At 62.5% G+C, this 57,671-nt stretch carries 47 protein-coding genes, 1 tRNA gene and 1 riboswitch (2 of these 49 running past the window's edge); of the genes, 26 read left to right on the top strand and 22 right to left on the bottom strand.

Translation table 11 applies throughout. The annotated features are described in order from the left end of the window. A protein-coding gene (locus tag ACOYO3_RS11800) for a multicopper oxidase domain-containing protein (RefSeq protein ID WP_002522875.1) crosses the window boundary here: on the bottom strand, window positions 1-2,362 show its 5' portion. Its footprint begins 380 nt before the window's first position; only the first 2,362 of its 2,742 coding nucleotides appear in the window; it begins with the start codon at window positions 2,360-2,362; its stop codon lies off the left edge, out of view. Continuing rightward, complete coding sequence (locus ACOYO3_RS11795) at window positions 2,355-3,449, bottom strand: hypothetical protein (RefSeq protein WP_002524600.1); 1,095 nt, start codon at window positions 3,447-3,449, stop codon at window positions 2,355-2,357. Before ACOYO3_RS11795 ends, ACOYO3_RS11800 begins: the two co-directional genes overlap by 8 nt. Before the next feature lie 468 nt (window positions 3,450-3,917). Between ACOYO3_RS11795 and aspA the strand changes: the two genes are divergently transcribed. Together aspA and ACOYO3_RS11785 are read left to right on the top strand one after the other, a co-directional pair. Continuing rightward, a complete protein-coding gene (gene aspA, locus ACOYO3_RS11790; protein ID WP_074323587.1) occupies window positions 3,918-5,390 on the top strand; it encodes an aspartate ammonia-lyase in 1,473 nt (490 codons plus the stop codon). 6 nt (window positions 5,391-5,396) lie between these two features. Continuing rightward, window positions 5,397-6,695 (top strand): anaerobic C4-dicarboxylate transporter, encoded by a 1,299-nt coding sequence (locus ACOYO3_RS11785; RefSeq protein ID WP_002522878.1) that lies wholly within the window; start codon window positions 5,397-5,399, stop codon window positions 6,693-6,695. Window positions 6,696-6,795: 100 nt separating this feature from the next. Here ACOYO3_RS11785 and ACOYO3_RS11780 read toward each other — a convergent pair whose 3' ends face one another. Next, on the bottom strand, window positions 6,796-7,077 hold the full coding sequence (locus ACOYO3_RS11780; RefSeq protein ID WP_002522879.1) for a GNAT family N-acetyltransferase: 282 nt from the start codon (window positions 7,075-7,077) through the stop codon (window positions 6,796-6,798). A 137-nt stretch (window positions 7,078-7,214) separates the two neighbouring features. On the opposite strand from ACOYO3_RS11780, the gene ACOYO3_RS11775 reads away from it, so the two are divergent. Next, a complete protein-coding gene (locus ACOYO3_RS11775; protein WP_002524601.1) occupies window positions 7,215-8,666 on the top strand; it encodes a catalase in 1,452 nt (483 codons plus the stop codon). 37 nt (window positions 8,667-8,703) lie between these two features. Here the strand turns inward: ACOYO3_RS11775 and ACOYO3_RS11770 are convergent, their stop codons facing one another. The 10 genes from ACOYO3_RS11770 to ACOYO3_RS11725 form a co-directional block, all read right to left on the bottom strand. Next, window positions 8,704-10,449: an ABC transporter ATP-binding protein gene (locus ACOYO3_RS11770; RefSeq protein ID WP_002524602.1), complete on the bottom strand. Its 1,746-nt coding sequence runs from the start codon at window positions 10,447-10,449 to the stop codon at window positions 8,704-8,706. After that, a complete protein-coding gene (locus tag ACOYO3_RS11765; protein ID WP_002518610.1) occupies window positions 10,446-12,074 on the bottom strand; it encodes an ABC transporter transmembrane domain-containing protein in 1,629 nt (542 codons plus the stop codon). Before ACOYO3_RS11765 ends, ACOYO3_RS11770 begins: the two co-directional genes overlap by 4 nt. Before the next feature lie 134 nt (window positions 12,075-12,208). Next, window positions 12,209-13,195, bottom strand: coding sequence for an ATP-binding protein (locus ACOYO3_RS11760; protein WP_002517368.1), 987 nt, complete (start codon window positions 13,193-13,195; stop codon window positions 12,209-12,211). A gap of 1 nt (window position 13,196) precedes the next feature. Further along, entirely contained in the window at window positions 13,197-15,161 is a 1,965-nt protein-coding gene (locus ACOYO3_RS11755) for a magnesium chelatase subunit D family protein (RefSeq protein ID WP_427305900.1), read from the bottom strand. Then, window positions 15,161-19,066, bottom strand: coding sequence for a cobaltochelatase subunit CobN (gene cobN, locus ACOYO3_RS11750; RefSeq protein WP_427305899.1), 3,906 nt, complete (start codon window positions 19,064-19,066; stop codon window positions 15,161-15,163). The genes ACOYO3_RS11755 and cobN overlap by 1 nt, the downstream gene beginning before the upstream one ends. Next, on the bottom strand, window positions 19,063-20,157 hold the full coding sequence (locus ACOYO3_RS11745; RefSeq protein WP_002550542.1) for a radical SAM/SPASM domain-containing protein: 1,095 nt from the start codon (window positions 20,155-20,157) through the stop codon (window positions 19,063-19,065). Before ACOYO3_RS11745 ends, cobN begins: the two co-directional genes overlap by 4 nt. Next, window positions 20,154-21,155, bottom strand: a complete 1,002-nt coding sequence (locus ACOYO3_RS11740) for an ABC transporter ATP-binding protein (RefSeq protein ID WP_002520985.1) — start codon at window positions 21,153-21,155, stop codon at window positions 20,154-20,156. The genes ACOYO3_RS11745 and ACOYO3_RS11740 overlap by 4 nt, the downstream gene beginning before the upstream one ends. After that, on the bottom strand, window positions 21,152-22,291 hold the full coding sequence (locus ACOYO3_RS11735) for a FecCD family ABC transporter permease (protein ID WP_002520986.1): 1,140 nt from the start codon (window positions 22,289-22,291) through the stop codon (window positions 21,152-21,154). The genes ACOYO3_RS11740 and ACOYO3_RS11735 overlap by 4 nt, the downstream gene beginning before the upstream one ends. Before the next feature lie 82 nt (window positions 22,292-22,373). Then, window positions 22,374-23,618, bottom strand: coding sequence for an ABC transporter substrate-binding protein (locus ACOYO3_RS11730; RefSeq protein ID WP_002524604.1), 1,245 nt, complete (start codon window positions 23,616-23,618; stop codon window positions 22,374-22,376). 56 nt (window positions 23,619-23,674) lie between these two features. After that, window positions 23,675-24,787 carry an ABC transporter substrate-binding protein gene (locus ACOYO3_RS11725; RefSeq protein ID WP_002520987.1) on the bottom strand — a complete coding sequence of 371 codons (1,113 nt, stop codon included), beginning with the start codon at window positions 24,785-24,787 and terminating at the stop codon, window positions 23,675-23,677. Between ACOYO3_RS11725 and ACOYO3_RS11720 the strand changes: the two genes are divergently transcribed. Then, entirely contained in the window at window positions 24,786-24,980 is a 195-nt protein-coding gene (locus ACOYO3_RS11720) for a hypothetical protein (RefSeq protein WP_002522886.1), read from the top strand. The two genes, ACOYO3_RS11725 and ACOYO3_RS11720, sit on opposite strands and share 2 nt — an antisense overlap. 246 nt (window positions 24,981-25,226) lie before the next feature. Here ACOYO3_RS11720 and ACOYO3_RS11715 read toward each other — a convergent pair whose 3' ends face one another. Together ACOYO3_RS11715 and ACOYO3_RS11710 are read right to left on the bottom strand one after the other, a co-directional pair. Beyond that, entirely contained in the window at window positions 25,227-26,000 is a 774-nt protein-coding gene (locus ACOYO3_RS11715; RefSeq protein WP_002512821.1) for a hypothetical protein, read from the bottom strand. Between the two features lie 39 nt (window positions 26,001-26,039). Further along, window positions 26,040-27,824 (bottom strand): oleate hydratase, encoded by a 1,785-nt coding sequence (locus ACOYO3_RS11710; protein ID WP_002525536.1) that lies wholly within the window; start codon window positions 27,822-27,824, stop codon window positions 26,040-26,042. 173 nt (window positions 27,825-27,997) lie between these two features. Next, window positions 27,998-28,092: riboswitch (TPP riboswitch) on the top strand. On the opposite strand from ACOYO3_RS11710, the gene ACOYO3_RS11705 reads away from it, so the two are divergent. From ACOYO3_RS11705 to ACOYO3_RS11695, 3 genes are all read left to right on the top strand, one after another. Beyond that, complete coding sequence (locus ACOYO3_RS11705) at window positions 28,075-29,652, top strand: bifunctional hydroxymethylpyrimidine kinase/phosphomethylpyrimidine kinase (protein WP_032500018.1); 1,578 nt, start codon at window positions 28,075-28,077, stop codon at window positions 29,650-29,652. (Overlaps the previous riboswitch by 18 nt.) Before the next feature lie 123 nt (window positions 29,653-29,775). Then, the gene (locus ACOYO3_RS11700; protein ID WP_048738836.1) at window positions 29,776-30,006 is read left to right on the top strand and encodes a hypothetical protein; all 231 of its coding nucleotides are present in this window, start codon (window positions 29,776-29,778) and stop codon (window positions 30,004-30,006) included. Between the two features lie 8 nt (window positions 30,007-30,014). Further along, window positions 30,015-30,668 (top strand): thiamine phosphate synthase, encoded by a 654-nt coding sequence (locus tag ACOYO3_RS11695; protein ID WP_002520990.1) that lies wholly within the window; start codon window positions 30,015-30,017, stop codon window positions 30,666-30,668. Window positions 30,669-30,925: 257 nt separating this feature from the next. Here the strand turns inward: ACOYO3_RS11695 and ACOYO3_RS11690 are convergent, their stop codons facing one another. Further along, window positions 30,926-31,885, bottom strand: a complete 960-nt coding sequence (locus ACOYO3_RS11690) for an endonuclease domain-containing protein (RefSeq protein WP_002512826.1) — start codon at window positions 31,883-31,885, stop codon at window positions 30,926-30,928. A gap of 369 nt (window positions 31,886-32,254) precedes the next feature. Here ACOYO3_RS11690 and ACOYO3_RS11685 point away from each other — a divergent pair, with 369 nt between their 5' ends. The 9 genes from ACOYO3_RS11685 (at window position 32,255) to ACOYO3_RS11645 (ending at window position 41,549) form a co-directional block, all read left to right on the top strand. Then, window positions 32,255-32,446 (top strand): hypothetical protein, encoded by a 192-nt coding sequence (locus tag ACOYO3_RS11685; protein ID WP_002520991.1) that lies wholly within the window; start codon window positions 32,255-32,257, stop codon window positions 32,444-32,446. Continuing rightward, complete coding sequence (locus ACOYO3_RS11680) at window positions 32,443-32,532, top strand: potassium-transporting ATPase subunit F (protein WP_002524221.1); 90 nt, start codon at window positions 32,443-32,445, stop codon at window positions 32,530-32,532. The genes ACOYO3_RS11685 and ACOYO3_RS11680 overlap by 4 nt, the downstream gene beginning before the upstream one ends. Beyond that, window positions 32,532-34,202: a potassium-transporting ATPase subunit KdpA gene (kdpA, locus tag ACOYO3_RS11675; RefSeq protein ID WP_002512829.1), complete on the top strand. Its 1,671-nt coding sequence runs from the start codon at window positions 32,532-32,534 to the stop codon at window positions 34,200-34,202. Before ACOYO3_RS11680 ends, kdpA begins: the two co-directional genes overlap by 1 nt. A gap of 2 nt (window positions 34,203-34,204) precedes the next feature. Then, the gene (kdpB, locus tag ACOYO3_RS11670) at window positions 34,205-36,319 is read left to right on the top strand and encodes a potassium-transporting ATPase subunit KdpB (RefSeq protein ID WP_002512830.1); all 2,115 of its coding nucleotides are present in this window, start codon (window positions 34,205-34,207) and stop codon (window positions 36,317-36,319) included. Window positions 36,320-36,331: 12 nt separating this feature from the next. Beyond that, entirely contained in the window at window positions 36,332-36,937 is a 606-nt protein-coding gene (kdpC, locus tag ACOYO3_RS11665) for a potassium-transporting ATPase subunit KdpC (RefSeq protein WP_002512831.1), read from the top strand. A gap of 40 nt (window positions 36,938-36,977) precedes the next feature. After that, a complete protein-coding gene (locus tag ACOYO3_RS11660; protein ID WP_002550546.1) occupies window positions 36,978-39,470 on the top strand; it encodes a sensor histidine kinase in 2,493 nt (830 codons plus the stop codon). Continuing rightward, window positions 39,467-40,150: a response regulator gene (locus ACOYO3_RS11655; RefSeq protein WP_002524607.1), complete on the top strand. Its 684-nt coding sequence runs from the start codon at window positions 39,467-39,469 to the stop codon at window positions 40,148-40,150. The genes ACOYO3_RS11660 and ACOYO3_RS11655 overlap by 4 nt, the downstream gene beginning before the upstream one ends. Before the next feature lie 3 nt (window positions 40,151-40,153). Beyond that, window positions 40,154-40,678, top strand: coding sequence for an EXLDI protein (locus ACOYO3_RS11650; RefSeq protein WP_002522891.1), 525 nt, complete (start codon window positions 40,154-40,156; stop codon window positions 40,676-40,678). 628 nt (window positions 40,679-41,306) lie between these two features. Further along, on the top strand, window positions 41,307-41,549 hold the full coding sequence (locus ACOYO3_RS11645; protein WP_002520998.1) for a hypothetical protein: 243 nt from the start codon (window positions 41,307-41,309) through the stop codon (window positions 41,547-41,549). Between the two features lie 86 nt (window positions 41,550-41,635). Here the strand turns inward: ACOYO3_RS11645 and ACOYO3_RS11640 are convergent, their stop codons facing one another. Next, the gene (locus ACOYO3_RS11640) at window positions 41,636-41,902 is read right to left on the bottom strand and encodes a hypothetical protein (RefSeq protein ID WP_002524608.1); all 267 of its coding nucleotides are present in this window, start codon (window positions 41,900-41,902) and stop codon (window positions 41,636-41,638) included. Here ACOYO3_RS11640 and ACOYO3_RS11635 point away from each other — a divergent pair. Next, window positions 41,876-42,070, top strand: a complete 195-nt coding sequence (locus ACOYO3_RS11635; protein ID WP_002512836.1) for a hypothetical protein — start codon at window positions 41,876-41,878, stop codon at window positions 42,068-42,070. The two genes, ACOYO3_RS11640 and ACOYO3_RS11635, sit on opposite strands and share 27 nt — an antisense overlap. 6 nt (window positions 42,071-42,076) lie before the next feature. Further along, window positions 42,077-42,289: a hypothetical protein gene (locus ACOYO3_RS11630; RefSeq protein WP_002512837.1), complete on the top strand. Its 213-nt coding sequence runs from the start codon at window positions 42,077-42,079 to the stop codon at window positions 42,287-42,289. A 362-nt stretch (window positions 42,290-42,651) separates the two neighbouring features. On the opposite strand, the gene ACOYO3_RS11625 is transcribed toward ACOYO3_RS11630, so the two are convergent. The 3 genes from ACOYO3_RS11625 to ACOYO3_RS11615 all read right to left on the bottom strand — a co-directional run bounded on the left by ACOYO3_RS11625 (window position 42,652) and on the right by ACOYO3_RS11615 (window position 45,509). Then, window positions 42,652-42,724 (bottom strand) — tRNA-Ala (locus ACOYO3_RS11625). A gap of 140 nt (window positions 42,725-42,864) precedes the next feature. Further along, window positions 42,865-44,115, bottom strand: a complete 1,251-nt coding sequence (locus ACOYO3_RS11620; protein WP_002521000.1) for a M16 family metallopeptidase — start codon at window positions 44,113-44,115, stop codon at window positions 42,865-42,867. A 122-nt stretch (window positions 44,116-44,237) separates the two neighbouring features. Next, complete coding sequence (locus tag ACOYO3_RS11615) at window positions 44,238-45,509, bottom strand: M16 family metallopeptidase (protein ID WP_002522893.1); 1,272 nt, start codon at window positions 45,507-45,509, stop codon at window positions 44,238-44,240. A 205-nt stretch (window positions 45,510-45,714) separates the two neighbouring features. Between ACOYO3_RS11615 and ACOYO3_RS11610 the strand changes: the two genes are divergently transcribed. The 5 genes from ACOYO3_RS11610 (at window position 45,715) to ACOYO3_RS11590 (ending at window position 52,529) form a co-directional block, all read left to right on the top strand. After that, a complete protein-coding gene (locus ACOYO3_RS11610) occupies window positions 45,715-46,134 on the top strand; it encodes a DUF5318 family protein (RefSeq protein ID WP_002518625.1) in 420 nt (139 codons plus the stop codon). Next, a complete protein-coding gene (locus ACOYO3_RS11605; RefSeq protein WP_002524609.1) occupies window positions 46,127-48,466 on the top strand; it encodes a transglycosylase domain-containing protein in 2,340 nt (779 codons plus the stop codon). The genes ACOYO3_RS11610 and ACOYO3_RS11605 overlap by 8 nt, the downstream gene beginning before the upstream one ends. Before the next feature lie 171 nt (window positions 48,467-48,637). After that, window positions 48,638-50,023: a membrane protein gene (locus ACOYO3_RS11600; protein WP_002524610.1), complete on the top strand. Its 1,386-nt coding sequence runs from the start codon at window positions 48,638-48,640 to the stop codon at window positions 50,021-50,023. Further along, entirely contained in the window at window positions 50,020-51,195 is a 1,176-nt protein-coding gene (locus ACOYO3_RS11595) for a membrane protein (protein ID WP_002512843.1), read from the top strand. Before ACOYO3_RS11600 ends, ACOYO3_RS11595 begins: the two co-directional genes overlap by 4 nt. After that, on the top strand, window positions 51,192-52,529 hold the full coding sequence (locus tag ACOYO3_RS11590; RefSeq protein WP_002512844.1) for an O-antigen ligase family protein: 1,338 nt from the start codon (window positions 51,192-51,194) through the stop codon (window positions 52,527-52,529). Before ACOYO3_RS11595 ends, ACOYO3_RS11590 begins: the two co-directional genes overlap by 4 nt. On the opposite strand, the gene ACOYO3_RS11585 is transcribed toward ACOYO3_RS11590, so the two are convergent. Further along, window positions 52,490-53,752, bottom strand: coding sequence for a glycosyltransferase (locus ACOYO3_RS11585; RefSeq protein WP_002524611.1), 1,263 nt, complete (start codon window positions 53,750-53,752; stop codon window positions 52,490-52,492). The genes ACOYO3_RS11590 and ACOYO3_RS11585 overlap by 40 nt on opposite strands. A 267-nt stretch (window positions 53,753-54,019) precedes the next feature. On the opposite strand from ACOYO3_RS11585, the gene ACOYO3_RS11580 reads away from it, so the two are divergent. Both ACOYO3_RS11580 and ACOYO3_RS11575 read left to right on the top strand, forming a co-directional pair. Beyond that, complete coding sequence (locus ACOYO3_RS11580; RefSeq protein WP_002522896.1) at window positions 54,020-55,147, top strand: glycosyltransferase; 1,128 nt, start codon at window positions 54,020-54,022, stop codon at window positions 55,145-55,147. Further along, window positions 55,144-56,466 (top strand): O-antigen ligase family protein, encoded by a 1,323-nt coding sequence (locus ACOYO3_RS11575; protein WP_002524612.1) that lies wholly within the window; start codon window positions 55,144-55,146, stop codon window positions 56,464-56,466. The genes ACOYO3_RS11580 and ACOYO3_RS11575 overlap by 4 nt, the downstream gene beginning before the upstream one ends. Here ACOYO3_RS11575 and ACOYO3_RS11570 read toward each other — a convergent pair. Continuing rightward, window positions 56,440-57,216, bottom strand: coding sequence for a hypothetical protein (locus ACOYO3_RS11570; protein WP_002521008.1), 777 nt, complete (start codon window positions 57,214-57,216; stop codon window positions 56,440-56,442). The two genes, ACOYO3_RS11575 and ACOYO3_RS11570, sit on opposite strands and share 27 nt — an antisense overlap. Window positions 57,217-57,389: 173 nt before the next feature. Here ACOYO3_RS11570 and ACOYO3_RS11565 point away from each other — a divergent pair, with 173 nt between their 5' ends. Then, on the top strand, window positions 57,390-57,671 hold the 5' portion of the coding sequence (locus ACOYO3_RS11565; protein WP_002512850.1) for an acyltransferase. Its footprint extends 336 nt past the window's final position; only the first 282 of its 618 coding nucleotides appear in the window; its start codon is at window positions 57,390-57,392; the stop codon falls past the right edge of the window.

Below are 57,671 nucleotides of genomic sequence, written 5' to 3'. Positions count from 1 at the left end.
CCTCATTGTGCTCACTGAGGTAAGTCTCCGACTGCACCAGGTAAAACTCCCGATCAGCCCGAGGCAGGTCGTGGGGCGGCACGATGACGGCACCGAACATGCCTGCTGCAATATGGGCCGACATTGGGGCGGTGGAGCAATGGTAGAGCCAGATCCCGGCGCGATGCAGGGTGAAGTTGTAGTCCAACTCCTGCCCCGGAGCGATGGTGCGCATGACCTTGGTGGGGGAGACAGTACCGGCGTGAAAGTCCAAAGAGTGACCCATAGTGCCCCTGTTGACCAGATGGACCCTCATCTCGTCGCCGATGCGCGCGTGGATAACCGGAGCCATGTAATGGCCGTTGTAGGTCATCGCGTCGATGGTGGTTTCGGGGGCGATCTCCTGCACCGACTCCTGGGCGATGAGCGTCATCCGGTGAACACGTCCGGTCATCAGTGGTGGTAGCACTGCATCTCGGGTCCTGAAATCCTTGCCTGGGGCCTTGGTCAAGTCGATCCTGCGACGGGGATCGGCGGAATCGACGTGGTCGTCCCGGTCGTGTACACCGGACATGCCGGCGACCTGTACGTCGAGTACCATTCCCATCGATTTGTGTCCGACGATGGTGCACCAGCCCTCGGTTGGCCCGGTGATGACCCCGACTTTGACGGTGGCGTGGTCTCCGGGGGCGAGGCGTGGTGAGTGAGCCCCGTTGGCGAATTGAAGGTCGTGGACCTGGTTGGGGTCTTTGTTGGTGATCTCGACGACGAGCTGGTCACCAGCCGGAACGGTGATGGTGCTGGGGTGGTATTTCATCCCCTTGGCAGTGATGTTGACTGTCGTGGTGTGACCGGTGGGGGCGACGTGCCCGACGACCGCTGCCGAACCGTTGGTGTCGTCGGTGGGTGTGGTCTGGTCGAGATGGTGACCGACCGCGGCCGCCGTCAGGGCAGTGGCCAGACCGGCGAAAGCCCCGACGAAGGAGCGGCGATTTGGGGGAGCGGTGGGCGCAGGCTCGGCGGGTTTGCTGGTGGCAGAGCGATCTAGGGAGGCGACGGGCGCAGCCTGGGCCGGTCCATTGTCGGGATCGGGGGCTTCGCCTATCTCCGAAGCAGCCTTTCGAGCCGCCATCTGGCATCCCTTCTCTTTGAGCATGGGCACTCCGGTGCGCACCATCGCCGCAGTCGCCGGCAGGAAGGTGGCCAATCCGACGACGGTCAGCACCATGCCGATGCGACGGGTCCAAGTGCCCATCGCGAGCACCCACAGCAACAGGCCGGCGTTGGTGATCGTGGCGCGCAGTGCTCCGTAGGCGTGCATCTTGGCGTTGGTGGCTCGGACGATCTTCGGCCCGCCGCCCATGACCATCGGCATGAGGTAGCTCATCGCGCCGATGAGGAGTTGGAGCAGGAATCCGACGATGACGGGTACCGACAGGGTGAAGATGTCGTCAGCGAGCAGCCTGGTGCCGTTGGAGGCTAACTTCCATGCCAGCCAGACGAGCCACACCAGCATCCAGCAGATAGCGGCCCCCATGGTGAACCCGGGGAAGTCGCGCGGCGGTCTGTGGACAGAGCAGGCCACCAGGTCGCCCAGCACGATACAGATTCCGACGATGTGGGCCGTCACGCCGAGGGCAGCCAGCCACCACAACCCGCACAGGGCGCCGGTGGTTGTCGCCGCCACCGCAACGAACATGACGCACAGGGAGATTTTCCCGTGGCGATCTTGGGCGGGCTGCATCTTGGTGCGCAGCACCGTCGGCCACAAAGTGATGAGGGTGCCGACGACGGTCAGACCGACGAAGCCGAGCAGGTTGAGCGCCTGGTGGGCCACCAATAGACGAGTTCGCCACGGCTCGGTGGGGGAGAAGGCCATGATCGCGCCGAGGGTCGCCCCCAGTGGCAGTAGACATGCGGCCGCGCAGTAAAACCACACCGTCGAGTCGAACCGCCCCGGCAGAGCGTGGCGGACTTGGTGGCCTAGAGCGAAGGCGTACCAGGTCAGCGTCGATCCTATGACGGCGGCGCCGGTGACGGTTATCCATGGCCAGGTCACCACCATGCCGATACAGGTGATGACGATGCCGACTGCGAGCAGTCTGATACGTAATACCTGACGACTACGGTCAGTGTCGGTGAGGTTGTTGTGCAGGATCGCCTCGGTGAAGTATTGGCCCCACACCATGATCGAGGTAGTCGCTACGCCGAGTGTGACCATGTGCACCAGCAGCCAGCGTGACTGCGGAATCCACGGGTTCGCAACCGCCACGATGAGCAGGGCTACCAGCCACCCTGATACCGGACGTGACGCTTTACGGTGCCAACTGCGCTTATTCGTGTCGGGTTTGCGACCGACGGGCGCGGATGTGATCTCAGGCATGGTCCTCTCCTGACCGGGAGCGTGGAGTAGATTTCAGGTGCGTTCTGGCCCTGGTGCGGGGCTGGATATGGGTGGCGATGACAGCTACCAGGGTCAATAGGCTGAGTACGTTGACGGTCCCGCCCGCCTGCACCGCGGCGGAACGGTCCAAACCGTCGCCGATACCGATGCGCACCAGCAGGGAGGCCTCCAACAGGAAGGCTGGGAGCCAGAACCACGTCGTCCATTCCAGCCGGACCTGCAACACGGCGGGCAGGATGATGGGGGCGTGGCCGAGGATCATCCCCATGGTGAATCCGAGGAAGAGCGAGTGGACGACGGCGTCATACCCATTTCGGGAAGTGGGTGGTCTTTGAATCGTGCAGACGATACCGGCTGTTGCGAGCCACAGGTAGCCGATCATGAGCAGGGTGCCAATGTAAGCGGCCTGGCCGCCGCGTCTCAGGCCGCCACGGGCAACGTCATGGCGGCATAACCACACCGCCAGTCCGATGAGTACCACACCGAGTACTCGCCATCCGATCGCCGGGCTGACCACCGAGACGAGTAGGGCTGCTACCACCGCCAGGCACAAAGCTGACAAGGCGCGATTACGCGCCATCGTCAGTCGTGACAACTCCAGCCTCTCCCCACAGATCGTCAGGATCATGTAACAGGCCAGCCATCCGACGATCTGGGAGACGTGTGCCCCGGTTGTCAGGAGGGCAGCGGCCCCGGCGGCGCAGAAGGCTCCAGCGCCCTGGATGACGACGGCGTCGTCGTGACTGCGCCGCCATAGGGGGACGTAGATGGTCAGCAGCCCCAATTGGGCAAGAGTGAGCAGAGCAAGCCCGGCGCGGGCGGAGTCGAAGGGCAGAGGCGCCAGCAGGACGATGACGCCAAACCCGGACATGGCCGGGACGAGGTAGGCGAGGCGATGGCCGAGGGCCACCGCACGTTCCAGACAGATGACGGTCCCAACGAACCCGAGCACCATGAGGGGTCCATGCCACTTGGATAGTCGCGTCGACATCACCGGTGACCACACTCCGAGTAGTAGCAGGGCGCCGTCGAGGCCGGCAAGTAGAGAGATACCGGCTCCGACCATGAGCCAGGCGCGGTGCGATCCGGCGGAGGAAGTAGGCACAGGAGAATCCTTTTTCGGCTATCGTATCCTCAAAATACTATGTGCGCCGAGGCCCTTTCTACCTATTCCACCTGGGATGGCAGGAGTAAGTAGGGTCCTTGGTTGATGTGGTTCAGAGTGTGCAGGCATGGGTTGATCTTGCCCGTCAGGGGTCAGGTTGTCCATCATGTAGAGGCGTGCTAGTATCCTTAGATACGTGGTGTCCATAAGGAGGTGGGCTTATCGCCATTCATTCCGTGCCAATCTTGTAGTTTACGGTTGTGCTATATTCGGAATGATGGCTATCTTCTGGTATCTATGGAGCGCCATTTATTGGCTTACATGAAACCTCTGTTTCTTCGCCTTTAATGACCCTATTGTTACGTATTTGGTCAAAGACGGGTGTGCGAGTTTAGATGACAAAACAACATATATTGGTTAGGAGTAAAGTTGACTGAGATCCGGATCGAAGAAGATCTTCTTGGGAAACGGGAAATCTCGAATGAGCACTACTATGGAATTCATACTTTGCGGGCTTTAGAGAACTTCCAAATATCACGCGGATGTATGAATGACGAGCCTGACTTCATTCGTGGAATGGTTCAGGTAAAGAAGGCAACAGCTCTGACGAATAAGCAGTTGAAGGTTCTCCCGAGTGATGTCGCTGACGCCATTGTCGCTGCATGCGATGCGATCTTGGATGATGGGCGCTGTATGGACCAATTCCCGACTGATTCCTTCCAAGGAGGAGCGGGAACCTCGATCAACATGAACACCAATGAGGTTGTCGCCAATTTGGCCCTCGAAATGTTGGGATACCCGAAAGGCACCTATGACGTCATCCACCCCAACGATGATGTCAATAAGTCCCAGTCGACTAACGACGCTTACCCCACCGGGTTCCGGCTCGGGGTGTACGCTTTGCTAGAGGGGCTGAAGCGAGCCGTCGCCGACCTCGCAGACAGTTTCGATGCCAAGGCCGAGGAATTTGCCGATGTACTGAAGATGGGGCGTACCCAATTGCAGGATGCCGTCCCCATGACTTTGGGTGAGGAGTTTGACGGGTATGCACACAACATCCGTGCTGAACTGGACCGGCTTGATATTGGAAGCGATCTTCTCGTAGAGGTCAACCTGGGCGGCACCGCCATCGGAACTCGGATCAACACCCCAGACGGATATGCTGAACTTGCTGCTGAGAAACTGGCCGAGGTGACCGGATACCCGATTCGTCCCTCCACCAACCTCATGGAATCGTCTTACGACAACGGCGCCTACATTGCTGTCCATTCTATTATCAAACGCCTAGCAGCGAAGATCTCCAAGATCTGCAACGATTTACGATTGCTTTCATCTGGACCGAGGGCTGGGCTCAAGGAAATCAACCTTCCAGAGATGCAGGCGGGATCGTCCATCATGCCGGCGAAGGTGAATCCGGTCATTCCCGAGGTCGTCAATCAGATCTGCTTCAAAGTATTTGGAAACGATGTCACCGTCTGTTTCGCTGCCGAGGCCGGTCAGCTAGAACTTAATGTGATGGAACCGGCGCTGTCGCAAGCAATGTTCGAGTCCATCCACCTGCTGACCAATGCCTGCGACACGTTGCGTGGCAAGTGCATTGACGGGATCACCGCAAATGTGGAGCGGTGCCGGGAGTATGTCACCAATTCCATCGGTATCGTGACCTACTTGAATGATGTGATTGGACACCATCAGGGTGATCTCATTGGCGAGGAAGCTGCCCGTACCGGAAAGTCAGTTCGTGAGGTCGTCCTCGAACACGACCTCATCCCGGAGGAAAGGCTGGACGAGATCATGTCGACCCAGAACTTCCTGCACCCCCGGTATTCCGGACGTACCTACGAGCCGAGTGACCGCGGTCTCCCGGAGGATCCCAGGACATTCGTGTCCGAGCGTTGCTGACACGCGATGATGCTCTTCATTCAACTGGCCGTCGTCCTACTATTCATCTTCCTGGGGGCACGCAAGGGAGGACTTGGCATCGCCTATGCAGGGGGTGCCGGCGTCATCGTCCTGGGATTACTCGGCTGCAAGGTCGACCCAGGTACTGGTATTCCGTGGGACGTCATTGGGGTCATCATCTCAGTGATTTCTTGCGTGGCGGCGATGGAAGTAGCCGGCGGCCTAGAACTGCTGGTGATGCTCAGCGAACGGATATTGCGGCACAACCCGAAGAGAATCACCTTCCTGGCGCCCACCGTGACGTTCTTCATGACCGTGTTGTGTGGTACCGGACATGTCGCATTCGCCACTCTTCCCGTCATTGCGGAAGTGGCGAAGGAACAGAAGGTGAGACCCTCACGCCCACTATCCATCGCGGCGGTGGCCTCGCAGATCGGCATATGTGCCTCTCCGATTTCGGCGGCGATGGTGGCGATGGCGGCCATTGTTGGCCCCTTGGGGGTTTCGTACCCGAAACTGGTCCTGGTCTCGATCGCTGGGGGTTACGTTGGCTCGATGATTGGTGCGGTTGTTTCCTCAAAACTCGGATGCGAGTTGGAACTCGACCCGGTCTATCTACAGCGACTGGAAAAGGACCAAATCTCGCATCGGGAGGCGGACAACTACAACATCAAGCCCTACGCAAGGCGTTCGCTGATAATCTTCGTGGTATCCCTGGTCGTGGTGATGGCTTATGCCGCTGCCATCACCGCCGTGGACAAGCCCCCGCTGCCGCGAGGCGCCGCCATCATGACGTTTATGATGACTGCCGCCCTCGTCATAGCCACCCTGTGTAAAGTCCCGCTTAACGAGATCACTTCCCAGGCAACCTATAAAAGTGGCACCTCTGCTGCCATCTGCGTGATGGGGGTCGCTTGGCTAGGCAACACCTTCGTGAGTTCAAACATCGACACCATCAAAGCTGCCGGATCGGGAGTCATCCACTCGGCACCGTGGCTGTTGTTCGTGGTGCTATTCCTGGCTGCATCGTTGCTCTACTCGCAGGCCGCAACCACGGTTACGTTCATGCCGGTTGCTGCGGCTCTTGGGCTTCCAGCGTCGGTCCTGGTCGGATGTTTCGCGGCGGCCTCGGCGCTGTTCCTGCTACCCACGTATCCCACCGTGGTGGCTGCGGTCGAGATGGACGATACCGGGACAACGAGGATCGGAAAATACATCTTCAACCATTCGTTCTTGATCCCCGGCATCGTCTCGATATCGGTTGCCTGTTTGGCTTCCTACGGGGTGATGCTCGTAGTCGGATGAATGCCGCCATTCGCACAATCCGTTGAAGTACCCAGTGTGAAAGCGCGTGGGTGGGGCTCAGCCTTGGAAAAGGCTCAGCCCCACCCACGCATTTGGGGGCTCAGATAACGTTCACCGGGTGGTCGGGGTGCTTGTCCAACCACCCTTTGATGAAGGTGCAGTCCGGACGCACCGACAAGTTCTGGCAAGCAATGTCGTCGAGGGCGAAGCGCGCCAGAGCGCTGCCGACACCTTTGCCACTGAAGGCTTCGAATGTTTCGGTATGGAGCATGACGATGACATCCCCCTCGCGTCGGAATTCGGCGAACCCGGCGAGTTCACCGCCGATATAAGCTTCGTAGCGTGACTGCTGGTCGTTTTTGGTGACGGTGGTTTCACTCATACACCCCATTGTCGGGTCATCGTCCCTGGGTTCTGCCTTTCTTGTACAGAATTTCTCCCGTGGCGTTATGAGCTTGGAGATGACCTTGTTGGGGGGCAATCTGGAAGAGAGCACTCAACTCATAAAGAGGAGTCGTCATGCCTATTGATCCCAGCAAGCCGTCAACGAACACCAACGGGTCGCCAGCGCCTAGCGACGAATACTCCCTGACCGTCGGCGCTGACGGCCCGGTAGTGCTCCACGACGCACATCTCATCGACACCCTGGCCCATTTCAACCGGGAAAACATCCCCGAACGCAAGCCTCACGCCAAGGGATCGGGGGCCTTCGGACATCTCGAGGTTACCGCTGACGTCTCGGAGTACACCAAGGCATCCTTCCTGCAGAAGGGGCGCGAAACCCCCATGCTGGCCCGATTCTCCACAGTCGCCGGTGAGCTCGGCAGCCCTGACACCTGGCGTGATGTGCGTGGATTCTCGTTGAAGTTCTACACCGACGAGGGCAACTTCGACATGGTCGGCAACAACACCCCGGTGTTCTTCATGCGTGACCCGATGAAGTTCCCGCATTTCATCCGCTCCCAGAAACGGTTACCGAATTCCGGACTGCGCAGTCCGAATATGATGTATGACTATTGGAGCCTGTCCCCCGAATCGGCCCATCAAGTGGCTTACCTCATGGGACCGCGCGGCATTCCGCTCAGCTATCGCACTATGAACGGCTACTCCTCGCACACCTACTCATGGGTTAACGCCGAAGGGAAGATCACCTGGGTGAAATACCACTTCATCAGTGACCAGGGTGTTCACAACATGACTGCTGACCGGGCCAAAGCGATCGTCGGTGATCACCCAGACATCCACCGCGAGGACCTCTTCAACCACATTGCCGACGGCGACTATCCGTCCTGGACCGTCAAGGTGCAGCTCATGCCCTATGACGAAGCCAAGGATTACCGGTTCAACCCGTTCGACATCACCAAGGTGTGGCCGCATAAGGATTACCCGCTGCACACCATCGGCAAGTTCACTCTGGACCGCAACCCGGAGAACTTCTTCGCCCAGATCGAGCAAGCGGCCTTCTCCCCGTCGAACACCGTTGAGGGCACTGGGTTGTCCCCAGACCGGATGCTGCTGGGTCGTGTCTTCGCCTACAACGATGCCGCCCGCAACCGTCTGGGGGTCAACTATGAACAACTCCCTGTGAACCGGCCCACGACACCGACAAACCAGTACACCTTCGACGGCCAGATGGCCTTCGAGCACTCCGGTTCGGCACCCACCTACGCCCCGAACTCCTACGGTCGCGACTTTGCCACCGGATACCGAACCGGTTCCGAAGCTACCTGGGAGGCTGACGGCGAACTCGTTCGTTCCGCCCAGACCCGGCACGCGGAAGATGACGACTTCGGTCAGGCCCACGCCCTGGTGCATGACGTCTTTTCCGACGCAGAGCGTGACGAGCTCGTCGATACTTTGGTGGACTTGATGGCCAATTTCGACATGGAAGAGCCGGTCATCGGCAACGCGCTGTCCTACTGGCGCAACATCGACGCCGGTATTGCCGAGGCAACCGAGGGCAGAATCTGACGTGTTGATCGTTCCCAGCGCTGGGCTGTACTGCAGCTCAGTGCTGGTTTGACCACACCCGCCACAGCGCCGCAAATGGGCCATCGCTTTGACGCAGTTGCTCTGGTGCCCCGACTTCGACGATCCGGCCGTTGTCCATGACGGCGACCTCGTCGGCCATCGTCACCTGGGACAGTCGGTGGGCCACCACGAGGGCGGTCCGCCCCCTGACAGCCTCAGCTGCGGCACGGTCAAGAGCCGTGGCACCGGAGCTGCCGGCCTCCGCCGTCGCCTCATCAAGGATGATGACGGGCGGGTCTGCCAGCAATGCGCGCGCCAGGGCGACCTGTTGCGCCTGGGCAGGTGACAGGCGGATTCCCAACCGTCCCACCACGGTGTCGACGCCGTGAGGGAGCTGCTCGACCCAATCGGCCCCGACCCGTTCCAACGCGGCGAGGACGGCGTCGCGGACGCGCTCGTCAGGCCAGTCCTCGGCCTGCCCGGCTAGCCCCAATGCGACATCGTCGAAGAGGGTGCCGGAGAAGGTGTGGATTTCCTGGCTGATAAGCACCGTCCGGGCATGGCCCGATATCATGGTGATGCTTCCCTGCCGGGGTTCCAGCAACCCCGCGACAAGGGCCGCCAAGGTCGACTTGCCTGCCCCCGACTCCCCGACGAGCACCACGGTGTGTCCGGCCGGAATGTCCAGACTCACCGTATGCAGCACATCGGGCCCGTCCTGATAGCCAAAGCTCACCTGATCCACGTGGATCGACGTCGGCCCGCGCTGGTACCGCTCGGAGACGGCCGGTTTGTCGTGGCGGGCCTGGATGACGCCCACCACTCGCTGCAGACATACCCATGCGGCCTGCAGGTTGTTGAGGAACATGAGCAGGAACCGCACAGGGGAGAACAACCTCAACAGCACCAGCACCGCTGTTGCAGCCGCGCCGACGCTCAGCCGGTCGGTGGTGACAAGCAGGTATCCCGTCCAGGCGACGCCGATAGTCGCCACCGCCTCGCCCGCTAGCAGCCGCACGACAAGGGTGTTGCCGAGGAATCGTCCGCGTAGGTTCCAGCGGATCGCCTGCCATGATCCGTTGGCCACCGCCCGGGTGCGCAGGTTTTCCAGGCCGAAGGCGCGCACGACGTCCACCCCGTGAATCGTCGAGAGAATGCGCTGGGACTGGGTCGTCGACGCGTTTCTTTCCGCCCGGTACACCGGTGGGGCCGTGCGCAGGAACTCCCGGATTGCGAGGCCGTAGAGCACCCCAGCAAGGAAGACGGGGACGAAGAAGAGCGGGTGCAAGCTGGCCAGCGCACCCACTGACACGATCACCATGATCATGGTGTTGACGAGACGGGGGAGGGCGCCATTGGCGGCGTCGCGCACAGCCGTGACATCGTCGGAGGCCCGTGAGACGAGATCGGCGGTACCGGCTTTCTCGACCCGCTGCTGGTCCAGCCCCAAGCCGACCGCGATCATGGATTCCCGCAACCGGGTGATGATGGTCGTGAAGAAGGACGGCGTGAGGGACTGTGCGGCACCGTTACAGATCCGCGACCCGATCACCGCGGCAGCCATTACCAACGCCGGGGTAAGTAGCGCCGAGGTCGGACGGTGAGCCTTGGCCGCGTCAATGATCCAGCCGGTGGCCACCGGCACCGTCAGATCAAGCAGAGACGCCGCCGTGATCACCACGATTGCCCCGATGAAGTAGCCGCGCACTCCGCGAGCTGCCCGCTGGACCTCCTGGCGAACCTGGGCGGCAGTGGCGAGTGGCAATGAACGCGGGGTACTCATGACAGCATTTCCCGGTAGTCGTCGCGGGCCAGCAGTTCGCGATGCGGGGCCCGTGCGATCTGACGGCCGTCGGCGTCGAGCAGCACCACCTCGTCCATCTGGTCCAGCAAGGCCGGGGATGTCGTAGCGATGATGGTGGTGCGTCCGGCTCGCAACTGCCGCACCTTCCTGGCGATGGTGGCGGTGGTGACGGCGTCGATGCTCGTGGTGGGGTCAATGAGAACGAGGCCGTCAGGAGAGTGCAGCAGGGCACGCGCCAGGGCTAGGCGTTGACGCTGACCCCCGGATACGTGGCGACCGCCCTCTCCGACCTCGGTCTCCAACCCCCGTGGTAACACGGCGACGACAGTGTCCAAAGCGGCTGCGTCGACGACGGCATTCAGCCTGGCGACAGTCGTCTGGCTGTCAAGCACGATGTTCGCACGGGCAGTATCGTCGAACAGTTCGGGGGAGCGGGGAGCCACCAGCACCAGACGACGCCGTTGGGCAGGGTTGAGGCGACTGGCGGGAACCCCATTCAAGACGGTCTCGGAGCCGTGGTCTATCGCCTCGGCCAAGGCGTCACAGACCGATTGAGGCGCCATGACACCCACATGGGTGCCGCCGGCGACGTCAAGCTGGAAATCCCTGACCGGGATGTGCAACTCCACCGGGCCATCACCCGGTGTGGTGCGGGCACCGTCGTCGGGGTGGATCTGCCAGGCTGCCGGGCTATCACGCAACTCACAGAATCGGTCCCCGGAGGCGTGGGCGGTGGCCAACATCGTCGCGGTGTCGACGCCCAGTGCTCGCAGCGGAGGGCCGAGGGTTTGGGCCAGCCCGACCACGGTGACGAGTTCCCCGACACTGATACGCCCGGCTAGGGTGAGCCACCCAGCTAGCACCGTCAGCGCGGTGATGAATACTCCCACCGAGGCGTTAATCGTCCCGGTGTAGACCCCCTTGACGCGTCGGGTGCGTAGGGTGGCGTCGAGGCCTTGGCGGCTGGCGGTCCGGAACCTTGCGGTGGCTCGGCGTTGCGCCGATAGCCCCTGTATTATCCGCAACCCACTGGTGAGGTCGGCGGCCGACCCGGCGACGGCGGCCTCGGCGCGGCGCTCACGCCGGGTGCTGCGCTTGACCGGGGCGACCCCCTTCACCGACAACAGGATGAGCAGCGGCACGATGCACACCGTCGCCAATGCCAACCAGCCGTTGATGAGGGTCATCGAGATCAGGGCACCGAGCAGGGTGACAACGTTGCCAGGGATCGACGTCAACGCGATGAAGGCGCGCGACACCGCCCGCACATCAGTGACGACGACCGCGAGCAGATCACCGGGAAGCCGCGAGCGCCCACCGATCCCCTCCGGGGCAGTGATCCGTTCGAGGGCCTGAATCCGCAAGTCGTGTTCGGCCAAACCGGCTCCGACATTGGTCTGCATCCGGATCGTCTGGGCTATTGCGCGCACCAGGTATGCCAGCGCGACCAGGGCCAGCCATCCGGTCAAGGCAGCGGCATCGGCAGCCACCACTCCGTCGTCAATGGCACGTCCCAGAGCCATCGGCACGCCGATGTTCACCAGGCTGACGAAGGCCGAGGAGACTGACCCGGGCAGTAGCCAGCGCCGCCCATCGCGGGCCATCCGGCGCACCACTGCCCGCCCATCGTGGGCATGGGTGACGTCGATCAGAGGGGCGTCAATGGGCGGTGGGGTTTGCCGGGGGATGTGCGGAAGCCAGCCCAGTTTCGGATGCCAGTGTCGGCGTGGGGTGCGTATCACACTGCCCTACCAACTGACTCGAGTGGTTGTCGTCTCATCCGGTGCGGCAGGACGAGCCGGGCAGCTTGAGAGAGGTCCTCTGTGGTGATCTCGGTGCAACCGTTCCAGGCTGCCAGAGTGCGCGCCGCCCGGACCATCATGATGTCGGCGCGGTGACCGTCGACGTGTGCGTTGATGCAGGTACGAGCCGCCGTCGTGAGAGTTTCGTCGGAGATGACTACCTGGGTGACGAGCTCAGTAGCACGTTGGATCCGTTCGCTGAGCTTGTGGCCATCCTGTTCCCATGTGCGTGAGAAGCCACCAGGGTCGTCCTCAAAGGCCATTCGGCGCCGGATTACCTCGGTGCGCTTGTCCGGGTCGTCCTCCCCGCTGACGGTGACGCACAGCCCGAAGCGGTCGAGCAACTGGGGGCGCAGTTCGCCCTCCTCCGGATTCATGGTGCCGACCAGGGTGAACCGGGCTGGATGGGTGACGCTGACCCCCTCTCGCTCTACGGTGTTGACGCCCATGGCGGCTGAGTCCAGCAGCAGGTCAACGACGTGGTCGTCGAGGAGGTTGACCTCGTCGACGTAGAGGATCGCCCGGTGCGCGGCTGCTAGCAGACCCGGCTCGAAACGGCGTCGCCCCTCCCGCAGGGCTGTCTCCATGTCGAGAGTGCCGGTGACGCGATCCTCAGTGGCTCCCACCGGCAGCTCGACGACCGGCACCTGCACGGTGCGAGGCTCGGGCATGACCTCAGGCAGGTTCAGTGCGACCGCGTGGGTCGGGTACTCGTCGGGGGACAGGTGGTAGGGCCCGGGAATCTCCCGGTGTTGCGGCAGTAGGGCTGCTAGTCCGCGCACCGCGGTGGACTTGGCGGTGCCTTTCTCGCCGCGGATAAGTACCCCGGACAAATCGGGGCTGATGGTAGCGAGGATGAGAGCCAGCTTCATCTCCTCCTGACCGACGATGGCGCAGAAGGGATAGACGGGGCGTTGTGCCATGTCAGCGGTCCTTTCGGGGAGATTGGTGGGAGGGGTCAAGTCGAGAGACGACGTTGACGAGGTCGTCAGCCCGCAGGTCGTCGATGCGCAGACAAGGTCCACCCAAGGCTGTGGCAATGTCGCGGGCCCGAGACAGCTGGATACCTCGTGGGTCCTCGGTGTCGATGACGACCCAGCTGAGTCGTGTGTCGACGCCGAGCTTGGTTGCCACCCGAATCGCCTCATCGGTGGCCTGGGAGTTGGGACGGCCGTCCAGACTGACGTTGCCGCGCCCGTCGGTGACGAGGATGAGTAATGGTCGCAGCCCGGGGTCCTTGAGGAGCAGGGGCCGTACCACCTCGCAGGCCTTAATCAGTCCGGCCGACAGCGGGGTGCGCCCACCGACCGGTAGCTCTGCCAAACCGTGCTGGGCTACCTCCACCGAGGAGGTCACCGGCACCAGCACCTCGGCCCGGTCGCGACGGAAACCGATAAGGCACACCCGATCACGCTTGACGTAGGCGTCCAAGAGGAGGGACAGCACGGCCCCCTTAGAGGCGGTCATTCGTCCTCGTGACCCCATCGACCCGGAAGCGTCGACTACGAAGATCACGCAGGAGGCGGCTCGTCCGGCCCGTACTTTGGCCCGCCAGTCGATCGGTTTGACGTGCACCGCCAGGTCTGGACGCTCGGTGGCCCGACGTGACTTCTGATGAACCGACGCCGCGCGAAGGGTGGCGTCCAGGGCGAGGTCGTCAGGGCGGTCGGTGGGTCGGGCTGAGACGTAGCGGCCACGTCGATCGTTACTGCGGGTGCGCAGACGTCGTCCGCAGGCGCGACGGGCGAAGCGGTCCTGACTAGGTTCCAAGGGGCGGACGGCGAACGGGTCCCCGGCGGCAACCACCTGTTCACCGCTGCCCGAGGGTTGTTTCCGCGGGTCGTGCTGGCCGTCGTCTCGCTGGTTCTGGGGACCGTCGTGGTATTCGGGTTGTTGTTCGCCTGAACTGCTGGGCGGCGTGGCAAGATTCTCGCCCGCCTGCCGTTTTTCCACGTCGGGGTCGGGTCGCTCGGGTTCCCGGGGACGTTGTTCGGGCTGGTCCGGCTGATCGTCGGGGTGCTGGTTGCGCGGCGGCGGAGACTCCGACGGGGTCTCGACGCGACGGCGGTGCCTCAGTACCATCTCGCTGATCGTTAACACGTCGTCCTCGGTGGCGACGCCGCGACCGACCAGGGCGGCATGAGCCCGCGTGGCTTCGGCCATGACGATGTCGGCGCGGTGCCCAGCAACGTGGTTCTGCCGACACAGGCAGGAGATGAGTTCGGTGACGACCTCGTCCAGTCGGACTCCGGCGACGATGTGCCGCGCTCTCTCGATGACTGCGGCCTGACGGTTCTGGTCGCTCTGCCAGCGGTGGTCGAACTCGGCCGGATCGGCGTCGTGGTCGAGGCGCCGCCGGATGATCTCAGCCCGGACGGCCGGGTCGGACTCGCCGTGCACGTCGATGCACAGTCCGAACCGGTCCAACAACTGCGGACGCAGTGCCCCCTCCTCGGGGTTCATGGTTCCCACCAGCACGAATCGGCTCGGCAGGGAGGCCGTCAATCCCTCACGCTCCACCCGCACGGTCCCGGCGCAGGCGTCGATGACGAGATCGACGAGGTGGTCGTCGAGGAGGTTGACCTCGTCGATGTAGAGCACCCCTCCGTCGACCTCGCTAAGCAGACCCGGCTGGAGGACGGGGCGTCCCGCCACCAGGGTGGCTTCCAGGTCCAACCCGCCGACAAGACGATCCTCGGTGGTTCCCAGAGCCAGGGTGCGCATGACGTGACCGGGTAACAGCTCGACGAGACCACGAACCACTGTCGATTTGGCCGTTCCCTTCTCCCCACTAAGGATGACCCCACCGATACGCGGGTTGACCGCGCACAGCAGCAGAGCGAGTCTGGCTTCGTCCTGCCCGACGACGGCGGTGAACGGATAGGTCATTAGACCAACCCCAGCTCGGACAGGTCAAGTCCACCGGCAGGGTTCTGCGGAGGCGCACCCACCCGGGTGTTCGGGGCGATCGCGGGGTCGTCGGAGACCTCTTCGATGGTGCCCTCGATGTCAGCGTAGGTGTTCTCGAGTTCCTCGACAATGCTCGGATTGGCCTCCCAGACGTGACGTTGGGCGGCGTCGAGCAGTTTGTCGACGATGTTGTGCAGGGCGTGCGGGTTGACCTGCCGGAACCATTCCTGCATCGCCGGGTCGAGGGCGTAACGACGCGCAACTCGTTCCCATAGGCCGTCATCGACGACGTCGGCGGTGGCGTCCCAGCCGATGAGGATATCGAGTACTGCGGATAGGTCGCCGGCTCCTTTATATCCGTGACGTTGCAGTCCCTCGATCCACGATGGGTTGAGGATTCGTGAGCGCAAGATGAGTCGGGTTTCCTCGGTGGTGGTGCGCGTGGCGATGCGGGTCGGATCCGAAGAGTCCCCTACCAGCGACATCGGCGCCTCGCCTCGTACCGTCGTCGCAGCAGCGATAAGCCCGCCGTAGTAGTTGTAGAAGTCGGTGCAGCTGAGCATGTCGTATTCGCGGGTGTCCTCATTCTTGACGGTGACGTCCATGCGTTTCAGGCTCGCGGTGAACCGTTCGGTTTCCACCTGTCCGAGCACTCCCTCACCGTAGGCGTGGGACGAGGCGGCAATGTAGGCCCGGCCCAGGTCGGCCTTGCCCTGCCACGCTTTGGTCTCGATGAGCTCCTCCACCCCGGCACCGTATCCGCCGGGCGGGCATCCGAAGACCCGGAGGGTCGCCTTGCGGCGGGCTTGCTCGACGTCAATCCCGCGGGCAGTCATTTCGACGACGTCGGCCTCGACGTGGGCGCGCAGCATGTTGTCGTCGTCAGGTTCGGGGAGGGCTGCGACCATCCGCACCGCCCGGTCGATCATCTCGACGAGGTTGGGGAAGGCATCACGGAACAGGCCGGAGATGCGCGGGGAGACGTCGATACGGGGACGCCCCAGCTCGCAGGGCTCGATGATCTGCAACCCGCTGACGAGCCCGGAGGACTCCCAGACCGGGCGCACCCCCATGAGGTACAGAATCTCGGCGATGTCGGCCCCTCCACTGCGCATATTCGGGGTACCCCAGACCACCACCCCGACGGTGCGCGGCCACGGTTGGTCGGGGTGGGCCTCGGCATACCCTCGGAGGAGTTGGTCGGCCAGTTCGACCCCCTCACGCCATCCCGTCGGGGTGGGCATGGTCTGGGGATCCAGGGAAAAGAAGTTTCGGCCGGAGGGCAGGATGTGGGCGTTGCCACGGCTGGGCGCTCCCGACGGCCCAGGGGCCACGAACCCGCCGTCGAGGGCCGTCATGATGGCGTCGATCTCGTTGTTGGTGGCGTCCAGCCGGGGCATGAGGTCTGTGAGGACCCAGGTGAGGGTTTCGATGACGTCCCCACGTTCGGCACCGAGTTGCTCATGACACAACTGGGCCGCCAGATCGTGCGCTTCGGTGTCGTCGGGGTGCCGGTCGCGGTGACGGACGACAACAGGGGTGAGCAGCTTCACGCAGCGACGATGAGCCTCGGACATAAGCTGGCGTCCGGTCAGACCGTCGGGCAGGTCGGCGGTGACGGGCACTGGCTCGCCGGCTTTAGCAGAGACCTCGTCAAGGCTGGTCCCCCAGGCATTCAGCACGGCTTCGCGTAGGGACGGTACCGGCCCGTTGAGCTGACGGGTGAGTTGGGCGACGTACTCCACCTTGGCGGCGATCGGGTCGTCGTGTCCGGCGACGACTTGGCCCAGCACGTGCAGACCGTCAGAGATTTCACGGTCCTGCAGGTCGAGCAGATGATGGTGGACCCTGTCGAGCACCTCGACGGGGTCGGCGTCGACGTCGGCACTCGTCAGACCCAGATCGGTGTCCAGGCCTGTTTTGGTGACGGCGTCCCATACCTGCTCGGCGACAAGTCGGGCGCGCTGGGGGCTTTGCGACTGCGCCCCGGCGTATTCGCGCAAGATGCGGTCGATCTCGGCGGTGGAGTCGTATAACTCGGCCTGACGCATCGGTAGGGTGAGGTGGTCGATGAGGGCTGCGGCACTGCGCCGCTTAGCCTGGGTGCCCTCCCCAGGGTTATTGATGATGTACGGGTAGATGTTGACCATCCGGTCCAAGGCAAGCTCCGGGTAGCACTCCTCGGACAGGCCCAGCCCTTTGCCGGGTAGCCATTCCAGGCTCCCGTGGGTGCCGACGTGGATCACAGCCTCAGCTTTGAACACGTCACGGATCCAGCGGTAGTGGGCTAGGTAGTGGTGGGGCGGGGGCAGGAGTGGGTCGTGGATGTCGGAATCAGTGACAGCTTCGAAATTTCCCCGCGGCGGCTGGATCGTCAACAACACGTTGCCGTCGAGGTGCCCGGCGAAGGAAAATTCGTCGTGGTGGACGAAGAGGGATCCCGGGTGCGGGCCCCAAGCGCGATCCATCGACTCGCGGACGGATGCGGGAAGTGCCCGGTACCAGGACCGGGAGGTGGCAAGGTCAGCATGGACCTCGGCGCGCTGATACATCTGCTCGGGGGTGAGCCAGCGCTGGTCGCAGGTCAACGATGACAACAGCACCTGAGCGAGGTCGTCGGCGCTGTCGAACTGTTCTGGGACGTCGTAGCCATCCTCGGCCATTCGGACGAGGAGCCGGCGTACCGACTCAAAGGTGTCCAGCCCGGTGGCGCAGCCGATCCGGTCATTACGCGGCGGATGGTGGTGGAAGACGATCGTCACTTTGCGTTGGTTGGCGGGGGTGCGGGCCAGCCGGGCCCACGAAAGGGCCAGTTCGGCCATCGCCTCGGGGCGGCCGGGGACTGGGACCATGTGTGGTACGACGGCTCCGGTGAGATCGTCGACCCGATCGACTTCTCGGGTGGCCAGGAATTTAGTGATGAGGGCACCGTCGAATTCCGGCTGGGCGGCCTGGGTGGCAACGTCCATCGCCCCCATACCCTGGGCCTTCCATGCCGCCAACGGGGCGTAGGAGGTCAAGGCGTGCAGCACGCTCACCCCAAGTTTCGGATAGGCGTCCGCGTTGGCAGGTACGCCGGCGGTCATGGACATGCCGTGGACGTCGATCAGGGTGTCGATGACGCGGTTGCCATCCTCGTCGCGTAGCAGAGCTTCGAGGGTTTGGGCCATGCTGGGGTTACCGCGGCGGGCGTCAGGAAGACGCAAACAGAAGAACGGCACAGTGTTGGCGTCGAGTCTCTCGATGGCCTCGATCAGGGCTTCGATGTGCGCGGTGTTGTGCTCCAGCCAGTAGCTGCGCGGGAAGGTGATCCCAACGGTGGGCAGATCGGGGTCCAGATGGTGCCGGTACTCGGCCAGGTTGGTGAACAGGCCGTGACGTGGATGCCAGATCCCCTCGGTGGGGGCGGGGATGACGTCGGGGATGGGGGCTGACCCACCCCGCACCCGGTCGACGAGGATCCGTAGCGCCGCCTCGACGTTGTCCGGGCCGCCCATCTCCAGCAGCCCGATGAGACCCCTCCAGGTGCCGTCGTCGAGCCCGCTGGCCCAGTCCTGGGCGGCCAAGAGCCCGTCATCGTCACCGGAGGTGGGTTGGATGTGGATCCACGGCAGCGGCAGACCGGATTCGCGACGGTTTTTCCACGCCTCGACCAGTGCGGGCCATGCCGGGCAGGAAGTGGTACCGCCGTGGAAACTAAGCACGATGGCGTCACTGCGGGCGGCCGCCTGGGCGAAGGCGCGGGCTAGTTCCGGGTCGGTGATCTGATCCTTGGTGCGGCCGAAGAGGGTGATCTCGAGACCACGAGTGCGTAGCCGTGACAAGGCTTGGCTGACGAGGGTGAGTTCGCCGCCGATGGCCGAGAAGAAGCTCAGGGTGGTCATGATGCACTTTCCAGACGGGCGAGAGTGCTGTCGATGAGGCAGGTGAGGGGAGTCCGGCGCTGTTCCGGGTCGGCAAGGGCATTGGCCTCTACTCGGGATGGGCAATCGCCGGGGCATCGTCCGGCCAAGGCGCAGCGGTGACAGGGTCCGCGCAGGGTGTGGCGATCTTGCGAGAAACGCCGTCGCAAGCTTTCCCAGTCGATGCTATGGACGGTTCCCGCCCGGGAAGCCATATCTCCGACAGCTTGAGAACAGGGGTAGACGCTGCCACCGGGTGCGACCGCCATTGATTCCCGGACCGCCGCATGGCAGTAGGGGTGGTTCGCCACGGGGAGCAGAGTGCGGCCCGCGGGGTCGACGGCGCTGGTCGTGGGTACAGGGCCACGGCGGAGTGCAGTCCTGACGGTCTCCAACTCCCGCCAGCGCAGGGGCGTGGCGCGCAGCGCGTTGATCTGTGCCAGCCGCCGGTAGAGCGTGGTGATCCCGTCGATGACGGCCTCGTTGCAGGGCACGAGATCGTCTCGCCCGGTTGCGCTCCCGATTGCCACAAGCGGGTCGAGCCCGAATCCGGTGACGTTGGGAAGCGTGGCGAGAGTGACGGCCAGCTCGTCTAGGTGCTCGACGTTGAGGGCTGACAGCACTGTTGTCACCCGCACCGGGATGTCTGCGTGAGCGAGGGCGAGCAGGCCCCGGAAAGTCTGCGCCGCCGAACCGCGCGTCTTTTCGTGCACTGGGGGTGGCCCGTCGACGCTCACCCCGACTCGGACGCTGTGGCGTTTCAGCATGGCGATGATGTCGCCGTCGAGGCGGGCAGCATTGGTCTGGATGCCGCAGGTGACCTTTTCCCACCGAATTTCCACAACACGCTTGGCGACGTGCTCAATGAGGGAGGGCACCAGAGTCGGCTCCCCGCCGGCCAGTTGGACGTGGGCGGGCCGCCCGGTGGTGCGTACATCCTCGGCGACGAGGTCCAAAGCGGTGTCTGCCACCTCAACGGGCATTCGGCCGCCTCGACGGTCGCGGCGGTAACAGTAGGGACAAGTGAGATCGCAGGCCGCGGTCGGCCACAAGACGAGATAACGCACGGTCATGACCGGGCACGCTCCCTGTGACGACCGATGAGATGCTCGTGGAGCTGGGAGAGGGTGGGTAGTACACAGTCGTCGACCGCCCAACCTTCATCGGTGACTCCGATCGTTAGTACCTCGTCACCCGGCTGCTCAACGACCCGGTACCCGGATCGGGTCAGAACGTGGTGAGCGAGGTCGGCGTCTACACCGTGACCGACGACCCGTGCGACCGGGCGCCCGGCATCGGATTGCCAGAAGGTGAGGGTGCGAAGGTCGAAGGTGATTCCCTCGGTACGGAAGGCTGCCTCAAGCGCACCGTTGCGGGCCAGGTCCTCCGGTGCCCCGATTACAACGTCGGTGTTGTGCCCGGCTACCCACAGAGTGTCGGCGTAACGCATCACCGGCTCGATGTCGTGGCTGCACACCACCACGGCGATGTTGCGCGCCGTGCATACCTTGCGCAGCATGCCGAGCAGGGCGATCCGTCCCGGTGGGTCGAGGAAAGAGGTCGGCTCGTCGAGCAGCAGTATGGACGGCTCCTGGGCCAGCGCCCGGGCCACCATCACCCGTTGACGCTGACCGTCCGACAGCTCACCGATGAAGGCGTCGGCCAGATCGGCAGCGCCCACCGCCGTCAGCGACTCGTCGATGACCGCATGGTCATGGGGCCGCAGCCGCCCACCGATGCCCGAATGTGGATGGCGCCCCAGCGAGACGACGTCGCGGCAGGTGAGCCGGGCCACCGACACCCGGTCGGTCAGCACGGTCGAGAGGGCCTGGGCGACCTGACGGCGCGACATCCGGGACGTCGGGGTGCCGTTGATCTGCACCTCGCCGGAAAGGCTCGGCTGCAGTCCAGCGACCGAGCGCAGCAGGGTGGACTTTCCGGCACCGTTGGGCCCCACGAGCCCAATCATCTGCCCGGCAACCACCGAACCCGTCACCCCCGACAGCACCCTCGTGACGTGGCGGCCCGAACGGTACCCGACCGTCAGGTTCGACAGTGCGAGACCGGTCATGTCGCCTCCGCCTCCCGGTACCAGCGGATGAGGATGACCATGACGACCGGCGCCCCGAAAACTGCGTTGACGGCGTTGACGGGCAGCACGTCGTCACCGGGCAGCTGTGCCAGGATGTCGGCCATCAATGCCAGGGAACTGCCGGTGAGGATGCATCCGGGCAGCAGATGACGATGATCGGCCGTCCCCAACACCCCACGCGTCAGGTGGGGAATGGCGATTCCCAGGAAGCCGATCGGCCCGCAGAACGCGGTGGCGGCACCGGCGAGAATGGCTGTGCTCGCCACCAGCAGGGTGCGCATCACCTTGAGGTTCATCCCCATCGTCTGAGCGTAACGTTCCCCCAGCAACAAGGCGTTAAGCGGCTTGGCGAGCAGCAGGCTGGCGAGGATCATGGCCACAATGATCGGCACCATGACTCGCAGGTTCTGCCACGTCACACCGTGGTAGCTGCCGAACTGCCAGCGGGTGTACTGGGCAATGAGCTCTGGGCTCGCCCGCGACAGCAGCACGGTGACCCCAGACGAGACGAAGTACCCGATCATGACGCCGAGCAGCAGCAGGATCGTCGAGGAGTGGATGAATCGTCCTGCCAGCATGACGATGAGCAGCACGACGGCTGCCCCCAGAGCGGCTGCCACCATGATCAACAGGTCCGGTCCGATGCCCAATCCGGAGGCGAAGGTCGCCGCACCCGCCGATGCCGAGGTGGACAGCACCACCAGGGCGACGCCGAGACTGGCACCCGACGAGATACCCAGTACGTACGGGTCGGCCAAGGGATTGCGGAAGAGAGTCTGCATCTCCAGCCCGGACATTCCCAGCGCCGCCCCGACGAGCAGGGCGGTGATGGTGCGAGGCTCTCGGACATCGTGGATGATCGTCAGGGAGACAGGATCGACGTTGGTACCCCCGGTAATGACCGTCATGACGTCACCTAGCGGGATGTTCACCGATCCCAACGCCAGGCCGGCCAGGGTGACGGCGACGAAGATCGCTGCGAGGATCGTGAAACGTACTGGCAACGGCAGCCCGCGCCGCCCCTGCGTCTGCCGGCTTCGTACATCCCGGTGATCCCGCACGTCCTGGCCTGGTGCCTCTCGGCTCTGCGACGTCTCCTGGTGGCTGTGTCTCACTGGTTGCCCCTGATACGTCCGCGGTGTGCCTCGGGGCGTTCGCGCCTCTCGTGACGGCACTGCATCATGTACCGAGGTGCAGTCACTTCGCGGTGGCCTTGCGGTAGAAGTGGAACTGGTGATCGCGGTCCAGCTCGGGGTGCAGGATCGCCGTCAGGTTCGCCAGGACGAGGTCGGGACGTACGACTCCGGTCTGCCAGTAGTCGTTGCCGTGCTTCGGGTCGGCTCGCGGGGTGGCGTCCCACATATTGCCGTTGTCGAGGGCCTTGAGCGACTTCAGACGTGGGTCGGCCTTGAGGATCTGCGGGATGGACGACTTCTCCGGCCCGTCGATCCAGAAGTCGGCGTCGTGGGCCTGCTTGATGACGGCCTCGGTGTCCAGCTTCCTCGAGGCCACCCCGTGGAGGTCCTTGAACACGTACTCACCACCGGCGTCACGCAGGAACTGGATGGCGTAGTTCTCGTTGGGTTTGATGTACCAGACGCCCTTGTACTGTGATCCGTGGAGCACGGTCGGTCGTGTCTTGACCTTGGCGGTGCGTTTCGCGGTCGCGTGGTACTTCTCGGCGATCTCGTCATACTTCTGGTTCGCAGTCTTCTCGGCATTGACGAACAACGAGTCGTACTTGATCCACTCGGCACGTCCCAGCGGGGTGCTCTCGAGGAAGTTCGGCTCGGCAACGACCGGGATGCCCATCTCCTTGATCTTGTCGATCTTGCTGGTGTTGTCGCTGCCGCTGACGAGGTTGAAGATGAACAGGTCCGGGCGCAATGCCGCCAATTTCTCGGTGTTGATCTCGGTGGCGTTGTCGCCTGCCGCGAAACTGGCGACCTTGTGGTCCTTGAGGGCCTGACGAGTGTCCGGATTCCCGACTCTGTCGACGTTGACCATGCCAGCCACGGAGTCCAGCTTTCCCAACATCTGAAACTTCATTGGCAGGGTCGTCGAGCCCAACGCCACCTTAGTGGTGGGAATGGTGATCCGCTGCGCCTTGGCGAGCTCACCGTCCAGATGCGGGTCGGGGACACCACACTGCACCAGGACGTACTGCACCGGTTTCGTCGCGGTGTTCGACGGGTGCTTGAGCGTCACGACCTTGTACGACTTGTGGTACGACACGGTGATGTCGCGAGCGTCGCCTAAGGTGGCCTTGTCGCCGAAGTAATCCTTCGAGGGGTCGAAGTCCTTGATGCAGCCCTGCCGGGAGGACCCGCTGGACGACGTGTTCGCCGAGGAACCCGACTGCTCGGAGTGTGAGCACCCGGTGAGGGTGGCGACGCACATGGTGGTGGCGGCCAGACCCGCCACCAGACGATTGATGGACATGTTTGCTCCAGAAAATGGTGAAGGGAGGGTGTGCGGCGAGCAACGCCGTCGAGGGATCAGCTGAGCTTGGTGTAGTAGTACGGGGTGTACCCCTTCATGAGGTCTGGGTGGAAGATGTAGGTGAGGTCAGCCAGTACGACGTCGGGCTGGACGATCCCGGACTGCCAGAAGTCGTTTCCGGTGTCTGGGGCAGTGCGTTTGCTGGGGTTCCAGACGTTGCCATGCTGAAAGGCCGACAGGTTCGCGTAGCGCGGGTTCTGCTTGAGGGCGTCATCCTTGCCGTGCCACGTCGTCATGGACATGTAGTTGCCGTTGAGCCAGAAGTCGGCCTTGGAACCGTACTTGAAGACGACCTCGGCGTCGGTTGGGGTGGCTCCGTTGCCCTTGACGGCCTGGGCCATGACGTCGGAAGCTCCGGCGTCGGTCATGAACTTGATCATGTAGGAGTCGGCCCCCGGGACGTACCACTGCCCCTTGGTCTCCTGACCGACGAGCACGCTGGGTTTGTCGGCAGCGTTCTTGGCCTTCTTCGCCACCTCGGCGTAACGCTCGGCGATGCTGTCGAAACTCTTCGTGGCGGCGCCCTCCTTGTTGAGAAGGATGCCGTAGGCCTTCATCCACTCGGCCCGAGCCAGCGGGGTGGACTCGAGGTAGTCGAGGTCTTGCAGCACCGGGATGCCGGCGGACTGCACCTGCTTGAACTCTCCCACCTCTGAGCTGGCAGCCAGCACGGCGTCGGGTTTGAGGGAGATGATCTTCTCTGTGTCGATCTGCATCCTGCTCGATCCGTAGCTTGGTATGTGGCGGGCCTCAAGGGCCTTACGTGCCGGTCCGCGATAGATCTGCTCGATCTGGTTGACGCCGACGATAGAGTCCAGGGCCCCCAAGGTGTGGAAGACCGGAATCTGGGTGGTGGAGGAGGCGACGACCCGTTTGACCGGGACGTCGATGATCGGGGCCTTGGCGAGGTCACCAGTGAGTGCCGGCTTGGGGGCACCGCACTGCAGCAGCACGAAGGTCTGTGCCGGCCTGTCCTGCTCACCGAGGGTGAGAACCTTGTAGGACTTGTGGTAGCTGACGTGGACGTTCCTGGCCCCGGTGAAGGTGGCCTTGTCGCCGAAGTAATCCTTGTCCTTGTCGAACTCCCCAGACTTGATGCACCCCGACATGTTGGCACCGGTGCCGACTGACGGGGTGGCTGTCGAGGTGTTCAGTGAGGTGGTTCTGTTGCTCGAACCCGAGCAGCCCGTCAGGGCCAGGGCGGGTGCGACGAAGAGGGTAATGAGGGCCGAGATCCTCCTCGGCATCGTTCTCGGAGTACTCACGCGGTTCTTCCTGCGGTCATGCCGCAGGTTTCGCTGAGGCGCACATAGTGTGCCCGGCAGACTCCTACGGCGAGAGTTAACAACTGCCACTCCTCAGAGAGTCGACCGGACTGAGCCTTGCAGGCATTACCGTTGCGCGACAGTGTCGGATTTGCACCGACTTCGCCCACTGCGGAGTGCCCCAAACCGAATCCGACTCGAGGCAATCGCACACTAACACCATGCATATGGGGTTCGTCGCGAGGGATGGAAAATGCTGCAGGTAGTTCCAGGTAGCGAATCGTCAGGAGCGCAGGTGCCCGATGACTGCCCACGGTCGTTCCGGATTGACCAGGGCGTGCAACTGCTCAAGATTGGTTTTGGCACAGGCCATGACGACGCATGTGGCCGGGCCGCCAGAGCGGGTTAGGTCGACGTCGGTGGGTTGGAATGCGACGCGCAGTCCCGCAGTGGAGGCCAGCTGTTTGGCCTCCCAGGCCACCCCATGAGACCCGACAGGGACGCAGTCGTGCACCTTCCCAGAAGCCATTAGTGCCTTAACCTCCGTGACGCCCACAATCTCGCGCCGACCAAGGGCGACGTCGTCGTTAGGGGCCGAGATCGGAGCGCCGACACACACCAAGACGTCTCCGTCTAGGGACTTCGGCACATCCTCGTGGTGCATGACGCCGATAATCGTCACCCCGACGCCGGTTTGGGTGGTGGCGACGTTGTCCTCCGTCGATCCGGTAACCGCATCTGGGTCGATCCCGGCGTCGAGCGCACAGCGTCGGAATTCGGCAATCATGGGCTGAGCAGATGCACTGTCCTGGCACAGTGTGTCGACGAGGACAAGCGGACGCGCACCGGCGCACAGCACCTCCAGCAGCGGCACTCGCGCTCCCAAGTGGGCGCACCACACCGGGTCGGCCGGATAGGAATCGTCGGGACGCGGCCCGATGCCGCCGATCGTGTCACAGGCGATGACCAGACGGGAGGCCGGGATATCGGCCAGCAGTAGGTCGCGTAGTCGGGTGATGGACAAGCACCGGGAGGGAACGCGGTTCGGGGCGGTCATGGTGTTATTCAACCGCCCCGAAACCGCATCGTCAGGGCGTCACGGCAGGATGTCCTCGTAGTAGGTGTTCTTCAACAGCTTCGACAACAGCCAACTACCGGGTAGGCGACCATTGTTGAGGGTTTTGGCGGAGGCTAGCAGGGAGCGGATGTCGTACTGGGTTGGCCAGATCGGCGGGATGTCACGGTCAAGGTCGAGCAGGCCGTAGACGGCTATCATTGCGGTGCGTGCCGAACCCTCGGTGGTGAAGACGCAGTCATCGGGGGTTTCGACGAACTGGCCTAGGCAAGCCAGATTGACGCAGCCGTCCGGGATGACCTCCGGGCGATCACCCTTGCCACGGGGCATGAAGAAGGCTGTGATCCACGGCATCGTCGCGATTCGCACCTTGGTGTGGGCCTTGACCTCCTCGAACTGGTCGAGCAGTCCGAAGTGGTAGCAGTACTCTTTGAGCAGCTCCTCGCCGGTGCATTCCAGCATTGTCTTGTTGACGACGTCGCCCTTCTCGAACGGGTACAGCCCGTAGGCCCATGCCACGCCCCAGTCTTCAGGCTGGCCGTGGAACTGTGGCTGGCGATTCATCGTCAGCGAGATGCACCACGACGAGTCCTCGGCGGTGATGATGCCGCCGGTGACGGTGCGCCCGGACAACGGATCGTTGCCGGTCAGCTCCTTGATCTTCTTGAGGAACGGGTGATCACGACCGATGAAGTTGAAGCTGATTGATTGCCACACCGTCTTGTCAGCGTCGCCGCAGAAGACATCGGGACGTCCGAACGCGGGGGAGCGGCGAACCAGGTTGCGCCACAGCTCCCAGCCGGCCTGCATGTCTTTGTGGTAAGGGGCGGGGGTGTCCATGTCGCCGTATCCGGTGCACTCGGTAAGTGAACCGTTGGTCACGAACACCAGGTCCTTGGCGGACATGTCGATGCGATGCTCGCCACCCTCCTTATCGCGCCACAGGATGCCGCGGGCGATCTTGCGGTGGGCGGTGATCTCTAGGTCGACGTCGTAGACGAGGGTGTCGTATTGGAAGTTCACGCCCTTTTCGGTGAGCCACTTCACCAACGGGACGACGAAAGAGTCGTGCTGGTTGTAGCGGCTGAATCGCAGACAGGACAGATTCGAGAAACCGGGAAGATACTGCAGGAAGCGGTGCATGTACCGTTTGAGCTCCGTGAGGGACTGCCACTGCTCGAAGGCGAACATCGTCTTCCACAGCAGGTAGAAGGTGGATTGCAGGAAGTCCTCGTCGAACCAGTCCTCGATCGACTTGTAGTAGGTGTCCGACTCCTTGGCCAGCAAGAGCCTCATGATGTCGAGCTGGCCCTTCTTGTTGAGCCCCATCTTTGAGGCGTCGCGCTTGTGACCGCAACTGTTGATGATACGACACGGGTTGATGTTGGGGTCGTTCTCGTTCACGATCCGGAATTCGTCCAGAACGCTGTAGGGCTCGGGCATCTCCAAGGCTGGGATGTCTTTCATGATGTCCCAGAAACACTCGAAGTGTTGTCCCATCTCACGACCACCGCGAGCGATGAAGCCTTTCTCCGTATCCCCTGCTCCGTCGAACGCGCCGCCGGGTTCTGACATTTCCTCGAGGATGGTGATGTTCTCCCCAGGCATCTGGGCGTCTCGAATCAAGTAGGCAGCAGCAAGAAGCGAGGCGATGCCAGAGCCGACGAGGTATGCCTTGCGTTCAGCGACGTCATCGGGCGGAACAGGATGGTTCTGGGTGTAGCGGCCTAGGTCGTTCTGCACGAAAGGGTTGCCATCCGGACTCACCGGGTAGCTGTGTTGATAAATGTCTTGGAAGTTCGTCATGACGTGCTCCTCATACGACTTCGTCGGAAGTTCTCCGGTGAACTTCCGACCAGTTCCCACGATAGCGCTATAACCGCTTAATGGACCCCTGGCAATGACTTTTGTAGGAGTTTTACGGGTGTTCGGTCAGTTTTCAGCGGCGGAGCGCACGTCGTGGTGGGGTGGCATACTGGCCCATGGACACGGGGTGCGCCTCGGTGGCGCTGAGATCACACCCGTGGAACCTGATCTAGTTCGTACTGGCGAAGGGATGTCCGAGATGACCATTAGTGATGCGCTTGCCGAGCGGGGAACAATTCCCCGCGTCCTGTCAATTGCGGGTACCGATCCGTCCGGGGAAGCTGGCACCGCAGCCGACACCAAATCGATCATCGCGGCAGGTGGATATGCGATGGCTGTCGTCACCTCCTTGGTGGCCCAGAACACCGAAGGGGTGCGCGCCATCCACACCCCGCCGACCGACTTCCTGGTCCAGCAACTGGCCGCTGTCAGCGATGACGTGAGAATCGACGCCGTCAAAACCGGGATGCTCGGCACCGCTGAGATCGTTGACGCGGTTGCGACCTTCCTCGACGAGCATCGACCGCTGGTAGTCGTCGTCGATCCGGTAATGGTCGCCACCAGCGGGGACCGCCTCCTTGCCCCCGACGCAGAGGCTGCCATGCGCGAGTTTTGTCGCCGCGCGACCGTCATCACCCCGAATATTCCGGAGCTCGCGGTGCTGTGCCAGAGCGAGCCGGCGACGACCCCGGAGCAGGCCGTGGAGCAGGCTCGTCGGTGGGCGGCTGAGACGGGAGTGGCCGTCGTCGTCAAGACCGGGCATTTGAATTCGCAGCGGGTCGACAATATGTGGGTGACGACGGAAGGAGCAATGCACGTCGCCCCGGCGGCGCGGGTGGAGACGACCAACACCCACGGTACCGGGTGCTCACTGTCCTCAGCCTTGGCGACCCGGTTGGGTGCCGGTGACACCCCGGGGGATGCCCTGGCGTGGGTCACCGACTGGCTGCACGAGGCGATTCAGTACGGGTCGGCGCTGAACGTCGGTAAGGGTCACGGCCCGGTGGACCACTCCCATCGAGCACGTCGGCTGGCCGAGGACGCTTCAGCAGTGGCGTGGTTCGCGCCCATCGACCCATTGGAATCTCCACAAGGGTTGGTTGTATCGGCTGAGCCTGCACCGGACGCGGTGGTTGCTCCAGCCGGGCCATGGACGACGGCCCTGTGGCAAGCAAGTGGGGACATCGCGCGTCGCATTGAGGACTCGGATTTTGTTGCCGTTCTCGTCGACGGCACCTTGTCGAAGCCGGCCTTCGAGTTCTACCTGGGGCAAGATGCTCAGTACCTCACCTACTATTCACGAGCTTTGGCATCCTTGGCGGCTCGTGCTGTCGACCCGGAGGAGTCAGTGTGGTGGGCGCAGTCCTCTCAGGCGTGTCTTGTGGAGGAGGCAGAACTGCACCGCTCTTGGCTAGGGGATCACATCGACGTGGTTGCCGGGCCGGTGACCTTGGCCTACACGGACTTCCTGCTGGCCCGGGCATTGGGTGACGACTACGTCGTCGGTACGGCAGCGGTACTGCCTTGTTTCTGGCTTTATGCACACTTGGGTGCCAAGGTTCCGCACGTTCCCGACGACCACCCTTACGCCTCATGGTTGCAGACCTATGGGGATCCCGAGTTCGTCGAGGGGGCGTCACACACCATCGGTCTGGTGGAGAAAGCCTTCCAGAACGCCTCCGCCGTCACCAGGGCTCGCGCTGCCCACGCCTACCTGACGGCCTGCCGTCACGAATTGGAGTTCTTCGACCAAGCTTTGCGGGTCTGACCAGCTCGTCAGCACAAAGATTCACATGACCATACTTGTGTCTGTTGCGCGCCGGGCCTCGGCTGGAACGTCGATGCCCTCTGAGGGACGCGCTGCCCTGCGGGCGGGTGTCGTCGGGCCCCGATGGTCCATTGCCCTACCGCCACCGTTGCCGCGCGGCCCGAAGGAACCCCGTGGGTGCTCGACTCGACGACTATCGGGCTAGCCCCGGTACGTACCCGGATGGCTCGGGAATTCCTTGATGCTGGGCCTGACGTGGCCGGGGAGGTTGCAGCAGCGCGTGCTGGCGGACCCGGAAGTTTTCGGGCGCAGCTGCGTGACGCCCTTGACAAGGCGGCGAGAACCGCAAAATAGGAGATGAGATGACTTTAGACCTGCGGTGCTATTTGGTGACGTCGGGGATTGATCGGCACACCATCGAGACTGCGGCAGCGGCCGCTGGGGCGGGTGCCGGGATGGTGCAGGTACGGGCCAAGGAATTGTCCACTCGTGATCTGCTCAGCCTGGTTTTGCAGGTCGGCGAGGCGGTTCGTCGAGCGAACCCCGCGACGCGGGTGGTCGTGGATGACCGCGCCGATGTTGCCTGGGCGGCCATACGGGCGCGGGGGAACGTCCACGGGGTGCACGTCGGATTGACGGATTTGCCGGTGCGTGATGCGCGGGCGATGCTGGGCCCCGACGCGATCGTCGGTTACACCACGGGGACCTTGGACCTCGTGAGATCGGCCGAACCGTTCGCTGATGCGCTCGACTATGTGGGTGCCGGACCCTTCCGACCCACCCCGACCAAGGAATCGGGCCGCTCCCCGCTCGGCGTTCAGGGGTATCCGGCCTTAGTAGGGGCGAGCAGTCTGCCGGTTGTCGCTATCGGTGACGTCCAGGTGGCCGATGTCCCTGTTTTGGCGGCCACCGGTGTGGCCGGTGTCGCGATGGTGCGGGCCATCATGGCCTCCGATGACCCTGCTGCAGTGGTGCGGCAGGTTGTGCAGTCTTTCGATGAGGTTCGGGTTAGCTGATGCTCTGAGGAGGTTTGGTGGGCTGACGTTGTTTCCCCCGTTGGCGTAGGCCATTGAGGTTGCGGTCCCGTCTTCCTCCGCGGGGCTGTGACTTTATCCCGTGTTGACGCTTCTACTCTGTTCACCTCAGCTCCGTGTGGTGATACGGGTCGTGATCGTCGGGGATGCCTGGTGGGGTTGCAGACCGTGGGTTCGTAACCCTGATTTCCACAACCGGACACAATCACCTGCCGTCTAGCTAGAGAAGTCAGCAAGGTTTACGCCGGTACGGCGCTATTCATGATCTGGCGCAGGACCTGGTTGGTGAGCGTGGTCTTGGGGCGGTGGCGTTTGTGCAAGTGATTGATGATCCAGTCCAGCACGAACTTCGGATCGCGCCGCAGCATCGTCGGGGTGGTGTGCAGGATCCTCCACCCGGCCTGCTCCAGATGGGCCGAACGCACCATCATCGCCTCGTACCCTTCCGGGGTACCGTGGACCGAGCGGCCTTCCATTTCCACGCCCAGCATCTCAGCCTGGAACGCTTGATCCAGGACATAGCGATAATTCCCCTCACCAACCCAGACTTGGTGGTTCGGCTTGTGACCAGTGATCCCGGTTGCCCGTAGGATTCGTGCTAATTCCAGCTCCGGGATCGACCAAGGATTTAGGTCGATGTCGGCTAGCGCACGGTCGACTTCGGCCTTCGAATACCGGCCGGTGAGGGCTTTACGGACCGCCCGGCATGAGGCCGGGGTCACTAGGCGTTGGCGCAGAGCCTGGCACACCCAGTCCCACTGTCCCTGGATTGCCAGGATGATCACCGATACCTCCGGGATCGCGACTCGTATTCCTTCTTCTTCGATGGTGAAATGGTGGGGCACGTGCCAGCGATGCACCCAGATACGGGGTCGCCTCAGACGGCGAGTGGGCGAGAACGCCTCGATGGCCTGGATGCCGGTGTAGTCCCAGCGGCGCTGAGTGACCGGATTCTTCAATCCGAGCAACACCAAGGCGGCCATGCCGACCAGCGTCGCACCGCGGTGCCATAACTTCAGTGCTTGAATCATCGTAGTGACGCGGCGGGCAGCGCCGGTGGTGGCCACCACTCCCGGCAGGATGCGTACCGTATCGCCCCGGGTGACGGACCGGTCAGCCTGGCCTCGCAATGGGCTGTCACGGACAATGCGCGCCACCCCGCCGTTGCTACGCAGCTCCAGTTCGAAATTTTCCCTCATGTCGACAGTTATCGGTACAGGCCCGTAGATGTGCCACGTTTTTTGAACCTGTGGACAACCCGGCCCAGGTCAGCCGTACTGGCTGTGGATAAGTCGTCATCCACCCGCATCCCAACCACGTGAGATGGCATCACGGGCAGCTACCACCCCAATCACCACACTCAGGTTGGAGGAGGTGAAGGGACATCGTGGTGACGGGTCCATGGCGGGAAGAGGGTGATGTGGCGAGGAGGGTCGTAATGATGATGAGGCCAAGGAGGGGATGGTACGTGGAACCTGTGTGATGGGGGTCGCCGGGGTAACTAGCGCTCCCAGAACCGTTTGGAACTGGGAGTGTTAGGAAAACGTCAGGATCTCGCACACCCCCATATGGGATCCGTAGGGAAGCGCGACAACGGCCGGGTCGCGCGGTTTCGATGGGTGGTGGTGCCACAACCGGCACCCCGGAAACCCCGGGTCGTTGTCAAGGAGCCTGTCATGCTCGACGTCATCTGGCTGCTCGGTGTCATCGCCTTGTTCATCCTGCTCGCCCTGTGCGTGAAGGGGGTCGATGCGCTATGACCATCCTTAATCTGGTGGCCGCCATCCTCGGTATCGCCGCCGTTGTGTATCTCGTGATTGCCCTTATCCGCCCGGAGCGTTTCTAATGACGTGGATCTGTTTCCTGGCGGGTCTGGCTCTGCTCGCCATCGCGCTCGGTATCGCCCAACATCACCTGGGTACCTACATGGCCCGTGTCTTCACCTCTGACAAGGACACGAGGGTCGAGACCTGGTGCTACCGCGTCATGGGGGTCAATCCCCGTGCTGGTCAGACGTGGAAGTCTTATGCTCGCGCAGTGCTGGCTTTCAGTTTCTGCGGAGTCGTCCTCCTCTACGCTCTGCAACGTCTCCAGCCGTGGCTGCCATGGTCCCTGGGGAAGGGATCAGTCAATCCGGCGGTCTCCTTCAACACCGCGATCTCTTTCGTCACGAACACCAATTGGCAGGCCTACTCACCGGAGGCGACCCTCGGGCACTTCGTCCAGCTCGCTGGCCTGTGTGTGCAGAATTTCGTCTCCGCCGCTACCGGCATCGCGATCGCGGTTGCGCTGATTCGCGGATTCGTTGGCCGTGGTGAGCACACCATCGGGAACTTCTGGGTGGATATCACCCGCTGCACGTTGCGCATCCTGATGCCGATTGCCGCCGTAGCGGCTTTCCTGCTCATCGTTGGTGGCGCGGTCCAGAATTTCACCGGGTTCCTGCACGTGACCGGTGTAGCTGGCGGAAACCAGGTCATCCCGGGAGGCCCCGTCGCCTCTCAGGAGGCCATCAAGGAGCTTGGCACTAACGGTGGTGGTTTCTTTAACGGTAACTCGTCTCACCCCTTCGAGAATCCGCAACCGTGGACGAACATGCTCGAGATCTTCCTCATCCTGCTCATCCCGTTCTCACTGCCTCGCACCTTCGGGAAGATGGTGGAAGATGTGCGGCAGGGCAGGGCGATACTCGCTGCGATGGTCGTCCTGTTCACCGTCAACCTATTTGCCATGGCCGCTGCCGAATTTTCTGGCCACGGCACTGCCGCACGCCTCGCGGGAGCCGCGATGGAGGGCAAGGAGCAGCGTTTCGGATTGGCTCAGTCGGTCCTCTTCGCTAACTCGACGACGATGACCTCCACCGGCGCAGTCGACTCGATGCACGACTCCTTCACCGCCATTGGAGGGATGTTCACCCTGCTCAACATGATGCTCGGCGAGATTAGCCCTGGCGGTGTGGGGAGCGGTCTTTATGGCATGCTTGTTATCGCCGTCATCGCGGTCTTCATCGCCGGCTTGCTGGTCGGTCGTACGCCGGAATACCTTGGCAAGAAGATTGGCCCGCGCGAGATGAAACTGTCGGCCTTGTACATCCTCGTCATGCCGACCCTGGTGCTATGCGGCGTGGCCTTGAGCCTGGCTGTCCCGGGCCTACGCAGTAGTGTCAATACCTCGATCTCCAACCCGGGCGAGCACGGGCTGTCCGAGCTGGTATACGCCTTCACCTCAGCCGCCAACAACAATGGTTCGGCCTTCGCTGGTTTGGACGCCTCGACGAACTGGCTGTGTGCCGCCCTTGGTGTGGCCATGCTCCTCGGGCGCTTCGTACCGATCATCCTCATCCTTGCCCTGTCGGGTGCCTTGGTCGAACGTGAACCAGTGCCCGTCACCGCCGGCACCCTTCCCACGCACAATGCGTTGTTCACCACCCTGATCGTGTTCACCGCGATCCTCGTTACAGCGCTTGTCTTCTTTCCGGTCCTCACGCTCGGACCGCTGGCCGAAGGACTGATCTGATCATGACCGTTATCCCCTCGAATTCGCGTTCCCGCGGTCTCACCGGGGCTCAGGTGCGTCAGGCCCTGCCCGGAGCCATTCGTAAGCTCGATCCGCGTTCTCAGTGGCGCAACCCGGTTATGTTTTTGGTGTGGATTGGCGCAGTCCTGACAACCATCATCGCTGGCCTGGAACTGCTCACTGGTGTCACCGACGGCGGTGTTTCCGTCGGTTTTTCCACGGCCATTGCGGTGTGGCTGTGGCTGACCGTCATCTTCGCCAACCTTGCCGAGTCGATCGCCGAGGGACGCGGCAAGGCCCAGGCCGAGACATTGCGCAAGACCCGCACCGCCACGAGCGCAATTCGCGTCGACGGGTGGGACGAGCGGAACGATCCGTCCGCCGAGCACACCACGACAACCGAGGTCGTCTCCTCGGAGCTCAGGTATGGCGACGTCGTCGTCGTGGCGGCGGGCCAGACGATCCCTGGTGACGGCGACATCGTCTGGGGCATCGCTTCGGTCGACGAGTCGGCCATCACCGGTGAGTCAGCCCCCGTGGTACGGGAGTCCGGCGGCGACCGTTCTGCCGTCACCGGTGGTACGACAGTGCTTTCGGACCGCATCGTCGTCAAAATCACCTCGAAGCCCGGGCAGAGTTTCGTCGACCGCATGATCGCCCTGGTTGAGGGGTCCGGACGTCAGAAGACCCCCAACGAGATTGCCCTCAATATTTTGCTGGCGAGCCTCTCGATTGTTTTTGTCCTCGTCACCCTGACCCTCAACCCGATTGCGTCCCTGGCCGCCAGGCCGGTGAGCGTCACGGTATTGGTGGCGCTGCTGGTTTGCCTCGTCCCGACGACGATCGGTGCTCTCCTGTCGGCCATCGGCATCGCGGGTATGGACCGCCTGGTGCAGCACAACGTGTTGGCAATGTCTGGACGCGCGGTGGAGGCCGCCGGCGACGTTACGACTCTTCTGCTCGACAAGACTGGCACCATCACCTACGGAAACCGTCGTGCCAGCGAATTCATACCGATGTCGGATGTGAGCGACGAAGAGATTCGCGACGCGGCCGCCCGGTCTTCGCTGGCCGACCCGACTCCCGAGGGCACCTCCATCGTCGACCTGGCCCGCGAGCAGGGCTTCGTCCCCGATGCCTGCGGCGAGCAGGGGAAGGTCGTCCCCTTTACCGCGCAGACCAGAATGTCGGGCATCGACCTTCCCGATGGCACCAAAATCCGTAAGGGTGCCGGATCTGCTGTGCGCGCCTGGCTGACGGAGTCCCACATCAATATGGACATCGACACACGGGTCCACATGGATCGCCGGGTCGACTCGGTGTCCCAGTCTGGCGGTACCCCGCTCGTCGTGGCGGTACGCACCCCCGACCACTCGGGCAAGGTGCTCGGCGTCGTTTATCTCAAGGACATCGTCAAAGAGGGTCTGACCGACCGGTTTGCTGAGCTGCGTCGAATGGGTATCCGCACCGTCATGGTGACCGGAGACAACCCGCTGACCGCAGCCGCCATTGCCAAGGAGGCCGGCGTGGATGATTTCCTCGCCGAGGCCACCCCGGAGGACAAGCTCGCCTACATCCGCAAGGAGCAGGAGGGTGGCCGGATGGTCGCGATGACCGGTGACGGCACCAACGATGCCCCGGCTCTGGCCCAGGCGGACGTCGGCGTCGCGATGAACACCGGCACCTCGGCTGCCAAGGAAGCCGGCAACATGGTGGACCTTGACTCCGACCCGACGAAGCTCATCAGCATTGTCGGAATCGGCAAGCAACTACTCATCACGCGCGGTGCCCTGACGACCTTCTCGATCGCCAACGATATTGCCAAGTATTTTGCGATCATCCCAGCGATCTTCATGGCGACCTACCCGGGTCTGTCGGCCCTCAACATTATGGGTTTGCATTCCCCGGCGTCAGCGGTGCTCTCGGCGATCATCTTTAACGCTATCATCATCGTTATTTTGGTTCCGCTGGCCCTCAAAGGCGTGGCATACAAGCCCGCCGGAGCGTCGAAAATCCTCGCACGGAACCTGCGCATCTACGGGTTGGGCGGTGTTGTTGCGCCGTTCATCGGCATCTGGCTTATCGACCTGATTATCCGTCTCATTCCCGGCTTCTGATCGGAGTTCATCATGATCATCTCCTCTAGGACTCGCACCGCCCTCGTCGGGTTGCGCTCGATGCTGCTGTTTACTGTCATTGTCGGCGTCGTGTACACCGGCCTCATGACTGGGCTGGGTCAGTTGGTGCTCTATCACCAAGCCAACGGCTCGCAGCTGACGGTCAACGGCAAGGTGGTCGGCTCGACCCTCATCGGCCAGTCCTTCACCGACAAGGGTGGAAGGCCGTTGCCGAAGTACTTCCAGCCGCGTCCCTCGGCTGCCGGTGACGACGGTTACGATGCCAGGTCCTCGGGCGGTTCCAACATGGGCCCGGAAAACCCGGACCTGGCGAAGGCCATCAAGGAGCGTCGCAGCCAGGTGGCGGCCTTCAACCACGTCGATGCTGACCGGGTACCCGCTGATGCTGTGACGGCGTCGTCGTCGGGTCTGGACCCACATATCAGCCCCGAATACGCCGACATCCAGATCGCTCGGGTGGCGAAGGCTCGTCATCTCGACAAGGCCGTCGTACGGCGGATCGTTGACGATAACACCACGGGACGCCAACTCGGGTTCCTTGGCGAGACTAAGGTCAACGTCGTGACGCTCAATGCCGAACTGGATCGCCAGCACTGACGGTGCTGACGGTCGGGTAATCATGGCTTAGGAGGACGCGGTGGCTGTTCGGGGAAGGTCGCGGGTGCTGCTGGGCGCGGCACCGGGCGTCGGCAAGACCTACGCCATGCTTGACGAGGGCAAGCACCTGCGCGCCGGGGGGTCTGATGTCGTTATCGCCGTTGTTGAGACTCACGGCCGGGCAGCTACTGCGGCGATGACTGAGGGGATGGAGGTCGTCCCGCGGCACTATGTCGAATGCCGCGGCATTGAGCTGCCGGAGATGGATCTTGACGAGGTGCTGGCCCGGCACCCTGACGTCGCCCTCGTCGACGAACTTGCCCACACCAACGCCCCCGGGTCCCGTAATGAGAAGCGTTGGCAGGACGTTGAGGAGCTTCTGGAGGCCGGGATCGACGTCATTTCGACGGTCAACATCCAGCACATCGAGTCCCTCAACGACGTTGTTGAGCAAATCACTGGGGTACCACAGCGCGAGACTGTCCCAGACACCGTGCTGCGCAGGGCCAGCCAGGTGGAGGTCGTCGACCTCGCCCCGCAGGCCCTGCGCGACCGGTTGTCGAGCGGCAAGGTGTATCCGGCCGAGCGGATCGACGCGGCCTTGTCAAACTACTTCCGGCTCGGCAATCTCACCGCCCTGCGTGAGTTGGCCTTGTTGTGGGTGGCCGACGAGGTCGATCACGCGCTGGCCGACTACCGTAGCGAGCACGGCATCGACTCCCGTTGGGAAGCCCGTGAACGGGTAGTCGTCGCCCTGACAGGGGGTCGGGAGGGCGAAACCCTGCTGCGACGCGGTGCCCGGATCGCGGTTCGAGCCGGTGGCGGAGACTTGCTGGCGGTGCACGTCACCACTGAGGACGGGCTGCGCTCCCCGCATCCGGGGGAACTAGCCCGGCAACGAGGGTTGGTGGACAAGCTAGGAGGATCCTTCCACCAGCTCGTTGGCGATGACATCCCCGACACTCTCATCGAGTTCGCGAAGTCGGTCAACGCCACCCAGCTCGTCATCGGGGCTAGTCGGCGTGGCAAACTCTCGCGGCTGTTGACCGGACACGACGTCGAGGCAGACATCATCCGGGCTTCCGGTGCTATCGACGTTCACATCGTCAGTCATGACGCCCAGGCGAAGGCGCTGCGTTTGCCGCGAATGGGTGGGTCATTGTCGACGCGGCGTCGGATCGCTGGTTTCGCTGTGCTGGCGGTGTTCGGGCCACTCTTGACGTGGCTGTTGGTGTCGTTGCGTAGCCCGGAGGCGCTGACGACCGATGTGCTGGCTTACGAGTTGCTGGCCGTCGTGGTGGCCTTGGTAGGTGGGGCATTCCCGTCGCTCATTGCGGCTCTGGCCTCGGGTTTTGCCCTGGACTACTTTTTCACTAAACCCTTCTACACCGTCACCGTCAACGAACCGTTACACCTGGTGGCACTGTTGCTGTACCTGCTCACCGCGGCCCTGGTGAGTGTTGTTGTCGATCGCGCTGCCCGTAAGACCCGGGTGGCCCGACGCGCCGCCGCTGAGTCGGGACTGTTGCAGTCGGTGGCCGGTTTGGTGCTGCGCGGCGAGGACGCCGTTGAGTCGTTGTTGTCCAGAGCAACTGAGGCTTTCGGGCTATCTGGGGCGCGATTGATGACCGACGGAAAGGTTGTGGCAAATTGGGGTATAACAAGTGATCAAGTCACGGAGCACCGCATCGACGACCATACCGTGGTGGAATTCCACGGCCCGGAGCCGGACGCCTCGGAGCGTCGGCTGATGTCGGTCATCGCCGCCCAGTTGGGGACAGCCTTGGAGCAGCGTCAGCTGGAGGAGACGGCGAAGGCGGTGGAGCCGTTAGCGGCCACCGACCGGGTGCGCACGGCGTTGTTGTCAGCGGTCGGTCACGACCTGCGTCGCCCGCTGGCGGCTGCCACCGCCGCTGTGTCTGGGCTGCGCAGCGAGTGGTCGAAGCTTTCTGACCAGGATCGTGCCGATTTGTTGGAAACCGCTGATGAAGCGTTGTCGCAGTTGGCGAATTTGGTCACCGACCTTCTCGACGTCTCCCGGTTGCAGTCGGGGGTGCTGGGGGTCTCGGTGATGCCGGTAGACCCGGCTGAGGTCATCATGCCGGCGCTGGACGAGTTGTCCCTGGGGCCGGCCGACGTCGAGATCGACTTGGGTTCTGACGTTCCCGAGATGGTCGCCGACCCAGCCTTGCTGCAGCGAGTTGTCGTCAACCTGTTGTCGAATGCGCTGCGTTACGAGCCGGCGGGCAGCCGGGTGCGGTTGGCGGAGAGTAGCTTCGCCAACCAGGTGGAGATTCGAGTCATCGATCACGGCCCGGGGATTCCAGAGGACCGTCGCGGCGATGTGATGGTGCCTTTCCAGCGGCTGGGTGATACGGATTCCAGCGTTGGGCTGGGGCTTGGGCTGGCGCTGTCGAAGGGATTTGTCGAGGGAATGGACGGCACCCTGGCCTTGGAGGACACTCCTGGCGGGGGACTGACGATGGTGATCAGCTTGCCCCAGGTAGGGGCTGAGGAGGCAAGTGTGCAATGAGAATTCTTATCGCTGATGACGACCCGCAATTTTTGCGAGCCTTGCGGATCACCTTGGGCGCCAGGGGATACGAGGTCTTGTTGGCGCGTGATGGGCAGCACGCCTTGGAGATGGCCATCGATCACAAGCCGGACATCATTTTGCTGGATCTCGGGATGCCGCGTCTGGACGGGGTAAAGGTCATTGAGGCGGTGCGCGGCTGGTCGTCGGCGCCGATCCTGGTGATCTCGGGACGATCCGGGTCGGCCGAGAAGGTGGAAGCTCTTGACGCTGGGGCTGACGACTACGTCACCAAACCATTCTCGATGGATGAGCTGCTTGCCCGTATCCGCGTTTTGACAAGGCGTATTGGCCAGGACGAGGTAGATGAGGAACCAATCGTCGCTTTCGGGTCGGTGTGGGTAGATCTGGCTGCGCACACCGTGACCCGTGACGGGGCCAATGTCAGGCTCACGCCGACCGAGTGGCGGGTGCTGGAGCTGCTCATCCGTAATGAGGGTCGGCTGGTGACTCGTCAGACCATGCTGAGTCAGGTCTGGGGCTCCGAGCACGTCACCGACACCGGCTACCTGAGGCTCTACATTTCCCAGTTGCGCAAGAAGCTGGAGCCCGAGCCGAGTAGGCCGCGGTATCTCATCACTGATGCCGGAATGGGGTACCGGGTGGTGCTTGACCCCTGATATATGCATATAATAATGCACATGCCCACTAGAAACGTGTATGTCTCCGACGAAGACCAAAACCTGTTCCAAGAAGCAGCCGGGCTTGCAGGAGGGTTTTCACCTGCAGTGAGCGAAGCTCTGCGCGAGTACGTGAAACGTCGCAAGCTGATGAGGGGAGGGGCCGAGCAGGTTGAGGTAGATCTGCGTACTGACGGGATCGACCACCGTGTCTCGTTCATGGGGCGTCGGTTGGTCAAGGTGCAACGAGACCACGAGCAAGGCTGTCGCATTGATACCGTCTACGCAACTGCCAGGGAGCAATTTGCCGTGGTGTCGAAGGTGCGTCGTGTTCTGCCAAGCTGGGCCGAAGGCAAGGAAGATCTTTGGTCGCATCCAGAAACGTGGGACAAGGAATTCTGGACGGTTGGAGATCGTACGCTTACGGTTTTTGCGAATTTGGATGAGTTGCGAACAGCGGATGGTGAACTTGCAGAACGGGTCGACTCAGCGCTGCACGTCGCACCCTACGAGGTTCTGGACATTTGACACATAGGGGGGGCTTAAGCGGTGGCCTGAGAGGTAGTGGTCGTCCATCTGCCGGCTACCACGCTTGACTGTTTTCGCTCGTCAGAGGTGTTTCGTCACCGATCAGTGAGAGTTTGAACTTTGTCTCGGTCGCACGAACCGCGTGTTCTCGCTTGTCGCGAGGGGTTTACCGTATATCGAAGCGGCCATCAGAACCCTGTGTTGTGGACTCCCGGGGTCAGTCTGTCCGCTTACTTGAGATGGCTCAAACATTTCTGACCGACGCCGAAGTCGACGAGCTAGTCACCGTGTATGAAGGCCGGCTCCTAGCAGCGTTCGAAGGTGTTCTGAGAGCTGGTATGGTAATCGCGAATGTTAGCTTAATCACGTTAAGTTAGGCGGCTCACTTCGCGTCAAGTATTCGGGTGGGAGAAGACTCTGACCGGTCATCGCGTGAATAGGCCCGGATCATTTTCCCTGCTGCTCAGCGCAATGGCAATCATGAATCTTGGCTATTCGATCACGAATGTGGCATTCCCCATTCTCCTGGTCCAACGATACGGAGTCGGAGGGGAACTCGCCAGAACCCTCATGCTGCGGCTACTACCGATGATGATTGCCGGAGGAACTTCCGCCTGGCTACTACGCCATGCGGACGCCCGAATCGTCGCGGGCGTCTCCATGGTCCTGGGTGGTGTCCACCGTGCTCATTCCCTTCACCCAGTCCCTTGCTCAGCTGAACATGCTTTCCCTCCTGGGTGGCCTAGTCACGATCTACGCCTCCCCCGCACTGTTCGTCCTCCGATCCGGGGTCATCGACAATGAAAACGTCGTCAAGGGGGAACGCCGCAGTTCATTGGCCCCGCACTCGCTGGCCTTGCGCTCATACTGATCAGCGTCAGGACGCTGTTCTGCGTAGAAACGCTGACGACGATTCTTGGCGCGGCGCTTCTGTTGGGAATCCCCAAGGTGTCGAGGTCAGTCGCCCCAACACTTCCCGACGCGAGTCCGCCCCGCGATCGGAAACGTCTCTGGCAACAGAGCTTCTTCCGGGATCCACGTGTCGTGGCATACCTGTTCACCGGGATCGTTTACGGTGTCGGCGTAAGCGCCCTGCAAATCGTGCTGCTTCAGGTGGTCTCGGTTCGATAGCCCCGCGATCCTGGCGCCTACGGCTGGCTGCTCAGCGCACAGGCGCTGGGAGCAACAGTTGTCGGCTTGTTCGTCTCCAAGGTGCCGCGCCATCGGCTCGGGCTCGTCTACCTGATCGGCAACCTGGACGAAGCTGTGCTGGTCATAAGCCTCTTTGCTTCCAAAGGACTCGAGCTCACAGCTGCTGTGCTGCTCTCATCAGCGGACTATTCGAGGCCGCTGCGACGACTTGCTTCTTCGCCGACGTTCGGCGGCGATTGACTGCGGATGAGGTCGGAGACTTCTTCTCAGCCCTTCTGCCCGGTTTCAGCGGAGCAGAAGCAGCCGGCAGAACCACTCGGCGTGGTTTTCGTTGGAGCATTCGGACTGCTTGGCCAACTGCTGGCGGTCGCACTGCTATTCGTAATTCCAGTGATTCCCGTCGTCTACCTCTTCCTCGACCGCGAGAACCAGTCACAGCCCGCCGGCTTCGAGCAGTGAGCGGGCGATGTCGTAGGGCCAGGTTGCGGAACTTGAGGGCTGTGCCCCGGAGAAACCTCGACCCCGGGAAGCCTCGCACGCAATTCGGCCGTCAACTACTGCCTGACAGGCGATCCGACCCTGTTTCGGAAAGCTAACACCTCACCGCACGCCCCGAACAGCACGCGAAACCCCACGTTCTCCGCCAGGGCACAACAGAATCATTACTGGCAAAGAGACAAACCACCATCCACCACCAGCCTCGATCCAGTCACGTAGCCAGCGTCTTCGCCCACACCAGCATCGACGTCCCGGCGCAAGTATCGCAGAAACAAAACTGCCCCGCCATCAGGCGAGGCAAGTTTCGATTTTCTCATCTTACGTGGAGCATAGGGGACTCGAACCCCTGACCTACTGCTTGCAAAGCAGCCGCGCTACCAACTGCGCCAATGCCCCGTGGACCTCCATAGTGTAGAGGATGCGCGGTGGTTTGGGCGAGTCGAAGCCTCGCGCAATGTCGTCTGGTCCTGCCAAAAAGTCGAGATTGTGACGGTGCCATCGCGTTTTGGGGCAGTTTGTGACGCATCGGCCCCCGACTACGACAGCACCTCGGCGGGACTAACGACAACGGCCTCGAGCCCACGCTCAGCCAGTGCGGGAGCCAACTCTTCGGCTCGACCGCAGACACCGATCCGCCAACTGTCAGGGATCAGCAACTCCCGCCAGGCCCGGTTCACCGACCATTCCCCAGCACTCGCCCTCGCCGATGCCACGGCGGCAAGGTGATCGTCGACCCAGTTCGGTGCCAGTCCGGCCCCGACCAGAGCTGCCACTTGGTGGGCGACCGCACTGGCGGTGTCGTACTGCAATGGGGCGATGCCAACCGAGTGGTCGCGGGCGGCATCCACTTCGTCGGCCCGCAGATCGTCGCTGGAGGTGAGAATGCGTAATGCCTCGGCCACGGCGTCGGCTCCAACCTCAGTCCGGAAGGACCCCGCAACGGTCGCCACTCCACCATCGGGGAGTGGGCGGCTCGACATTCCGACCCCGTAAGACCATCCCTTGTCTTCCCGCAGCACCTGGTTGAGACGCGACCCGAACGTTCCGCCGAGGGCTCCGCATGCGACCTTGAGGGCTGCCCAACCCGGGTGGGAGCGCCCCACAGTGGCCTGCTGGATACGCACGTCGGCCTGCACAGCGTCGGGGCGGTCAACAAGAATCACCCGTGGTCCATCGAGGCGTGGCTGGAGTGGAGCAACCTGCGAGGGGGAACCGCTGGCCGTCCATTCCTCGAGTATTGACAAGTCGAGGTCCTCGACTCCGTCTCCGGCGACCACCAGCACGGCATCGGAGATCGTCCAGTGCGCGGCCCAGAATTCTCGTGCGGCTGCGGCGTTGAGCTTTTCCACCGACGAGAGGGTGCCGATCGTGGGCAGGGACGACCGTGACCCCACTGGCCATAGCGCACGTGCTGCTGCCATCTCGGCTAGGGCCGATCCACGCTGGCTGGTCTGGGCCAGGGAGGCTCGCGCCGCGTCGATCTGACGAGCGATGTCCTCTTCAACCAGGCTCGTGGTGTTCAACAATTCGACGAAGAGTTCAGCCGCTGCGTCGAACCTTGTCACGGGCACATCGACGCCGACGTGACTTCCGGCCAACCCGGCCGATCCGTCGTAGCTGGCTCCGATCGACTCCATGGCCTCAGCGAAAGCTGCGCCGGGATGGGGGCCGGTGGATTCGTCAGCTGTGCGGACGACGAGCCCAGCAAGGCCCTCGAGACCAGCAGGTTCGGTACACAGCGGCGCGTCCAACCCGATTTCCATAGTGACGATGCGCTGGCCAGGCATCGGAACGCGTACCACCGTGAGGCCGGTTGGCAGGGTTTCGACGAGGCACTGTGGAAAGGACCACGGCGAGCCGGGACGCACGGTGGGGCGACTGGTGAGAGGACGCTCATTACAGGTTTTCATCACGCCTCCTGGTGGACGACGGTTGACGCTTGATGGGGGGATAGCCATCGTCTTGCGGCTTCGGCAATGTGGTCTGCGGTGATAGCCCGGATGCGGTCGAGGTGCGTATTGACGAGGGCAGCGTCCCCTAGTAGCGACTCGTGCATATTGAGTAGGTCAGCCCGTTCGTCAACAACAGCCAACGACTCCAACCAACTTCGTTCCACCTGGGCGCGCGCTCGCTCTAGCTCGGCCTGGCTCGGTCCGTTGGCGGCGAGTTCGGTGATGATCTCATCCACAGCCCCGGTCAGTTCCTCCTCGGAGACCCCGGGCTTGAGGTGTGCCGACACTAGAGCTGCCGACGTTCCTCGTGCCAGCCCAAAATCGTTCATACCCACTCCATCGACGAGGTGACGTTCCCTTTCCAGGGTGCGAATGAGCCGTGAGCTCATCCCCGATCCGAGTATGTCGGTGGCCATGGCGACGGTGAGATTGTTGGGGTTGGTGATGGGCGGAGTAGCCCATGCCCGGGTCACCGCAGTTCGCGGGAGGGGGCGCGTAACGACGACCCGAGGATTGTCGTGGCGAACTCGTCCCTGAATGCGCTCGGGGAGGTCCCCGGTGGCAGCGGGAACCGCCCCGAGGTACTTATCGGCCAAGGTCAACCCTTCGTCGGCTTCAACACATCCGGAAATGACAAGAACGGCATTGTCGGGCCGGTACCAGGTGGAATGGAAGGCGGTGACGTCGTCGAGACAGGCGGCGTCGAGGTCGGGGACCGAACCGATGGTTGGGTGGCCGTAGGGATGCTCGCTGCCGAACCTTCCGTCAAGGAGCATATCGAGTAGGTCCCCATAGGGGGTGTTGTCGTAACGCTGCCGCTTCTCTTCCTTGACGACCTCGCGCTGGGTCGCCAGGTTTGCCTCGGTGACGGCCAAGTGCGCCAGCCGCTCAGCTTCTAACCACAGTGCGAGTTCCAGCGCCCCGGCCGGTACGGTCTCGAAATAATTGGTGCGGTCAAAGCTGGTCGACGCATTTGCTGACCCACCCACCGACTCGATCGTTGCCAGATGTTCGCTCGATATGATGCCGCTTGTCGTGCCCGAGAACATCAGGTGCTCGAAGAGGTGGGCGAACCCAAAATGGCCGGGTTCCTCGTCTGCCGACCCCACTCGATACCACATATTGACGGCAACTCCGGGAGAGGTGGTGTCGGGATTAACGACCACGCGCATCCCGTTGTCGAGTGTCGCGCGGTGTAACTGGAGGGCTTCGGACATAGGTCCGAGCATAGGGGTAGTGGCTCGGGCCCCTCCACGAGACCGGTGTGGTGAATGTGTTGGGGACGGGGTTTGATGTCAGTAGGGGTGGTAACTCTCACCTCTCCCACCCTGATTGCCACACGGGGCTCGAAGCACGTGCGGCGGATTCTTCGAGAACGCACCGTCGAACACTGGTGCTGCGAAGTCGTCTGAGCAGCGCCGTACTCTAGAGGGCATGCAGACGCAGCGAAACGTGGTTTCCCACGCTCTGCAACGCCGACACACCCTGGAGGCGTTGCGCAGCCCCCAGGTCGATCTCAGCGCCCCAACGGCGTGCGACGCCGACCCCATGCTGGTACGCGCCGCCATGCACCATGGCGAGCCCCTCAACCACGACTGTCCGGTCTGTGAGTCCCCGCGCTTAGCCCTGCTGCGCCATGCTTTCGGCCACCAGCTGGGCCAATACTCGGGTCGCATCCGTACCCTGGACGAACTAGAGGAGATGGAGCACCAGTTCGGCGAGTTTCACGTCTACGAGGTCGAGGTTTGCCCCGACTGTCTGTGGAATCACATCCTCGTCGACTACGTCCTAGGTGACGGTCGACGCCGCCGCCCACCTCGCCATCAGCCGACCGTGGAGGACATCTATGGCTGACCACAAACCCGCCAGAGCATCGAAGCGCCACGCCCCCGCGACTGGGAGCGGTGCCGGAAGGGCTCGTCGGGCCGCCGGGAGGCCCAGCCGTCATCCTAGGCTGGGCAAGTTTCTCCGGGGTTTGGTGATCGCAATCTTGTCTTTGGTGCTTATCGCCGTCGTTGGGGTCTTTGTCGCCTATGAGCGCACCGAGCTTCCCGACCCTAACCGCGACTTCCAGACGAACACCTCGTTTATATACTACCGGGACGGCAGTCGCCTCGGGTCTTTCTCGGTACAGAACCGTCAATCGATTCCTTATGAGACGATGCCGAAGACTCTGCGTGACGCCGTCGTCTCGGCGGAGAATCGCACTTTCTGGTCCGATCCGGGTATCTCGGTCAAGGGCATGACGCGCGCCGCCTGGGCGATCGCTCGCGGTGGTGAGATGCAAGGCGGCTCGACGATCACCCAGCAGTACATCAAGGTGTTGTACCTGTCCCAGGAACGCACCATGGGTCGCAAATTCAAGGAGCTCCTCCTGGCCGTGAAGACGGGCAAGGAGGTCTCTAAAAAGGACATTCTCGCTGGATATCTCAATACCATCTACTTTGGCCGGGGAGCTTATGGTGTTCAGGCTGCCGCTCGGGCTTTCTTCTACACCGATGCTTCGAAGCTCACCCTGTCTCAGTCGGCGGTGTTGGCTGCGGTGCTCAACAGCCCGTCGAATTTCGATCCCAGCGGTGGCGTAGGCGCTCGCGAGAGGTTACTCCAGCGATACCGGTACGTTCTCGACGGAATGCTGGAGGCCGGCAATATCACCCAGGCTCAGCACGACGAGGCTTATCGGCAGCTGCCGAAATTCCCGAAGGTCCCCGACTACAACCGATGGGCGGGAACCGACGGCTACCTCATGAAGTTGGTTTACGACGAGCTCATCGCCAGAGGGTTCTCCGATCAACAAATTAAGGGCGGTGGCCTCAAGGTGACGACCACCCTGGATCGTAAGGACGAGCAGGCTGCCGTGGCTGCAGGCCAGAAGTATAAGAAAATTGCCGGCCGCAACGCTGTTCCTGAGGGAGCCAAAAATCTACATCCTGCGCTTGCCTCAGTCGACGTCAGCTCCGGTGGTGTCCTGGCCCTTTACGGTGGCGATGACTATATTTCCAATACCCGCGATTGGGCGCTTACTGCGCGCCCGGCGGCATCCACCTTCAAGACCTACGCGGCCATAGCAGGGATGCGCCATGGGTTCAGCTTGCGCTCCCGGTTGGAAGGTAACGCTTTCACGCCTGACGGGGATAGCACCGAGGTTCACAACGAGAACGACCGGAACTACGGCACCGTCAGTTTGCGTCAGGCCATTGCGAAGTCGATCAACACCGCTTTCGTCGACATGGTCTCACGGATTAAGAATGGTCCGAGGGCTGTTGTTCAGGCCGCTACTGACGCCGGTTTGTCTCAGGGAACTGGGTGGGATCTGAACAACCGGATCGCTTTGGGCACTGCTGAGGTGAGTCCACTGGCTCAGGCGGGGGGCTATGCGACGATCGCCAATGACGGCAAAAGGGTTACCCCACACATTGTGGACAAGGTCGTTGACCAGTCAGGCAAGGTCCTCTATCAGGCTCCCACGCCGTCGAAGCAGACCATTGAGGCTGATATCAGCCATGACGTCAGCTACGCCCTGCAGTCAGTGGTTGAGGAAGGCACTGGACGGATTGTGGCCGGCTTTGACCATCACGTGGCCGGGAAAACGGGTACTTCGGGAGTCGGTCACGGGGTGACGTCGGCGTGGTTTGTCGCCTATACCAAGCAGATTTCGACAGCTGTCATGTTTGTGGCGGGGGATAGCGGCAACGAAAATCTTGACCGCTACGCCCGTGAAGGGGCTACCGGTTTCCACGGTGGTGATTACCCGGCTCGCACCTGGCTCGACTATATGCAGACGGCGATGAAGGGGATACCCAATAAGTCCTTCGCTGCTCCAGACTGGGTGAATCTGTCAGGCAAGCATTATGGCTCCACCAACCGTCCGCAGGTGTCGGTCGAGGATGATTCCGATCGCGACCGGTCGAACCAGGATGATCCAGAGTCGCTGGGTGGGCCGTATCCGACTCGTACGTCGGCCTCCAGCCCAGAGCCGTCATCGGCGCCTTCTCGGGAGCAATCCTCCGAGCCCTCAGCGACGAGAACGGCGTCGGCTCATACACACACCTCTAAACCCACACAAACGTCACAGCCTACGCACACCTCTAGACCGACTCATACCTCCACCCACACCTCTCGCCCGACCTCGGGCGAGACGACGCGCGGTGGGAACCAGCCGAGTGGTCGGGCACAGAATGGGTAGCCTGACCACGTGACCATCCCCGATCCGAAAGACGACGCTATGGCAGCTAGGAGGTGTGCTGTCGCACACCCAAATGATGGATCCCCGGGTTACACGGCTCGCCGTGGCCTTGACGTTCCGCGCGGGTCCCGTGTGTCTCAACTGGGACTGGACCGTCGCATCGGCGGGCGTATGGGCCGCCATGCCTGGCCGCGCGGCGTCTTCTTTGATCCGGGCCCCTGGGCCATCATGAGTGCCATCGTCATCTGGTTATTGACGATCTATCGCGTTACCCCGTGTGTGCAGCACAATGTAGCTAAGGTCGTCGATCCATATCAGCGGCAGTGCTACTCGGATATCCCGACGCTGTATCGGTCGTCAGGGATGGGTCATGGCGGGTCGTTGTTCGCGAACCCTGATATTGCCCAGACCCCCCTTGTAACCGTTCTCATGGCATTTTGTCGTCGAGTCGTGTGGGCTTTCGGTACAGAGGTCTCCCCGAAGGCCACGGATCAGCAAGTTCTGGACGCCGCCAATGCCTACTGGGGAGTGGCCCAGATCGTGCTCTTTGTCGCCTTTCTGGCCATCGCGATCTCCGTCATGCTGCTGGGGCGCGGATCGGACACCAATCTTCCGGTCGGTGATAAGGGCCGCCCGACCCAGGCACGGAGGCGATCTTGGGATGTTTTCTGGGTGGTGCTGTGCCCGGCGGTGTACCTCGCCGGTCTCATCGACTTTTCCATGGTTCCGGTTGCCTTAGCGACGACGTCCATGCTGGCCTGGGCTCGTCGTCGCCCGTGGTTGTCCGGGATCCTGATGGGCCTGGCCTGCGCGGGGAGTCTCCAGGCGGCCGTGGTGGCTTTTGCCGTCTTGGTGTGCTGTTTGCGTGCGACGCGGTTGCCGGAGTTGGGACGGTACCTCCTGGCGGGATCCCTGATGCTGGTGGTGTGCCACGTCATCGCGGCCTGTTTGGGCTTGCACACCTGGTGGGCCTATCTGCGTTCGACTTTCTGGTCGGGTACTGGCCTGGGAACGATTTGGTATGTCATTCAGGACTCTTCTGGCGGCATAATTCCGGGAATTGGCTGGATTACGGGCACCTTGACGGTTGGCGGTCTGCTTGGCTTGGCGTGGCTGTTGATGACGGTGCCGAGGCGTCCGCGCATCGCCCAGGTGGCCTGCGTGGCCCTGTTGATCTTGTTCATCACTAATAAGGTGTATTCGCCGCAGTGGATACTCTTTCTGGTCCCTCTTGCTGCTTTGGCCCGTCCTGACCTGCGGGATTGGGCTGTGCTCATGGTGGGTGAGTGCTTCTACTCCTTGGCTGTGTGGGCTCATTTGGGTGGGCTTTCTCTGCCTGGTGGTTCTGACGCTGACGTCGTGTACTGGGCGTCGATAGTGCTACGTCTGGCCTGCGAGATATGGTTCGCGTGGGGTGTCCTGGATGACATCCGACGACCTTGGAACGACGTCGTCAGGGTGGGGTATGCCGACGATCCCACCGGCGGCGTCCTCGATCACGCCCCAGATCCGGCTCCTGAACCTGTTGAGGATTCCAGCGCGGAGGTTGCCCGATGACGCGTACCGGACGCGCGACAGCTAGGCGATTTGCTCCCACAGCTGACGGACGCCTGGTGACCCAGACCTGGTTGGGGAGCCGTGCGATCTTGCTAGTCGTCGCTGTGGTTGTCATGACCGGGTATCACCGCACCTTTTCCCAGGTGACGGGGAATTGGGACGTGCAGCACTACATGTCGATCGCGCGCAATGGGTACGCCGATCCTCTCGAGATGGCGTTCTTTCCCGGACTTCCGGCATTGCTGAAAGGTGGCAGCTTCCTTGGTATTCCTATGGAAGTTACCGGGGTACTCCTCGGTCTGATCGGTTCGGCCTTAGCCGCATGGGCTCTCTTCCGGATTGGTGGGATGCTTCCCGCCTGTCTGTGGCTTATTGCCCCGGCAACCGTGTTTACCATGGTCGGATACACCGAGGCACCTTTCTGCGCTGCTGCCTTCTGGGCTTGGGAGCGTGCTCGTGCTGGGCGCTGGTGGGCGGCAGCCCTCCTCGCTGGTCTGGCATGCACGTTCCGAGTTTCTGGCCTCTTCCTGATAGGGGCGCTGGCAGTCTTGGCAGTCCTTGGCGATGGGGATGAGGGCCGTCCGATGAGCCAGGCTGCCCGACGTCGCCGCCTCATAAATGTCGTCAACCGATTGTCCACGCTGCTGGTGCCCACTGCGGTGCTGGTGGCTTTCGTGGTGTGGCTACACCGGCTGACAGGGTCGTGGACTGCGTGGTCCCAGGCCCAGACGAATGGGTGGAGACGCGGTTTTACGACCCCGGCGGAGACTTTGCGGCATACTTTGCCCGCCACTCACGCCGACACCTGGCGGTCCCTCTACGGCGCTGGAGCTAGCGGTGTGGCCATCGTATTTCGGCTTGAATTGGTTTCGGTGGCGCTGGGTGTCCTGGTGTTTGTCTACTGCCTTATCCGACGACGTTGGGCTTCGGCGTCCTGGGTGGGCATCCAGGTGGTGGCCTTTTCGATCGGTTACTGGTACATGAGCGTCAACCGCGCCACCTTGTTGTGGTTCCCGCTCTTTGTCGCCCTTGCTGAGGTCACTCGTGGTCCGTCTAAGCCGCCCGGTCTGGTGCTGCTGTGGCGGGGGATCATGGGCATCGTCATCGCCATTGATCTTGCTGTCATGGTGTGGTGGGGTTGGCGATTCTTTACCGGGGGGTGGGCTAGTTGAGTCGTACGGCCTTCATCGGGCCCGGACGCTACCAGCAGGCCATCGGTTCGCTGACATCTTGGGGGTTAGTGGCACTCGTGGTCGTTGAGACCTTCGCTGATTTTCGGCATGGACTCACCTCGCCGCCGTGGATCGTCAGTAGCTATCTCATTGTTGATGTGCTGATCATCCTGGCTTGTGGATCGGCGTTGTGGCTGCGTCGTCATGACCTTGGACGGGCCGGACGGTGGATGCTCGGCGGAGCCTTGGGTTTCATGGTCTGGGCTATCGTCTCGGCGACTTTCTGCCCGCTGCCTAATCTCGGACCGGAGCCGGTGGCCAGGCTCTTGTTAGTGATGGCTCCCGTCACTGCGGTTGCGACTCTGCTCGCCGGCCTGTCGGTGGCCGCGGGGCTGACGATCAGGTCATCTGGACGGATGGTGATCGAACGATTGTGGTGGCCTGCTGCGGCCATGACGTGCGCGTCTTATCTCCAGTGGCCTCGCGCCATGAAGGTGCACGGATCCACTCGACTCGCGACCGGTATGGGTGGTTCTGCGGTGCTCCACGTCGCCTTATTGCTGGCTTGTGGTGTGTTGGTGGCGGCTGCGGTGGCCGGTTGCCGGCGCGTCGTCAGCGGGATACTGGCTACTGGCGCGCTTGTCGCCGTCATACTGACGGGTTCGCGAGCCGGGCTGGCTTGTGCGACCCTGTTCGTGCTCGGATGCGCGATCGGTTCGGTGATGTGGCGCCGCTCCCGGGTAGTGAGACGGGCGGGTCATAGACGAATGGTCTGGGGAGGGCTCGTAGCACTGGCTGTAGTCGTCATCGGTATGGTGATTGTGGTTCCTGGGCTTCGACGCATGCTGAACCCGTCTGATCCGATGAGGTCCCGCACGCTGCGCACCGGAATACAGGTGTGGTCGAGCGACCTTAACCATGTTTTCTTCGGGCTCGGATCGGGGCGTTTGTGGCCGTGGTATTTGTACGACTGTCATGCCCGGCAGGAGCCGTGGCGCGAGTTAATGACGACGCAGTGGGGACCCACCCTCAGCAGCGCACACTCCACCGTGTTAGCGGTCCTCGTGGAGCTCGGTTTACTGGGCTTTGTTCTGCTCCTGCCCGTTCTACTAGGCCCTGTGGTGGAGTTGGTTCGCCGTCTGTTTGACGGTACTGGCTCTCCTGCGGGGGTCGTGCTGCGCTGGGCGGTCGTCGCCACGTTGCCAGCTTTCCTCGTTGATACCTACTTGGTCAAAAACTTCGGCGTGAGTATGTGGTGGTGGGTGGTCACCCTGTCGAGCGTGGCGTGGACTGATCAGCGTCCGCCCAGCACCTCGCGACAGAACTCGGGGTAGACGACAGAGGCGCGGAACTTTGCTTCCCACACCTGGCGGGAGGCCTGGCACACATGCTGGTACTCGTCCTCAGACAGACGTGCCAGCTGCACTAACGCGTCAGATGCCTGGGCGTCGGTGAACTCGGCAGGCAATAGATGCCCGTTGTCAGACGAGACGATTTCTCCTACTCCGCCGACGCCAGTCGCGATAATGGGGATACCGAGGGAAGCAACCTCCATCATTGATACAGGAAGTCCTTCCGAGGAGGAGAGGTTGACGAATACTGACGGTTTGAGATCACGCTGGGTCGCCATGACCTGGGTGTTGTCGACGTGACCGAGCAGGGTGACAGCATCCGTGACGCGGTGAACGGCGACCTCCTCGCGCAGAGTGTCCATCTGTGGGCCGTCACCCAGATGAGTCCAGTGCGCGTCGATGCCGTTGGCTCGCACCCTGGCGAGGATGGCGGCCATCCGGATCATTCTCTTGACTGGAACAAGATGGGCACAGCTGACGATGGTGAATGGGTCACGTCGGCAGTGGGCCGTCGGGCCGGGGTCGGAAGTGCCCAGGTAACGAGTGTGTATCTTCCCGGCGTACTGGGGCCACGTTGTTCGCAGTTCCCGAGTCCCCTGCTCGGAGACCGGGCAGATCCCGTCAAGAGACTGCAGGAGAAGGCGACGTTCTGGGATGTGATGGCGCGGGGAGGCACTGGGATACAGGTCGTAGCGGTGGGCTCGGGATATCACACGGTCCATGGTGACCCCCTGGGCGCGTAGCTGGTCGGCTAGCAGGGTTGCGGTGCGGGCCGTGATGTGCAGCCAGAAGGAATAGATCGTGACATGGGATTCCGGGGTCAGCCTGAGGCTCGGGAGTTTGGCAAGGATGCCGTTGAGGGCTGTTTGGGCGCGACCCTCGAAGTGAGCGTCGGAGACGAGTAGGCGGGGCTGTCGTCGTGTCGCTGCCCAGTCCACTCCGCTGGGTGGCAGCCGAACTAGTCCCTTCACGGCGACGAGGGCGCGGTCGAGGCCCCGGGGTGAAGACCGGGCAATGTGCATGACCTGAGCGTTGCTCGGGATGGCTCGTGTCTGCACATCGGCGGGGCCAGCCTGGATCGGGATGATCACCACCCGGTCGAAGGCGCGCCCCACATGGTCGATCTCATTTTCGAGGAACTCCTCCCCGCGTGACAGCGGGTAGGTGTTCGTCAGGAGGATCAACGTCGACTCTCGATGTGCCATGTGGTGATCCTAACGTGCCAGGGTCGTCATCCTCGCGGGGCGTGGGGTGGTCGCCAGGTCGACTACGTGTGGCAATACGGTTGGTGCAGGGAGCCCGTGCCATCCAAGATCTCTATGCGACGGTTCCCGAACGTGATTGCCACAGTGGTCGGGTATTGCGTGTGTGTTGCCGTCTCGACATGGTGTCTTGTGCTGTTACAGGTCTGATGCAGTCCTAGACCTCGGGTACCGTTGTGGTGAATTGTTCGGCGGATCGGAGGACAACCCATGCCACAGACCGGCGCTGATCGCGAGGTCCGACGCTGCATCTACCACGTCCCCTACCCACTGGACCCGAACACGACTTTCGGTGGGCAGAAGCGCGCTGTGGCGATGTTCAAAGCCTTAACGCAGTGGGGCGAAGTGTGGGTGGTCGCTGGTGACGCCCATCAACGGCGCCGCCTAATGCAGGTGGTCATGAACGCCATCCGTGCTGGCACCCGATTCGAGTTTTGCTATTCGGAGTCCTCGACGATGCCCACGACTCTTACCGAGTCCCATCACCTGCCTACCCACCCTTTGGAGGACTTCGCCTTCTTAACTCGCCTGCGTCGGCACGGCATTCCGGTGGGTCTGTTCTATCGGGACGTCTACTGGAAGTTCCCGCTCTACGGTGAGGGAGTCCCGAAGGCCAAACAGCTCGTGGCGCAGGCGATGTACCGCTACGACTTGCTCGCTTATCGGCAGTGCCTCGACGTCCTTTTCCTACCTTCACTGCGTATGGGGGAGTGGGTTGACGTCGGTGGTCGAGTGAACAAGGTTGCCTTGCCCCCCGGCCACGACATTGACGAGACCCCGACGGCCACCCCGTCATCGCCACTGTCGATGTTCTACGTCGGTGGACTGGGGTCCCTTTACGACCTGCGTGCCTTCTGCGAGGCAGTCGCCAGTGTCCCCGAGGCATCCCTGACGATCTGCACTCGGCCTAAGGAATGGGAACAGGCGCACAAGGACTACGAGCACCTTATAGGGAACAACACCAAGGTTGTCCATGCTAACGGCAAGAAGGAGTTGGAGCCCTACTTCGCGGCGGCCAATGTAGCCGTCCTGGCGATGGCTCCGCATGAGTACCGAGACTTTGCGGCTCCGCTTAAACTTTTCGAGTACATCGGCAACGGGAAACCGATCATTGCCACCGAGGACACCTTCGTCGGGGATGTCGTGACGCGCGACGAACTGGGGTGGACGGTGAAGGCTTCCGTGGTCGAGTTCGCGGCCCTCCTGGAACAGCTCACCCAACATCCGGAGCGGGTTGATGCAGCTCGCGACCGGGTCATGGCCGCACGGGACCAGCACACCTGGGCAGCCCGAGTGGAGGAGCTGGTTGCGGCCCTGGCTGCGGTGGATCAACGATGAGCGTCGCCGAACGAACGGCAGCACGGCCGTTAGACCGTCAGGGGATGGCGAGCCGGGCCACGTCAGGGGTGTGGCTGGGCGCGGTCGCTGCCGTGCTGGTAATGCGGCTGCCCATGGGATTCCTCCTCTTTCTGATCGTGCCGTGGGTCATCCTGGCGGTGCAGACACGGTTTGCTTCCAGCCTCAGCGTGACCCCTCTCGTTGCGGTTGAGGTGTGCTGCATGGTGGCTTCCGGGATGGCCGTGGCACTTTTCCACCCCGGACTCCTAGCTGACACCGGGAACAGCGCCTTTATCATGCTCGCGGTTATAGGTGTGACCCTCGTGGTGTTCCGGTCAGCTGAGCCAGGTAGGACGGCTCGTCAGGTCCTTAGCGGCCTGTACTGGGGTGCAATCCTCGTCTGGCTTATTGGCATGGGAGAGATCGTGACCGGTGTCAAGCTGCTGCCACTACTCTACCCGCGGGCCAACACGCTGGGTGCGGTGTCAAAGAATCGATGGGTTGTTACTGCAACCTACCCCAACTACAACGATTACGGCGTCGTGATGGCGATGCTTTTCACGGCTGTGCTCGCCCGGCTGTGGTTCAACCCGCGGAGAGGTGCGATTCGTCTCGGACGGTTGTTCGTCCTGGCGACGTGTCTGGTAATGATCCTCATTGGTGGGTCGCGAGGCGCCCTCTTTGGCTGCATCTGTGCCGTCGTGCTGTTGTTTGTCCTCAACGTTCGCCGTCTCCATACAGCCGCTATGGGGGTGCGTGCCTTCGTCTGGGGTGGAGCGCTTGTCATCGTGCTGGGTACCGGGCTGTGGATGAGTCCGTACGTCCAGGATCACTCCACAGCGGAGCGTGGCACTATCATGGCCAACGCATTGTCGATGACGTTGTCTAGCCCAGCCGCCCTGCTCCTCGGATACGGCTCGCTGTCGGAGTATCAAGCCCGGGCGTCGGCTCTGTACGGACACGTTCTCATGGACCCGCACAATCTGCTGTTGGAGATCGTCCTCCGCTACGGAGCGATCGCGATGATCCTTTTCGTTATCTGTTGGTTGTGGATTCTGGTCCGTGGGTTCTTGCCGCGTCGACCTGTGGCCGACTGGCGGGCGGCCTTCGGGCTCACCGTCGTAATGCTTTTCCCTGTGCTCGGCGTCGTTCCGTCATCAACCCTGCGGTATCACGTGACCTGGCTCTATCTTGTTGCGGCTAGCTGCATCACTGCAGAGACTGTCGCAGCAAACGGTGCCGGACGTCCGACGCTAGGTATGGTCCGGGATGCGGTGACGCAACTCGAACGTTCAGCGGGAAGTACGGGAGCGGCGTGAGGAGCGGTATTCCAGGACACCCATGACGACCAGTCCGAGGATCAGGCCGGCGGCCACTCCCACCATCGGGGAGGAGAGCTTGGTGCTGTTCTTGTTGGTTGCTGGAGCGTTCGGGTTGGGGTCCGATGGGAAGGCCGGCTGGATGATCGTCAGCTTCGGCTGCGGGAGGCCAGCGAGAGAACTAGGGACCAGGTCGTTCGCCTTTTCGGCGAATGCGCGGGCATAGGCGTTGGCACGCTCGATGGCCTGGTTTTGGTTGGTTCCCATGGCGTAGACCGCAATGACAGTGCCGCCCCCGCCCCAATACACCGAGGTGCCCGCCTTGAGGTCGTCTGCGGTTGTTCCGTCATGGAGATACTTCACGGCGGTGTTGACGATGGGGTCCGGGGTGGTGAGAGCGACGTAGTTGCTCATGATCTGGCCGACGGTAGCTGACTCGACAGTGGCCTGGGCCTCGGTGCGTGGCTCGGGCAGCGTGACCATCACATGGGCATGGGCAGCGACCGTTCCGACGGTGTTCTTGGGTGCCATGAGGAGGGAATAGCCGACGAGAAGCCCGGCGGCGACAATGAAGGTTATGAGGCCAGCGAGCCAGTGGTGCCCCAGTCCCTTAAGGAACCCGAGTAGATCGATCGGCTGTCCCGGGTCGCGCGGGCGCGGTGGCTGGTTAGAGGAATCCGTGGTGGCCTCGCGCTCAATGGCGGAGGACCCGGATTGTGCGACGGTGGGTTCAGAGGGAAGGCTGCTCACGTTAGTGCATGCTACACAGCTCAGCTAAGCAGACGGGTGATACCCGCGCGTTAAATTGGTTGGAAGGCGGGCCGCCACGCCGGATTTTCGGCGTCGCCGTGCAGGGGCGACGGGCCTGTCGGGCTAGCACGAGTAAGCTGGCCTTGATGTAACCGGCATGAAAGGCGTCCCACATGGGTGAACCACGGATCATCGACACCGCTGATTTGGACGACGGTGTGACCATCGGCGACGGTTCGTCGATCTGGCATCTTTCTCAAGTTCGCAGCGAGGCCGTCCTCGGGCAGAACGTCGTCGTGGGCCGCGGTGCCTACATCGGCGAGGGCGTCCACGTTGGCGACAACTGCAAGATCCAGAATTACGCGTTGGTTTACGAGCCCGCGAAGCTGGAAGACGGGGTATTCATCGGACCGGCAGTGGTGCTTACCAACGACCACTTCCCGCGGGCTATCAAC

The sequence above is a fragment of the Cutibacterium sp. KBN10P07758 genome, from assembly GCF_050286205.1.
GTDB classification, from domain to species: domain Bacteria; phylum Actinomycetota; class Actinomycetes; order Propionibacteriales; family Propionibacteriaceae; genus Cutibacterium; species Cutibacterium acnes.
Note: the sequence above shows the minus strand (reverse complement) of the source record. Positions and strands in the feature narration are given on the sequence as shown.

Coding starts and splice junctions, on each gene's coding strand:
- ACOYO3_RS11795 (WP_002524600.1), bottom strand. CDS start 3,449: ATGGTCGGAGCCGGTATCTCTCTACTTGCCGGCCTCGACGGCGCCCTG.
- ACOYO3_RS11785 (WP_002522878.1), top strand. CDS start 5,397: ATGATGCTCTTCATTCAACTGGCCGTCGTCCTACTATTCATCTTCCTG.
- ACOYO3_RS11780 (WP_002522879.1), bottom strand. CDS start 7,077: ATGAGTGAAACCACCGTCACCAAAAACGACCAGCAGTCACGCTACGAA.
- ACOYO3_RS11775 (WP_002524601.1), top strand. CDS start 7,215: ATGCCTATTGATCCCAGCAAGCCGTCAACGAACACCAACGGGTCGCCA.
- ACOYO3_RS11770 (WP_002524602.1), bottom strand. CDS start 10,449: ATGAGTACCCCGCGTTCATTGCCACTCGCCACTGCCGCCCAGGTTCGC.
- ACOYO3_RS11765 (WP_002518610.1), bottom strand. CDS start 12,074: ATGGCCCGCGATGGGCGGCGCTGGCTACTGCCCGGGTCAGTCTCCTCG.
- ACOYO3_RS11760 (WP_002517368.1), bottom strand. CDS start 13,195: ATGGCACAACGCCCCGTCTATCCCTTCTGCGCCATCGTCGGTCAGGAG.
- ACOYO3_RS11755 (WP_427305900.1), bottom strand. CDS start 15,161: ATGACCTATCCGTTCACCGCCGTCGTCGGGCAGGACGAAGCCAGACTC.
- cobN (WP_427305899.1), bottom strand. CDS start 19,066: ATGACCACCCTGAGCTTCTTCTCGGCCATCGGCGGCGAACTCACCCTC.
- ACOYO3_RS11745 (WP_002550542.1), bottom strand. CDS start 20,157: ATGACCGTGCGTTATCTCGTCTTGTGGCCGACCGCGGCCTGCGATCTC.
- ACOYO3_RS11740 (WP_002520985.1), bottom strand. CDS start 21,155: ATGACCGGTCTCGCACTGTCGAACCTGACGGTCGGGTACCGTTCGGGC.
- ACOYO3_RS11730 (WP_002524604.1), bottom strand. CDS start 23,618: ATGTCCATCAATCGTCTGGTGGCGGGTCTGGCCGCCACCACCATGTGC.
- ACOYO3_RS11720 (WP_002522886.1), top strand. CDS start 24,786: ATGTTGGCACCGGTGCCGACTGACGGGGTGGCTGTCGAGGTGTTCAGT.
- ACOYO3_RS11725 (WP_002520987.1), bottom strand. CDS start 24,787: ATGTCGGGGTGCATCAAGTCTGGGGAGTTCGACAAGGACAAGGATTAC.
- ACOYO3_RS11715 (WP_002512821.1), bottom strand. CDS start 26,000: ATGACCGCCCCGAACCGCGTTCCCTCCCGGTGCTTGTCCATCACCCGA.
- ACOYO3_RS11710 (WP_002525536.1), bottom strand. CDS start 27,824: ATGACGAACTTCCAAGACATTTATCAACACAGCTACCCGGTGAGTCCG.
- ACOYO3_RS11705 (WP_032500018.1), top strand. CDS start 28,075: ATGTCCGAGATGACCATTAGTGATGCGCTTGCCGAGCGGGGAACAATT.
- ACOYO3_RS11700 (WP_048738836.1), top strand. CDS start 29,776: ATGGTCCATTGCCCTACCGCCACCGTTGCCGCGCGGCCCGAAGGAACC.
- ACOYO3_RS11695 (WP_002520990.1), top strand. CDS start 30,015: ATGACTTTAGACCTGCGGTGCTATTTGGTGACGTCGGGGATTGATCGG.
- ACOYO3_RS11690 (WP_002512826.1), bottom strand. CDS start 31,885: ATGAGGGAAAATTTCGAACTGGAGCTGCGTAGCAACGGCGGGGTGGCG.
- ACOYO3_RS11685 (WP_002520991.1), top strand. CDS start 32,255: ATGGGATCCGTAGGGAAGCGCGACAACGGCCGGGTCGCGCGGTTTCGA.
- ACOYO3_RS11680 (WP_002524221.1), top strand. CDS start 32,443: ATGACCATCCTTAATCTGGTGGCCGCCATCCTCGGTATCGCCGCCGTT.
- kdpA (WP_002512829.1), top strand. CDS start 32,532: ATGACGTGGATCTGTTTCCTGGCGGGTCTGGCTCTGCTCGCCATCGCG.
- kdpB (WP_002512830.1), top strand. CDS start 34,205: ATGACCGTTATCCCCTCGAATTCGCGTTCCCGCGGTCTCACCGGGGCT.
- kdpC (WP_002512831.1), top strand. CDS start 36,332: ATGATCATCTCCTCTAGGACTCGCACCGCCCTCGTCGGGTTGCGCTCG.
- ACOYO3_RS11655 (WP_002524607.1), top strand. CDS start 39,467: ATGAGAATTCTTATCGCTGATGACGACCCGCAATTTTTGCGAGCCTTG.
- ACOYO3_RS11650 (WP_002522891.1), top strand. CDS start 40,154: ATGCATATAATAATGCACATGCCCACTAGAAACGTGTATGTCTCCGAC.
- ACOYO3_RS11645 (WP_002520998.1), top strand. CDS start 41,307: ATGCGGACGCCCGAATCGTCGCGGGCGTCTCCATGGTCCTGGGTGGTG.
- ACOYO3_RS11640 (WP_002524608.1), bottom strand. CDS start 41,902: ATGGCGCGGCACCTTGGAGACGAACAAGCCGACAACTGTTGCTCCCAG.
- ACOYO3_RS11630 (WP_002512837.1), top strand. CDS start 42,077: ATGAGGTCGGAGACTTCTTCTCAGCCCTTCTGCCCGGTTTCAGCGGAG.
- ACOYO3_RS11620 (WP_002521000.1), bottom strand. CDS start 44,115: ATGCCTGGCCAGCGCATCGTCACTATGGAAATCGGGTTGGACGCGCCG.
- ACOYO3_RS11615 (WP_002522893.1), bottom strand. CDS start 45,509: ATGCTCGGACCTATGTCCGAAGCCCTCCAGTTACACCGCGCGACACTC.
- ACOYO3_RS11610 (WP_002518625.1), top strand. CDS start 45,715: ATGCAGACGCAGCGAAACGTGGTTTCCCACGCTCTGCAACGCCGACAC.
- ACOYO3_RS11605 (WP_002524609.1), top strand. CDS start 46,127: ATGGCTGACCACAAACCCGCCAGAGCATCGAAGCGCCACGCCCCCGCG.
- ACOYO3_RS11600 (WP_002524610.1), top strand. CDS start 48,638: ATGGGCCGCCATGCCTGGCCGCGCGGCGTCTTCTTTGATCCGGGCCCC.
- ACOYO3_RS11595 (WP_002512843.1), top strand. CDS start 50,020: ATGACGCGTACCGGACGCGCGACAGCTAGGCGATTTGCTCCCACAGCT.
- ACOYO3_RS11585 (WP_002524611.1), bottom strand. CDS start 53,752: ATGGCACATCGAGAGTCGACGTTGATCCTCCTGACGAACACCTACCCG.
- ACOYO3_RS11580 (WP_002522896.1), top strand. CDS start 54,020: ATGCCACAGACCGGCGCTGATCGCGAGGTCCGACGCTGCATCTACCAC.
- ACOYO3_RS11575 (WP_002524612.1), top strand. CDS start 55,144: ATGAGCGTCGCCGAACGAACGGCAGCACGGCCGTTAGACCGTCAGGGG.